58 protein-coding genes, 2 tRNA genes and 1 pseudogene (2 of these 61 cut by a window edge) are annotated in these 54,931 nt (G+C 59.0%); 27 read left to right on the top strand and 34 right to left on the bottom strand.

The genetic code is table 11. The features are described from left to right. Positions 1-216, bottom strand: the 5' portion of a protein-coding gene (locus tag H7698_RS21540) for a serine kinase/phosphatase (RefSeq protein ID WP_194692754.1). It extends 189 nt beyond the left edge of the window; 216 of the gene's 405 nt are visible here — the first part of the coding sequence; its start codon is at positions 214-216; its stop codon lies off the left edge, out of view. A gap of 152 nt (positions 217-368) precedes the next feature. Between H7698_RS21540 and can the strand changes: the two genes are divergently transcribed. Continuing rightward, the gene (can, locus tag H7698_RS21535) at positions 369-1,013 is read left to right on the top strand and encodes a carbonate dehydratase (protein WP_162439705.1); all 645 of its coding nucleotides are present in this window, start codon (positions 369-371) and stop codon (positions 1,011-1,013) included. Positions 1,014-1,018: 5 nt separating this feature from the next. On the opposite strand, the gene H7698_RS21530 is transcribed toward can, so the two are convergent. Next, the gene (locus tag H7698_RS21530) at positions 1,019-1,543 is read right to left on the bottom strand and encodes a lysine methyltransferase (protein ID WP_162439704.1); all 525 of its coding nucleotides are present in this window, start codon (positions 1,541-1,543) and stop codon (positions 1,019-1,021) included. A gap of 224 nt (positions 1,544-1,767) precedes the next feature. Beyond that, positions 1,768-3,186: a short-chain fatty acid transporter gene (locus tag H7698_RS21525; RefSeq protein WP_162439703.1), complete on the bottom strand. Its 1,419-nt coding sequence runs from the start codon at positions 3,184-3,186 to the stop codon at positions 1,768-1,770. Between the two features lie 175 nt (positions 3,187-3,361). Here H7698_RS21525 and H7698_RS21520 point away from each other — a divergent pair, with 175 nt between their 5' ends. Further along, positions 3,362-4,765: an aminotransferase-like domain-containing protein gene (locus tag H7698_RS21520; RefSeq protein ID WP_442966315.1), complete on the top strand. Its 1,404-nt coding sequence runs from the start codon at positions 3,362-3,364 to the stop codon at positions 4,763-4,765. Here the strand turns inward: H7698_RS21520 and panB are convergent. Then, positions 4,750-5,568, bottom strand: coding sequence for a 3-methyl-2-oxobutanoate hydroxymethyltransferase (gene panB, locus H7698_RS21515; protein ID WP_194692752.1), 819 nt, complete (start codon positions 5,566-5,568; stop codon positions 4,750-4,752). The genes H7698_RS21520 and panB overlap by 16 nt on opposite strands. Before the next feature lie 169 nt (positions 5,569-5,737). Here panB and H7698_RS21510 point away from each other — a divergent pair, with 169 nt between their 5' ends. From H7698_RS21510 to H7698_RS21500, 4 genes and pseudogenes are all read left to right on the top strand, one after another. Continuing rightward, positions 5,738-7,051 carry an MFS transporter gene (locus tag H7698_RS21510; protein WP_194692751.1) on the top strand — a complete coding sequence of 438 codons (1,314 nt, stop codon included), beginning with the start codon at positions 5,738-5,740 and terminating at the stop codon, positions 7,049-7,051. Positions 7,052-7,180: 129 nt separating this feature from the next. Continuing rightward, positions 7,181-7,957, top strand: a pseudogene (locus H7698_RS31930) (PAS domain-containing protein); the annotation flags it as partial. After that, entirely contained in the window at positions 7,937-8,497 is a 561-nt protein-coding gene (locus tag H7698_RS31925; protein WP_442966314.1) for a methyl-accepting chemotaxis protein, read from the top strand. The pseudogene H7698_RS31930 and the gene H7698_RS31925, both read left to right, overlap by 21 nt. A gap of 54 nt (positions 8,498-8,551) precedes the next feature. Then, entirely contained in the window at positions 8,552-9,145 is a 594-nt protein-coding gene (locus tag H7698_RS21500) for a flavin reductase family protein (protein WP_194692749.1), read from the top strand. 42 nt (positions 9,146-9,187) lie between these two features. Here the strand turns inward: H7698_RS21500 and H7698_RS21495 are convergent, their stop codons facing one another. Together H7698_RS21495 and H7698_RS21490 are read right to left on the bottom strand one after the other, a co-directional pair. Continuing rightward, positions 9,188-9,556 carry a cupin domain-containing protein gene (locus H7698_RS21495; RefSeq protein WP_162439697.1) on the bottom strand — a complete coding sequence of 123 codons (369 nt, stop codon included), beginning with the start codon at positions 9,554-9,556 and terminating at the stop codon, positions 9,188-9,190. A 76-nt stretch (positions 9,557-9,632) separates the two neighbouring features. Further along, positions 9,633-10,445 (bottom strand): AraC family transcriptional regulator, encoded by an 813-nt coding sequence (locus H7698_RS21490; protein ID WP_194692748.1) that lies wholly within the window; start codon positions 10,443-10,445, stop codon positions 9,633-9,635. 153 nt (positions 10,446-10,598) lie between these two features. Here H7698_RS21490 and H7698_RS21485 point away from each other — a divergent pair, with 153 nt between their 5' ends. Both H7698_RS21485 and ddlA read left to right on the top strand, forming a co-directional pair. Next, positions 10,599-11,240, top strand: coding sequence for a LysE family translocator (locus H7698_RS21485; RefSeq protein WP_194692747.1), 642 nt, complete (start codon positions 10,599-10,601; stop codon positions 11,238-11,240). Positions 11,241-11,250: 10 nt separating this feature from the next. Beyond that, positions 11,251-12,345, top strand: coding sequence for a D-alanine--D-alanine ligase (gene ddlA, locus H7698_RS21480; protein WP_194692746.1), 1,095 nt, complete (start codon positions 11,251-11,253; stop codon positions 12,343-12,345). A 54-nt stretch (positions 12,346-12,399) separates the two neighbouring features. Here the strand turns inward: ddlA and ggt are convergent, their stop codons facing one another. After that, a complete protein-coding gene (gene ggt, locus H7698_RS21475; protein WP_328803762.1) occupies positions 12,400-14,229 on the bottom strand; it encodes a gamma-glutamyltransferase in 1,830 nt (609 codons plus the stop codon). Between the two features lie 164 nt (positions 14,230-14,393). On the opposite strand from ggt, the gene H7698_RS21470 reads away from it, so the two are divergent. Then, the gene (locus tag H7698_RS21470; protein ID WP_194692745.1) at positions 14,394-15,503 is read left to right on the top strand and encodes a DUF2817 domain-containing protein; all 1,110 of its coding nucleotides are present in this window, start codon (positions 14,394-14,396) and stop codon (positions 15,501-15,503) included. 107 nt (positions 15,504-15,610) lie between these two features. On the opposite strand, the gene H7698_RS21465 is transcribed toward H7698_RS21470, so the two are convergent. Both H7698_RS21465 and H7698_RS21460 read right to left on the bottom strand, forming a co-directional pair. Further along, positions 15,611-15,687: transfer RNA gene (locus tag H7698_RS21465), tRNA-Met, on the bottom strand. Between the two features lie 116 nt (positions 15,688-15,803). Beyond that, positions 15,804-17,861, bottom strand: a complete 2,058-nt coding sequence (locus H7698_RS21460; RefSeq protein ID WP_194692744.1) for a methyl-accepting chemotaxis protein — start codon at positions 17,859-17,861, stop codon at positions 15,804-15,806. A gap of 322 nt (positions 17,862-18,183) precedes the next feature. On the opposite strand from H7698_RS21460, the gene H7698_RS21455 reads away from it, so the two are divergent. Next, positions 18,184-19,401 (top strand): MFS transporter, encoded by a 1,218-nt coding sequence (locus tag H7698_RS21455; RefSeq protein ID WP_162439690.1) that lies wholly within the window; start codon positions 18,184-18,186, stop codon positions 19,399-19,401. 84 nt (positions 19,402-19,485) lie between these two features. Here the strand turns inward: H7698_RS21455 and ychF are convergent, their stop codons facing one another. The 8 genes from ychF to H7698_RS21415 all read right to left on the bottom strand — a co-directional run bounded on the left by ychF (position 19,486) and on the right by H7698_RS21415 (position 26,402). Next, positions 19,486-20,586: a redox-regulated ATPase YchF gene (gene ychF, locus H7698_RS21450; RefSeq protein WP_162439689.1), complete on the bottom strand. Its 1,101-nt coding sequence runs from the start codon at positions 20,584-20,586 to the stop codon at positions 19,486-19,488. A 22-nt stretch (positions 20,587-20,608) separates the two neighbouring features. Beyond that, positions 20,609-21,193, bottom strand: coding sequence for an aminoacyl-tRNA hydrolase (pth, locus tag H7698_RS21445; RefSeq protein WP_008037207.1), 585 nt, complete (start codon positions 21,191-21,193; stop codon positions 20,609-20,611). 166 nt (positions 21,194-21,359) lie between these two features. Next, positions 21,360-21,962, bottom strand: a complete 603-nt coding sequence (locus H7698_RS21440) for a 50S ribosomal protein L25/general stress protein Ctc (protein WP_162439688.1) — start codon at positions 21,960-21,962, stop codon at positions 21,360-21,362. A 141-nt stretch (positions 21,963-22,103) separates the two neighbouring features. Beyond that, positions 22,104-23,045, bottom strand: coding sequence for a ribose-phosphate pyrophosphokinase (locus tag H7698_RS21435; protein ID WP_003208392.1), 942 nt, complete (start codon positions 23,043-23,045; stop codon positions 22,104-22,106). A gap of 45 nt (positions 23,046-23,090) precedes the next feature. Next, positions 23,091-23,165, bottom strand: a tRNA-Gln gene (locus H7698_RS21430). A 36-nt stretch (positions 23,166-23,201) separates the two neighbouring features. Beyond that, entirely contained in the window at positions 23,202-24,053 is an 852-nt protein-coding gene (gene ispE / locus H7698_RS21425) for a 4-(cytidine 5'-diphospho)-2-C-methyl-D-erythritol kinase (protein WP_162439715.1), read from the bottom strand. 2 nt (positions 24,054-24,055) lie between these two features. Next, a complete protein-coding gene (gene lolB / locus H7698_RS21420) occupies positions 24,056-24,673 on the bottom strand; it encodes a lipoprotein insertase outer membrane protein LolB (RefSeq protein ID WP_162439687.1) in 618 nt (205 codons plus the stop codon). 4 nt (positions 24,674-24,677) lie between these two features. Then, positions 24,678-26,402 (bottom strand): tetratricopeptide repeat protein, encoded by a 1,725-nt coding sequence (locus H7698_RS21415; protein WP_194692743.1) that lies wholly within the window; start codon positions 26,400-26,402, stop codon positions 24,678-24,680. Positions 26,403-26,738: 336 nt separating this feature from the next. Here H7698_RS21415 and hemA point away from each other — a divergent pair, with 336 nt between their 5' ends. From hemA to H7698_RS21385, 6 genes are all read left to right on the top strand, one after another. Then, positions 26,739-28,028 carry a glutamyl-tRNA reductase gene (hemA, locus tag H7698_RS21410; RefSeq protein WP_162439685.1) on the top strand — a complete coding sequence of 430 codons (1,290 nt, stop codon included), beginning with the start codon at positions 26,739-26,741 and terminating at the stop codon, positions 28,026-28,028. Continuing rightward, positions 28,025-29,107, top strand: coding sequence for a peptide chain release factor 1 (gene prfA / locus H7698_RS21405; RefSeq protein WP_194692742.1), 1,083 nt, complete (start codon positions 28,025-28,027; stop codon positions 29,105-29,107). The genes hemA and prfA overlap by 4 nt, the downstream gene beginning before the upstream one ends. Beyond that, positions 29,108-29,938: a peptide chain release factor N(5)-glutamine methyltransferase gene (prmC, locus tag H7698_RS21400; RefSeq protein ID WP_194692741.1), complete on the top strand. Its 831-nt coding sequence runs from the start codon at positions 29,108-29,110 to the stop codon at positions 29,936-29,938. Beyond that, entirely contained in the window at positions 29,932-30,687 is a 756-nt protein-coding gene (locus H7698_RS21395) for a molybdopterin-synthase adenylyltransferase MoeB (protein ID WP_162439682.1), read from the top strand. Before prmC ends, H7698_RS21395 begins: the two co-directional genes overlap by 7 nt. Further along, positions 30,680-31,471 carry a glutamate racemase gene (gene murI, locus H7698_RS21390; RefSeq protein ID WP_162439681.1) on the top strand — a complete coding sequence of 264 codons (792 nt, stop codon included), beginning with the start codon at positions 30,680-30,682 and terminating at the stop codon, positions 31,469-31,471. The genes H7698_RS21395 and murI overlap by 8 nt, the downstream gene beginning before the upstream one ends. Before the next feature lie 121 nt (positions 31,472-31,592). Then, a complete protein-coding gene (locus tag H7698_RS21385; RefSeq protein ID WP_162439680.1) occupies positions 31,593-32,111 on the top strand; it encodes an acyloxyacyl hydrolase in 519 nt (172 codons plus the stop codon). 58 nt (positions 32,112-32,169) lie between these two features. Here the strand turns inward: H7698_RS21385 and H7698_RS21380 are convergent, their stop codons facing one another. The 11 genes from H7698_RS21380 to H7698_RS21330 all read right to left on the bottom strand — a co-directional run bounded on the left by H7698_RS21380 (position 32,170) and on the right by H7698_RS21330 (position 41,812). Further along, the gene (locus H7698_RS21380; RefSeq protein ID WP_074880229.1) at positions 32,170-32,475 is read right to left on the bottom strand and encodes a YkgJ family cysteine cluster protein; all 306 of its coding nucleotides are present in this window, start codon (positions 32,473-32,475) and stop codon (positions 32,170-32,172) included. Between the two features lie 53 nt (positions 32,476-32,528). Further along, positions 32,529-33,032, bottom strand: coding sequence for a DUF2878 domain-containing protein (locus H7698_RS21375; protein WP_194692740.1), 504 nt, complete (start codon positions 33,030-33,032; stop codon positions 32,529-32,531). Beyond that, positions 33,025-34,296, bottom strand: coding sequence for an SAM-dependent methyltransferase (locus H7698_RS21370; RefSeq protein WP_162439677.1), 1,272 nt, complete (start codon positions 34,294-34,296; stop codon positions 33,025-33,027). The genes H7698_RS21375 and H7698_RS21370 overlap by 8 nt, the downstream gene beginning before the upstream one ends. After that, a complete protein-coding gene (locus tag H7698_RS21365) occupies positions 34,283-35,098 on the bottom strand; it encodes a DUF1365 domain-containing protein (protein ID WP_194692739.1) in 816 nt (271 codons plus the stop codon). Before H7698_RS21365 ends, H7698_RS21370 begins: the two co-directional genes overlap by 14 nt. Then, entirely contained in the window at positions 35,095-36,342 is a 1,248-nt protein-coding gene (locus H7698_RS21360; RefSeq protein ID WP_194692738.1) for an NAD(P)/FAD-dependent oxidoreductase, read from the bottom strand. Before H7698_RS21360 ends, H7698_RS21365 begins: the two co-directional genes overlap by 4 nt. Continuing rightward, positions 36,339-37,121 (bottom strand): SDR family NAD(P)-dependent oxidoreductase, encoded by a 783-nt coding sequence (locus H7698_RS21355; protein ID WP_194692737.1) that lies wholly within the window; start codon positions 37,119-37,121, stop codon positions 36,339-36,341. The genes H7698_RS21360 and H7698_RS21355 overlap by 4 nt, the downstream gene beginning before the upstream one ends. A 13-nt stretch (positions 37,122-37,134) precedes the next feature. Further along, complete coding sequence (gene phrB, locus H7698_RS21350) at positions 37,135-38,568, bottom strand: deoxyribodipyrimidine photo-lyase (RefSeq protein ID WP_194692765.1); 1,434 nt, start codon at positions 38,566-38,568, stop codon at positions 37,135-37,137. 32 nt (positions 38,569-38,600) lie between these two features. Beyond that, the gene (locus H7698_RS21345; protein ID WP_194692736.1) at positions 38,601-39,542 is read right to left on the bottom strand and encodes a MerR family transcriptional regulator; all 942 of its coding nucleotides are present in this window, start codon (positions 39,540-39,542) and stop codon (positions 38,601-38,603) included. Continuing rightward, positions 39,542-40,501, bottom strand: coding sequence for a YbgA family protein (locus H7698_RS21340; RefSeq protein ID WP_194692735.1), 960 nt, complete (start codon positions 40,499-40,501; stop codon positions 39,542-39,544). The genes H7698_RS21345 and H7698_RS21340 overlap by 1 nt, the downstream gene beginning before the upstream one ends. A 112-nt stretch (positions 40,502-40,613) precedes the next feature. Next, positions 40,614-40,829: a TIGR02450 family Trp-rich protein gene (locus tag H7698_RS21335; protein WP_194692734.1), complete on the bottom strand. Its 216-nt coding sequence runs from the start codon at positions 40,827-40,829 to the stop codon at positions 40,614-40,616. After that, the gene (locus H7698_RS21330; RefSeq protein WP_194692733.1) at positions 40,826-41,812 is read right to left on the bottom strand and encodes an NAD(P)/FAD-dependent oxidoreductase; all 987 of its coding nucleotides are present in this window, start codon (positions 41,810-41,812) and stop codon (positions 40,826-40,828) included. Before H7698_RS21330 ends, H7698_RS21335 begins: the two co-directional genes overlap by 4 nt. 196 nt (positions 41,813-42,008) lie before the next feature. Here H7698_RS21330 and H7698_RS21325 point away from each other — a divergent pair, with 196 nt between their 5' ends. Together H7698_RS21325 and hemH are read left to right on the top strand one after the other, a co-directional pair. Beyond that, a complete protein-coding gene (locus H7698_RS21325) occupies positions 42,009-42,911 on the top strand; it encodes a TIGR01777 family oxidoreductase (RefSeq protein ID WP_194692732.1) in 903 nt (300 codons plus the stop codon). Positions 42,912-42,924: 13 nt separating this feature from the next. Next, positions 42,925-43,950, top strand: coding sequence for a ferrochelatase (gene hemH, locus H7698_RS21320; RefSeq protein ID WP_194692731.1), 1,026 nt, complete (start codon positions 42,925-42,927; stop codon positions 43,948-43,950). Positions 43,951-44,077: 127 nt separating this feature from the next. Here the strand turns inward: hemH and H7698_RS21315 are convergent, their stop codons facing one another. After that, entirely contained in the window at positions 44,078-45,352 is a 1,275-nt protein-coding gene (locus H7698_RS21315; protein ID WP_194692730.1) for a uracil-xanthine permease family protein, read from the bottom strand. 2 nt (positions 45,353-45,354) lie between these two features. After that, entirely contained in the window at positions 45,355-45,993 is a 639-nt protein-coding gene (upp, locus tag H7698_RS21310) for a uracil phosphoribosyltransferase (protein ID WP_162437175.1), read from the bottom strand. A 162-nt stretch (positions 45,994-46,155) separates the two neighbouring features. Here upp and H7698_RS21305 point away from each other — a divergent pair, with 162 nt between their 5' ends. From H7698_RS21305 to H7698_RS21290, 4 genes are all read left to right on the top strand, one after another. Beyond that, the gene (locus tag H7698_RS21305; RefSeq protein ID WP_162437176.1) at positions 46,156-46,713 is read left to right on the top strand and encodes a hypoxanthine-guanine phosphoribosyltransferase; all 558 of its coding nucleotides are present in this window, start codon (positions 46,156-46,158) and stop codon (positions 46,711-46,713) included. A 3-nt stretch (positions 46,714-46,716) separates the two neighbouring features. Next, positions 46,717-47,190 (top strand): WbuC family cupin fold metalloprotein, encoded by a 474-nt coding sequence (locus H7698_RS21300; protein WP_194692729.1) that lies wholly within the window; start codon positions 46,717-46,719, stop codon positions 47,188-47,190. A 197-nt stretch (positions 47,191-47,387) separates the two neighbouring features. Beyond that, a complete protein-coding gene (locus H7698_RS21295; protein ID WP_162437178.1) occupies positions 47,388-47,873 on the top strand; it encodes a hypothetical protein in 486 nt (161 codons plus the stop codon). Between the two features lie 63 nt (positions 47,874-47,936). Beyond that, entirely contained in the window at positions 47,937-48,224 is a 288-nt protein-coding gene (locus H7698_RS21290) for a PA4642 family protein (protein ID WP_157713313.1), read from the top strand. A gap of 227 nt (positions 48,225-48,451) precedes the next feature. Here the strand turns inward: H7698_RS21290 and mqo are convergent, their stop codons facing one another. Together mqo and H7698_RS21280 are read right to left on the bottom strand one after the other, a co-directional pair. Beyond that, on the bottom strand, positions 48,452-49,960 hold the full coding sequence (mqo, locus tag H7698_RS21285; protein WP_162437179.1) for a malate dehydrogenase (quinone): 1,509 nt from the start codon (positions 49,958-49,960) through the stop codon (positions 48,452-48,454). A gap of 734 nt (positions 49,961-50,694) precedes the next feature. Then, on the bottom strand, positions 50,695-50,928 hold the full coding sequence (locus tag H7698_RS21280) for a hypothetical protein (RefSeq protein ID WP_162437180.1): 234 nt from the start codon (positions 50,926-50,928) through the stop codon (positions 50,695-50,697). 200 nt (positions 50,929-51,128) lie between these two features. Here H7698_RS21280 and H7698_RS21275 point away from each other — a divergent pair, with 200 nt between their 5' ends. Continuing rightward, positions 51,129-51,713, top strand: coding sequence for a YajG family lipoprotein (locus H7698_RS21275; RefSeq protein ID WP_194692728.1), 585 nt, complete (start codon positions 51,129-51,131; stop codon positions 51,711-51,713). A gap of 77 nt (positions 51,714-51,790) precedes the next feature. Here H7698_RS21275 and H7698_RS21270 read toward each other — a convergent pair whose 3' ends face one another. Next, entirely contained in the window at positions 51,791-51,997 is a 207-nt protein-coding gene (locus H7698_RS21270; protein ID WP_010458215.1) for a hypothetical protein, read from the bottom strand. Positions 51,998-52,189: 192 nt separating this feature from the next. Between H7698_RS21270 and H7698_RS21265 the strand changes: the two genes are divergently transcribed. Then, complete coding sequence (locus tag H7698_RS21265; protein WP_194692727.1) at positions 52,190-52,468, top strand: hypothetical protein; 279 nt, start codon at positions 52,190-52,192, stop codon at positions 52,466-52,468. Positions 52,469-52,643: 175 nt separating this feature from the next. Here the strand turns inward: H7698_RS21265 and H7698_RS21260 are convergent, their stop codons facing one another. Next, positions 52,644-53,810, bottom strand: coding sequence for a 1-acyl-sn-glycerol-3-phosphate acyltransferase (locus H7698_RS21260; protein ID WP_194692726.1), 1,167 nt, complete (start codon positions 53,808-53,810; stop codon positions 52,644-52,646). Between the two features lie 140 nt (positions 53,811-53,950). Between H7698_RS21260 and H7698_RS21255 the strand changes: the two genes are divergently transcribed. The 3 genes in view from H7698_RS21255 to H7698_RS21245 are tightly spaced (at most 35 nt apart) and all read left to right on the top strand, a layout consistent with a single transcriptional unit that may run on beyond the window. Beyond that, entirely contained in the window at positions 53,951-54,133 is a 183-nt protein-coding gene (locus tag H7698_RS21255) for a CPXCG motif-containing cysteine-rich protein (RefSeq protein ID WP_162437184.1), read from the top strand. Between the two features lie 10 nt (positions 54,134-54,143). Beyond that, positions 54,144-54,404 carry a putative signal transducing protein gene (locus H7698_RS21250; protein WP_162437185.1) on the top strand — a complete coding sequence of 87 codons (261 nt, stop codon included), beginning with the start codon at positions 54,144-54,146 and terminating at the stop codon, positions 54,402-54,404. Positions 54,405-54,439: 35 nt separating this feature from the next. After that, positions 54,440-54,931, top strand: partial view of an SOS response-associated peptidase gene (locus H7698_RS21245; RefSeq protein WP_194692725.1) — the 5' portion only. 132 nt of this gene lie beyond the right edge of the window; 492 of the gene's 624 nt are visible here — the first part of the coding sequence; its start codon is at positions 54,440-54,442; its stop codon lies beyond the right edge, outside the window.

Here is a 54,931-nt window from a genome sequence, read left to right as displayed (position 1 = left end):
TTCGTGGTCATCGGTGGAAGCCCCGGTCATGCCGGCTTCGCGCACACGCTCGCGGGGCATCAGTTGCTCACGCTCGTTTTCCGGAATTTCTTCGCCAATTTTTGCGCTGGGTTCATCGTCGTCGAAATCCAGCTCATGCATCGAACCCATGCGGTCTTCGTTATCATCGATGGGCTCTGGCTGTGTCGCATCGAACGGACGTCGTGAATCAGTCATGGTAATTCCTCATACTGTGGGCCTTACTAGGGTGGACCCACAGGGCTCATGAGAATTCCGCCGGCGTGCAACACCGGCTATCTGCATCTCGCGCGTGACCCCGACGGATGGTTGTCTGTCATAGAAGCGCATCATTCTCGAGGCTTCATTGCATGAACGAATTACAAGATCTGATTAATAACAACGAGCGCTGGGCTGACGCGATCACCAAAGAAGATCCTGACTTCTTCGCCAAGCTGGCCCGTCAGCAAACGCCAGAGTACCTGTGGATCGGTTGTTCCGACGCCCGCGTACCGGCGAACGAGATCGTTGGCATGCTGCCCGGCGACCTGTTCGTCCACCGCAACGTCGCCAACGTCGTGCTGCACACCGACCTCAACTGCCTGTCAGTGATTCAATACGCAGTGGACGTGCTCAAGGTCAAACACATCCTCGTCACCGGCCACTATGGCTGCGGCGGCGTGCGTGCCTCGATGCAGGACCGCCAATTGGGACTGATCGATGGCTGGCTGCGCTCGATTCGCGACCTTTACTACGAAAAGCGCGAAGAACTGGCCAAGTTGCCGACCGAAGAAGAGCGGGTCGACCGTCTCTGTGAACTCAACGTCATTCAGCAAGTGGCGAACGTCGGTCACACCAGCATTGTGCAAAACGCCTGGCACCGTGGACAGAAACTGTCGATTCACGGCTGCATTTACGGCATCAAGGACGGCCGCTGGAAAAGCCTGAACGCGACCATCAGCGGGTTCGAGCAGTTGCCGCCGCAGTACCGCCTGCGTCCGATCGAGGCGCAGTAACGGCCTCACTCGAGCGTTCTTCGACGCCAGTGTTGGAGGAACTCTCGGCCATTGTCGTTCGGCGATTCATCGTAACCGGTGATCCAGCCGCGGCAATCGGGACTTGCGCAGCGGCAGGCAAACTGTCGCTGCAGCCGGTCTTCCGTCGCGGCGAAGTCCATCGTCAGGCGATCACCTTTCCTGAGGTCCTTGAGTGCCCATAACCACAGCTCGCTCATGTCGAGAAAGACGTTAGGGTCACAGGAATGGCTCAGCAAGCCACAGAAGCGCGGGTCATAGATATGAATCCCCGGCGCCAGCTGGCGGGTGTTTCGCGAGCGATAGGGTAGAAGTTGCCCCGAGACCCGACAGATGCGAGTGATGCGTGGAAACTCCCGTAAAACTGCGACAGCCACGGCTGATCCCTCTGCGCAGTGGATGATTTCAAAGTCGTTTCTGGACGGGAATCCAAGGCGAAGTGGCAATTCTACGAAGGGGTAGATGCCTGGGTGTGATGGCGGGGGCAATCCATGTTCGGCGAGGGTTCTCATAACATTCCTTGTCTGTTGAGTGCCGCGACTTCCACCTGCCGACTTCTTGTCAGCCCTGCTGCACGTGGGTACGTCTCAAGTCTTTAGCAAAACAATCAAACGGTCTACTGACACAAATGACAGAGGAAATGAGCCATTTTCCGCGTCAGCCTGGGCTTACGCGGCAATGCTCCTTTGACTTTGATGTGACTGCACCTACCTCACAGCAGGTGCAATCAGTGGCGTTACGGCATCACCGGCGCCGTATACACCAGCGTCGTCCCCAGCGCCCACAGCAGAAACAGCACGATCGGCGTGTGTACGAGCAGTTGCACGAACGAGAACCCGATCAAATCCCGAGCCTTCAACCCCAGCACACCCAACAGCGGCAGCATGTAGAACGGATTGATAAGGTTCGGCAGGGCTTCGGCGGCGTTGTAGATCTGCACGGCCCAGCCCAGATGGTAATTAAGGTCCGTGGCCACCTGCATGACGTACGGCGCTTCGATGATCCATTTGCCGCCACCGGAAGGAATGAAGAACCCCAGGATCGCCGAGTACACCCCCATCAACAGCGCGTAAGTGTCGTGGGACGCAATACTGACGAAGAAGGTTGAGATGTGATGAGCCAGGGTCTGGGCGTCCGTGCCTTTGACAGTGGTCATCAGCGCAGCGATCGAACCGTACAACGGAAACTGGATCAGCACGCCCGTAGTGGTCGGCACCGCCCGTGCGACCGCGTCGAGGAAGCTGCGGGGCCGCCAATGCAGCAATGCTCCGAGCATCAGGAACAGGAAGTTGTAGGTATTCAAGCCGGAAATCGCGCTGATCGCCGGTTTGGTCGAAAACTCATGGAACAGCCACCCCGCAGCCAGCAGCGCCAGCAGAATCGTCAGCAACGGGCTGTGCTCCAGCCATTCACCGGGACGGGTGCGCGGTTGCAGGGGGGGCAGATTGAAACTCGGGTCGATGCCGCACGCTTTCGCATCACGTGCGGTGTTCGGGCCGGGGGCGGTGGCGTAGGCAATGATCAGCGAAATAATGATCAGCGCCAGCAACAGCACGCCGGACTGCCAGAGAAAGATTGTCTGGGTAAAGGGAATCACGCCGGTGATCGACAGGATCGAGGGCGGCAGGCTGGCCGGGTTGGCCTGCAATTGCGCAGCGGATGACGAAAGACCCAGAGCCCACACTGCGCCAAGGCCCAGATAGGCAGCTGCACCGGCGGCGCGGTAGTCCATTTTCAGATCGGTGCGGCGGGCGAGGGCGCGTACGAGCAAGCCGCCAAACACCAGCGACAAGCCCCAGTTGAGCAACGAGGCCACCATGGAAATCAGCGCCACCCAGGCCACGGCGGAACGGCCGTTTTTCGGGATGCGCGCCAGTCGGTCGATCAGTTTCACCGCGGGTGGCGAACTGGCGACCACATACCCGCCGATCACCACAAACGCCATCTGCATGGTGAACGGGATAAGACTCCAGAACCCGTCACCGAAGGCCATGGCAGCGTCGGTCGGTTTGGCGCCCATGGCCATCGTGGCCACGGCGACAATGATCACCGCAAGGGCGGCGAACACCCAGGAGTCGGGAAACCAGCGCTCGGCAAAGCTCGAGCAACGAAGGGCAAAGCGGGCATAGCGGCTATCGTCGATTTCAGCGGCCACGAGAGAACCTCGAATTTTTATGTTTATTGTGGTCTTCAGGGCTTCACAGGCCCATCTGGACAGGTGCCAACAGTAAATCAATCGAGATGTTTATGCGGCGCTGTTTTGCTCTTTGGAGCGATTGCGTCGGGTCCGTCTTGGGAGGATGCTGCGCCGTGCCTCCCTCAAGGAATGACTGCGATTGAACAAGGACAGCACTTTTGCCTATCAGGCCGTGTATCGCTACCTGGTCGAGCTGATCGACTCAAGCGCAGCGGATGGCGAGATGAAACTGCCGTCACTGCGACAGTTGGCGTTGCGCCTGAACGTCTCCGTGTCCACCACCAAATATGCGTATGCCTTGCTCGAAGACGAGGGGCGAGTTCATTCCCGACCCAAGCTCGGTTACTTCTATGCGCCGACATCCTTCGCACAGCCGCTACCGTCAACCAACCTGCTCGACAATGTCTACGCCAGCGCGCGTCAGCCCGGCATGCTGGCGCTGTGCAGCGATGCGCCGTCGATGTTGTTGTCGCTGGAAAATCCGCTGCTGATGATGGAACGCGAGCTGTTGCGGCAATACCCGCGCACGGCGGTGCCGTTGTATCAGCCTTTCGGCGAGATCGAGTTGCGCACCGCGCTGGCTGAGCGATACACCCGATCGACCGAGCATTATTGGCGCCCGGAGCAGGTGTATATCGGTGCCGATGTGCGCAGTGTTTTGCAGATGTCGCTGGCCGCACTGCAATTGTCCGGGACAGCGGCACTGGTCGAGTCGCCGTGTTCCTGGGTGATCCTGCGGCAGTTGCAGGCGGCGAACATTCGGGTGATTGAGGTGCCTCTGCAGGCGAATGGACGCTTGGACCTGCAACGTGTCCACGAGGTATTACAGCGTGAAAACGTGGCGCTGGCGGTGTTCTCATCGGCGGTGGGCACTCCCCATGGCAGTCTGATGCCCGCTGCGGACAAACAGCAGCTGTGCAACTGGCTGAGCGAGCGGGGTGTCTGGCTGTTCGAAAACGACAGCTACGGCGAGTTCGGTTTTCACGCAGACCCGTCGCGTATGCGCGATTTTGCCGACCTCGACAGACTGCTAGTGTTTTCCACCTTCGATAAGGTGATCGGCCCGGAAGCACCCTTTGCCTACGTGCTGGTGCGTGGGCAAGAGGTGGCAATGCAACGCCAGTTCCTCGACCGGGCGTTTCGCCTCTCGCCGATTCGGCAAAAAGCGCTCGCCCGTTTGTACAGTTCACGACGGGTCGATCAGCACACTCAGGTCGTGCGAGGTCTGCTGAGCGAGCGCATGACGCAGATGACCGGGTTGCTTCGAGCACATGCCGCCGACCAGCTCAATGTGGTGACAGCGGCCGGGGGCGCGACGCTTTGGGCGCAGTCCGTACACCCGGTGGATATGCGCCGGGTGTACGAGCGTCTGCTGGCCAAAGGCATTGTGATCGCGCCCGGCGAGTTGTTCAGTGCGCAGGGGCTGTGGCGTGATTGCTTGCGCCTGAGCTACACCGTGGACTGGAGCAAGGACATCGGTTTGGCCGTGAAAATGCTCGCCGAGGCCATTGATCAGGAACGTCAGCTGACGCCGTAGCAGTGCTGCATCTGTGGAAACTGGCCGTTGCGCACTTCGTCGGCAAAACACTCGAATGCCTGGCTGATCAGGGCACCGACATCCGCATAGGGTTTGACGAAGCGCGGCACATGTTCGCCGCCGAGTCCCAGGATGTCCTCGGTGACCAGCACTTGCCCGTCGCAGGCCGGTGAGGCGCCGATGCCAATGGTCGGCATCGCTGAAAAATCGCTGATGCGCCGCGCAAGAGGTTCGGCGACACCTTCCAGCAACAGACTGAAAGCCCCCGCCGCGAGGTGTGCGCGCGCATCTTCCTCGATGGCGGTGGCAGTCGCCTCATTCAGGCCCTGAGCCTTGAAACCGCCCATGACGTTTACGTACTGCGGCATCAGGCCAATGTGCGCCATCACCGGAATGCCACGCTGCACCAGAAACTCAACGGTGCTGGCCAGGGCCTTGCCACCTTCAAGTTTGAGCGCATCGCAGCCGGTCCGCGCCATGACTTCGGCACAGTTGCGGTAGGCCTGTTGCGGTGATTCCTGATAACTGCCGAACGGCATGTCGGCAATCACACAGGCCAGCCGAGTGCTGGCGACGACCGCACGGGTGTGGCCGATGATTTCTTCCAGGCTCATGTCCAGCGTCGAGGTGCGGCCATAGCCAACCATGGCGGTTGAGTCGCCGATCAGCACGAAGTCGACGAAGGGGTCCATCAACTGCGCCATCGAGCGGCTGTAAGCCGTCAACGAAACGATCTTCTGCTGGCCTTTCATGGCCACCAACTGTGGAACGGTCAGGCGTCTACTGCGTGAATGGCTGCTCATGGCGGCTTTCCTGTGGATTGGAAAGCGCTCGATTATTAGCTTCACGAACGCGAATTCAATGCACAGAGAACGGCTAAAAACCAACCCAGAGGGCAGTTCAGGTTGTCCGTGAGCGCTTTTGCGTAGACCATGGGCGCCTTGGTTTTTGCCTATGCCAGAGTTCTTTTACATGACTGCCCAAACCGATTCGCGCCCGACGCCCTTTACCCGTTCGGATTACAAGACCCTCGGCCTTGCAGCCCTGGGTGGCGCGCTGGAAATCTACGATTTCATCATTTTCGTGTTTTTCGCCCTGACCCTCAGCCAGCTGTTCTTTCCGCCGGAAATGCCCGAGTGGCTGCGCTTGCTGCAAAGCTTCGGGATCTTCGCTACGGGCTACCTGGCACGGCCGTTGGGCGGCATTCTGATGGCGCATTTCGCCGACAGAATGGGGCGCAAGAAAGTCTTCAGCCTGAGCATCCTGATGATGGCGCTCCCGTGCCTGCTGATCGGGATCATGCCCACCTATGCCCAGATCGGGTATTTCGCGCCGTTGCTGCTATTGGCCCTGCGGATCCTGCAAGGCGCGGCGGTGGGTGGTGAGGTGCCGAGCGCCTGGGTGTTTGTTGCCGAGCACGCACCGGCCGGGCACCGCGGTTATGCGCTGGGGTTCCTGCAGGCGGGACTGACGTTCGGCTACCTGCTCGGTGCGCTCACGGCGACGATTCTGGCGCAAACGTTCACCCCGGCAGAAATTCTCGATTTCGCTTGGCGTTATCCGTTCCTGCTCGGCGGAGTCTTTGGTGTGATTGGTGTGTGGTTGCGCCGCTGGCTCAGCGAAACGCCGGTGTTCATGGCGATGCAAGCCAAGCGGGATGCCGCGGTCGAACTGCCGTTGCGCACGGTCCTGCGTGAACATCGTCTGGCGATGCTGCCGGCGATGATCCTGACCTGTGTACTGACGTCGGCGGTGGTGGTCTTCGTCGTCATCACCCCGACCATGATGCAGAAAACCTTCGGCATGACCGCCAGCTATACCTTCGGGCTGAGCGCCCTGGGCATCGTGTTCTTGAACATCGGGTGTGTACTCGCCGGGTTGTTGGTCGATCGCATCGGCGCCTGGCGCACCGTCATGCTGTATAGCCTGCTGCTGCCGATGGGGATCGGCGTGCTCTACGCCTGCCTGATCACCGGCGCAAACTGGACAGGGCTGGCATACGCGATTGCCGGTCTGTGTTGCGGGGTAGTGGGGGCTGTGCCGTCAGTGATGGTCAGCCTGTTCCCTGCGCGGGTTCGCGTCTCCGGCATTTCCTTCACCTACAACATTGCCTACGCCGCGTGGGCGAGTATCACACCGTTGTTGCTGATCGGCTTGATGCCCTGGAGCCCATGGATCTGCGTGATCTTCAGTGCAGTAATGGGAACAGTGGGCGTGATCAGCGCCGCGTATTTCGGTGCGCGAATGCCGAGTGTCGGACGTTGCCCGGCGGCTGGTGCGGCGTAAACGGAGAAGGCGCCTCACGGGCCGCAACTATTTTTGCAGGAGCCCCCTGAAACGCTCTTCAGAAAATATTTCCAAAGCCGATGGCTAGGGCTGCAGTTCGCTTTCTACCCCTGTCCATCGGTGCATTCCATGTTCAATAAACGCATGAAGCAGGAGCTGTCGGCTCTTCGTGAAGAACTCTCCAGCCTTCAGCAAGTGAAGGACAGTCTGGAAAGCGAAATGCTGGTCCTGGCACTCGATCCTGACGGGCGAATTCAATCGGCCAACCCGAATTTCATCGATGAGATGCTCTACAAGGGCCACGACCTGATCGGTCGACACATCGACGACATCGTGCCAGCCCACGTGAAGTCGGACGAGTTCCACCACCGTTTCAAAAACGCGCTCACCCGTGGCGAGCATTTTGCTGGCGCGGTGCGTTTGTTGCGCGGTGATGGTCAGGAAGCCTGGCTGCGTTCGATCATGCAGCCGATTCGTTCCGCGGACGGTCGGATCAGGCACTTCTCGATTTTCTCCAGCGACCTGACCCGCACCATCGAGGCGTCCCGTGAACATGAAAACCTGATCGGCGCGCTGGTGCGTTCGACGGCGGTGATCGAGTTCGATCTCGCTGGCAACGTGCTGACGGCCAACGACCGGTTTCTCAGTGGCATGGGTTACAGCCTGGCGCAGATCAAGGGCAAGCATCACCGCACATTCTGCGTGCCCGAGGAGTACAACAGTGCCGGGTATCAGGACTTTTGGCGCCGCTTGAATGCGGGCGAATTCGTGGCTGACCGCTTCAAGCGCATCGACAGCCATGGTCGTACAGTCTGGCTGGAGGCGTCCTACAACCCCGTGGTCGATGCCAACGACAAGCTCTACAAAATTGTGAAATTTGCCACGGTGATCACCGATCTGGTGAACCAGGAACAAGCTGTTGCAGAAGCCGCAAACATTGCCTATAGCACCTCCCAGCAAACGGACCACAGCGCCCAGCGCGGTAACGCCGTGGTGACCCAGGCGGTTGACGTGATGCGCGACCTGGCCAAACACATGCAAACCGCCAGTGAAGGTATCGAAGCGCTGAACGATCAATCGCTGGTGATCGGCACCATCGTTAAAACCATCAGCGGCATTGCCGAACAGACCAACCTGCTGGCGCTGAACGCGGCGATCGAAGCCGCGCGCGCCGGTGAACAGGGCCGGGGTTTTGCGGTAGTGGCGGACGAAGTTCGTCAGCTGGCTTCACGCACCAGCCAGGCCACCGATGAAATCGTCGGCGTGGTACGGCAGAACCAGGACATGGCGCGTAACGCTGTTGCCTTGATGAGCGAAGGCAAGCTCCAGGCGGAACAAGGCCTGGCGCTGGCGGCGGAGGCGGGCACGGTGATCGTCGAAATCCAGGACGGTGCGAAGAAAGTGGTGAGCGCGGTGGGGCAATTTGCCAATCAGCTGGCGACTTGATCGCGACAGGACTTGACCCGCTACAATCGGCGTTTTTCTTCTGGAGCAGACACCATGACCGCTTCCCATCGCCAACCGGTTGCCCTGTCCAAAGCCTATCGCCTGCTCAACCACGGCCCGACCGTGCTGGTCAGCGCAGCTCACGACGGGCAACGCAACATCATGGCGGCGGCCTGGGCCATGCCGCTGGATTTCGAGCCGCCAAAAATTGCCGTGGTTCTGGACAAGTCCACCTGGACCCGGCAGTTGCTGGAAGCTTCGGGGACGTTTGTGCTGAACGTTCCTTGCGCGGCCCAGGCCGATATCGTCCAGACCGTAGGCTCGACGTCAGGCCTGGACATCAACCGGGACCAGGGAAAGGACAAGTTCCAGGCTTATGGCTTGCCGACCTTCGGCGCTGAGTTGATCGACGCTCCGATGCTCGAAGGTTGCGTCGCCTGGCTTGAGTGCCGGCTGCTGCCAGAACCCGGAAACCACGAGCGGTACGATCTGTTCCTCGCCGAAGTCATCGCCGCTCAGGCCGATGAGCGTGTGTTCAGCGACGGCCGCTGGCACTTTGAGGGGCATGACGCCTTGCGAACCTTGCACCATGTGGCAGGCGGGCACTTCCTGACCATTGGCGACCCGGTAGTCGGCAAGACGCTATAAGCAAACGATGGGCACCGACCCGCTTGCTTCTACCGGGGACTCTTATACCCAAACGTCATTCTGAGCCGTGCGTTCACCCCCTTTGTCACCCGTGTTGAGCACGCCCTTAGGTTCGATCAGCAGGAGCTTCACCTCCTGCTCCGCGAACGGCTTGTGCTCGACGCCTTTGGGCACCACATACATCTCGCCAGCATTGACCAGCACGTGGCCATCGCGGAAATCGATGCGCAGCCGGCCTTCAAGAACAATGAAGGCTTCATCGGTATCGAAGTGGTCATGCCAGATGAAATCCCCTGACAACTTCACTACCTTGAACTGGTAATCGTTCATTTCGGCGATGACTCGAGGCGTCCAGTGCGGGCCAATTTGGGAGATTTTTTCGGCGAAGTTCAGGCTTTTGTAAGCGTTCATGAAGCAACTCTCGTGATTGATCGTGAAGCCACGATAACCAACGTATCAGCCTGCTTCTTGTACGATTGTGCGTGGCTCAAGGCCGATGCATTTTCATCCAGCGGGCCGGCGACAATCCGTAGGTTTTGGCGAAGTGACGGGTCATGTGACTCTGATCGGTGAAACCGGCAATCAACGATGCACTCACCAGTGACTGGCCCTGAATCAACAGCGAGCGCACCAGGTCCAGGCGCCGCATGGTCAGGTATCGATAAGGGCTGGTGCCGAACAACAGGCGAAAATCCCTCGATAGACTCCAGCGATCCCGACCGCTGTGGTGGGCCAGTTCGTCCAGTGTCACCGTGCGATCCAACGCGCTGTGCATGTATTCCCGCGCGCGTTCCGCTGCCACATAGTCGAAGGTGGGGCGTGTGGTGGTGGAGACTCCGGCGGCGTTATTCAGGGCTTGTGCAAGGTCGAACAGCGCGTCCAGCTCTTCCAGCGGATCGAGGGGGCAAGCCAGACTGCGCAGCAGCACTTGCGTAGCCGCGAACAAGCGCGGGTCGGTCGACAGCCCATCCTTGATGAACGGCAGTGGCTGACCGCCCAGCATCTGCTGGATCATCGCCGGCTCGATGTACATCATTCGGTATTGAAACCCGATCTCGGTCCCTGCCTCGCCATCGTGTACCTCGTCCGGGTGCAGCACCATCGTCCCGCCGGGCAGGCTATGACGCCAGCCTCCGCGGTATTGAAAGCGCTGCACACCGGCCAGTGTATTGCCGATGGCGTAAGTATCGTGACGGTGCAGCTCGTAGCCATGGCCCGCAAAAAACGCCTCGAAACGCTGAAGCCCGCCGACATCGGGGGCCCGGTGAAACCAGTCATTGTGAGGTGGGGGGCTGGCCATGGTCACGTTGTCTCAAGCTCGATGCAGAACACGTTAACCCAGTGACCGGCCAGCTGTCTTCTGGCCGATGGCTGGCTCCAATTGAGTGGAAAATCCAGGGTAATTGTTGCAATGTGTTGCGCATCCGATGAAGCCACGAAGGCGACCCACCTCATGGAACTGTCCCCCCTGAGCTACACCTCTGCGCTGTTGTCCCTTGCACTGTTGTGGACGGTTGCGGTGGTGACGCCGGGGCCTAATTTTTTCAACATCGCGCAATTGGCCGCCAGTCACTCCAAGCGCCACGGCATTGTGGCCGCCCTGGGAGTTGCGACAGGCACGGTACTTTGGGGGCTAGCGGGCGGGCTGGGAATCAAATCGCTGTTCAGCATGGCGCCGACGCTCTACCTGAGTTTCAAGATTGCGGGTGGCTGTTATCTGATCTATCTGGGCCTGAAGCAGTTCAAGCGTAAACCGCCATTGGTTACGGGCGAAAATGGCTCACCTGGCGAGGCGGGGCGCACGTTGCTGTCTGTCTATGGCCAGGGATTTTTGGGCAACATGACCAATCCAAAATCAGCCCTGTTTGTTGCGACGATCTTCGCGACCGCAATGCCCGCGTCCGTACCAACGACGTTGCTGGCGCTGGCTGTGCTGACCATGGCGACCTTGTCTTTCACGTGGTATTGCAGCGTGGCGTTGCTGTTTTCCAGCCGCCGGATGGCCCGAGGCTATAACCGTTCACGTAAATGGCTGGATCGCTTTGCCGGCAGTTGTTACCTGCTGTTCGGTGCGCATCTGGTGGCGAATCGTTGAGGAGTTTCGAATGAGCAAACTGCGGGTAGGTATTATTTTTGGTGGCCGTTCGGCTGAACATGAAGTGTCGTTGCAGTCGGCGAAAAACATCGTCGATGCACTGGATCGTTCGCGTTACGAGCCGGTGCTGATCGGTATCGACAAGCAAGGCCACTGGCACCTCAATGACCCTTCGAATTTTTTGCTCAACCAGGAAAACCCGGCGCTGATTGCGCTCAATCAGTCCAACCGTGAACTGGCCGTCGTGCCCGGCAAGGCCCGCCAGCAACTGGTCGAAACCTCCAGTCAGGAACTGCTGGGGCATGTGGATGTGATCTTCCCGATCGTCCACGGCACCCTCGGTGAGGATGGCTGCCTGCAAGGTTTATTGCGCATGGCGGACCTGCCTTTTGTCGGCTCCGACGTACTCGGTTCGGCCGTGTGCATGGACAAGGACATCAGCAAGCGACTGCTGCGCGATGCCGGGTTGGCGGTAACACCCTTCGTGACCTTGACCCGTGCCTCCGCTGTGCGCACCGGTTTCGCCGAAGTGCAGGTCAAGCTGGGACTGCCGCTGTTCGTCAAACCGGCGAATCAGGGATCTTCCGTGGGCGTGAGCAAAGTCATCGATGAAGCCGAATACACGGCTGCCATTGAGCTGGCGCTGGGGTTTGATGAAAAAGTGTTGATCGAATCCGCCGTCAGCGGCCGCGAGATCGAGTGCGCCGTGCTCGGCAACGAGGACGCGATCGCCAGTGGGTGCGGCGAGATCGTCGTGCGCAGCGGTTTTTACTCCTACGACAGCAAGTACATCGATGCTCAGGCGGCTGAGGTGGTGGTGCCCGCCACTATCAGTGTCGAGGCCAGTGAGCGCATTCGCGCGATGGCGGTCGAGGCATTCCACGTGTTGGGCTGCTCCGGGCTGGCGCGGGTCGATGTGTTCCTGACCGATAACGGGGAAGTGCTGATCAACGAGATCAATTCCCTGCCAGGCTTCACCCGCATCAGCATGTACCCCAAACTGTGGCAGGCCACGGGCATGACCTACAGCGAGCTCGTCAGCCGATTGATCGAGCTGGCGCTGGAGAAGCACGAAGCACGGCGGGCTTTGAAGATTTCCAGATAGTAAAAAACCCGGAGGCGTTTTTCGTCCTCCGGGTTTCCCGCGTGCTGCTTCAACTCAATCCCCCAACGCTTCCCCCTCGCGCCGTGGATCAGCCCCGCCCGCCCAAGACACTTTTCCCTGCGCATCCCTGACCCGAACAATCGCCTGGGTCCCGCTGGTCATGTCGATCTCGTTGACGCTGTGACCTTTGGCCTTCAACGCCTGAATCAGCCCTGCGCTGAATTGTCCCTGTTCCAGCTCCGTCGGGCCGTTGCGGCTGCCGAAGTTAGGCAGGCTGATGGCAGCTTGCGGGTCGAGGTTCCAGTCGAGCAGGCCGATGGTGGTCTTGGCGACGTACTCGATGATCTGCGAGCCGCCGGGGGAGCCGAGGGTGGCCACGAACTCACCGCTCTGGCGATCAAAGATCAACGTGGGCGCCATGGACGAGCGGGGACGTTTGCCGGGTTCGACGCGGTTGGCGACTTTCTGCCCGTTCTCTTCGGGGATGAACGAAAAATCGGTCATCTGGTTGTTCAGCAGAAAGCCTTGCACCATCAGGTGTGAACCGAAGGCGGACTCCACGGTGGTGGTCATGGACACCGCACCGCCCTGGTCATCGACGGCCACGACTTGCGAAGTGGAAATGCGCAGTGGTGAACGGTCCGGCGCGTAGGCGACCTGTATGCCGGGCGGCGTGCCCGGTTTGGCCGTGCCCATGCTGCGATCACCGATCAGGGCCGCCCGGCTGGTCAGATAAGCCGGGTCCACCAGGCCTTTGACGGGGACGGGCACGAAGTCTGCGTCAGCGACGTATTGCGCGCGGTCGGCATAGGCCAGTCGCTCGGCTTCGGAGATCAGGTGCACGGCGTCAGGGGTGGGTTCGATACCCGCGGGTGCGGCGGCCTCAAGTGGTTTCATCGGCGCCAGGGCGAAGCGTTTATCACGAGATTCCAGGGCCTCCAGCGTGCCCAGGATTTGCGCGACGGCAATGCCTCCCGACGAGGGAGGGGGCATGCCGCAGACTTGCCAGCGTTTGTAATCGGTGCACAGCGGTGTACGTTCCTTGGCGCTATAGCCTTTGAGGTCGTTCAGCGTCAGGCTGCCGGGGTTGGCGTGGCCCTGAACCTTGGCGACGATCTCTTCGGCGACGGGACCTTTGTACAGTGCGTCCGGCCCTTCGTGGGCAATGCGTCGGAGCACGCCAGCGAGCGCCGGGTTTTGCAGTCGCGTACCAACGGCTTTCGGGCTGCCATCGGCATTCAGGAAATACGCCACCATCTCCGGTGATCGGCGAAGGGACGAATCCGCAGCAATCAAACGGTGAAGTCGCGGCGAGATGGCAAAGCCTTGCTCTGCAAGTGTGATGGCGGGCTCGAACAGCTTCGCCCAAGGCAAACGACCGTGCTTCTGATGCGCCAGTTCAAGCGCGCGCAACACGCCAGGCGTCCCCACGGAACGACCACCAATCTGAGCCTGGGTGAACGGCATCGGTGTGCCGTCGGCTTGGAGAAACAGCTTTTCGGTCGCGCCGGCGGGTGCGGTTTCGCGACCGTCATAGGTGCGCACGTTCTTGCCGTCCCACAACACGATCAACGCACCACCACCGATGCCCGAGGATTGTGGCTCGACCAGGGTCAGCACGGCCTGCATCGCAATGGCGGCATCAATGGCCGACCCCCCTTGGCGCAACATGTCCCGGCCGGCTTCGGCTGCCAGCGGATTCGCCGCAGCGGCCATGTGTTTTGTCGCGTGGCGGGTCTGCAGGTCGGTGCGAAAACCTGAGGCGGCTTCCGGGGCGAGGGGCAGTGTTGATGAGGGTGGGGCGCAGGCGACCAGCGTCAGTGCAGTGACAATCAATGACAACGCTGAAAGGCGATAGCGGCTCAAGTGGAAAACTGAAGACACGTGGGGCACTCCGTCCGTGGGAAAAGATCCGGGGACTGTATCGACCGACATCCGGTGAAGCAAACCAAGGCCTACAGTAAAGACGCTTTTGTCCTTCATGAACCGAGCTATTTTCTGTAGGGTCGAGTTCATCAGACTGACCAGAAGATCAACAAGAGGCAGGCATGCACACCGAATTTCCCTCCCAGCCGGGCTATCGCACGCTGCATGAACAATTCCTCGCGGCAGCGAACTCCGTCGGCGCAACGCTGACCGAGTACCCGCACCCCCTCAAGGGGCCGTTCGGTGAGCCGCTCAGCACCGATGTAGCGATACTCGGCGATCCGCACGCCAAGCGCTTGCTGATCGCGCTGAGCGGCACCCACGGCGTTGAGGGGGTCTACGGTTCGGGCTGCCAGACTCGATGGTTGCAGGAACTGGGCAAACGCTCACTGCCTGCTGATGTGGCGGTGGTGATGGTTCATTTGATCAATCCCTGGGGCACCGCATGGTTGCGTCGGGTCAACGAAGACAACATCGACCTCAACCGCAATCACCTGAACTTCGAGCGAGCGCTGCCAGACAATCAGGCCTATGCCGCGCTGCATGAGATCTATGCCTGCACCGAGCTCGAAGGGCCCGAGCGTGATCGCGCCGATGAACTGCTCGAAAAGAACATCCGCGAACACGGCTGGCCAGCGGTGATGTCGATTGTCGAAGGCGGGCAGCACCGTCATCCCGATGGTCTGTTTTATGGCGGGCTGGCACCGAGCTGGTCAAACCGGACGTTGCACCAGATCCTCCAGAAACACATCAGTCATGCCGAAGTCGCCATGTGTTTCGACTTGCACACAGGCGCCGGCGAGTATGGACATCCGATGTTGCTGACCATCACTGAAGCGGCTTACCCGGCCCTTCCCGATGCCCAGGCGATCTACGGCCCCTGGCTTTACACCCTGCTGACCGGTGCCGACACGTTGAGCGAAACCGGCGTTGCAGTAACGGCCACCGGCTATACCTCTCAAGCGCTGATCGATGCCTTGCCGAAGGTGAAGTTGATGCCTTTTGTGATCGAGTGCGGGACGTATCCGGGGCCTGAGGTTCATCGTCATTTGCGCGATGATCATTGGCTGCATCTGCATGGCGACCCGAGCGACAAGACAGGGCGCGAGATCAAACTGAATTTGCTGGAACAGTTTTATCCCGCTGACAGCGACTGGCAGGCGATGGTCTGGCTGCGGACCTGGCAGATATGGGAGAAGGCGTTGGCTGCATTGCCGACGGTTCGCATCTGAAGGGAAGTGTTCGAGCCGGAGCGGGCAACGTCCGCTCCAGGTTTTACCGGGACTTTTCTCGAGGCATAAAAAAACGGCCTACCTTTCGGTAAGCCGTTTTTAGTACTTGGTGGCTACACAGGGACTTGAACCCCGGACCCCAGCATTATGAATGCTATGCTCTAACCAACTGAGCTATGTAGCCAAGTGGCGCGCATTATTCACCGGTAATGGGGATGCGTCAAGCGTAAATACAAAATATTTCTCTACGCTTTCAACCGCTTATCCTCCTGGCCCGTAAAATCGGACCGGGGGAGGGCATCAACCGAGCTGAAATCTCCCCGTATTGGCACTCAATGCCTTGCTGCCTTGACTCAAGGTGTCCGCCGCGAGGTTCACGGCTCGTGCGCCTTCAAGCAACCTGACTGCCGCCTGATCAACCTGCTGAATGTTGCCGCTGACTTCATCGGCGGTGCTGGCCTGTTCTTCCACTGCGGTTGCGATTTGCGCCAGTGTGTCGGTTACGCCCTGGACGGCGTGGGCTATTTCTCCAAGACGTTCGCCCAGACCGGTGACCGATTGCGCATCACTCTGGGCCTGGCTGCACGCCGCTTCCATCAGACTCACCGCTTCATTCACCGTGTTGCGCAGGCTGTCGACCGTGTTGGCGATCTGCGCGGTTGATGATTGAGTGCGTTTTGACAGGCTGCGTACCTCATCGGCTACGACTGCAAAACCGCGACCCTGGTCACCGGCACGCGCCGCTTCGATGGCGGCGTTGAGTGCCAGCAGATTGGTCTGTTCGGCGACGCCGCGAATGGTGTCCACCACCAGTTGGATCTGCTGCCCTTGCTCGCTGACCCGACCGAGGGCTGCGGCAGTGTCGCTCAAGCGCTGATTGAGTTGCTGGATGCTCGCCGTGGTGCGTTGGCTGTCCCGGCTGCTGTCGGCGGCAATGCGCTGCGTGTGCTGGGCGCTGCCGGACGCCTGCTCGCAACTCTGGGCGACGCCTTGCGAGGTGGCGGCCAGTTGCGTAGCGGCGGCAGCAATCTGGCTGATTTGCAGTTGTTGCGCTTCGACTTCGCCCAAGGCTCCGCTGGAATGTTGATTAAGCATTCGCACCGCGTTGCCCAGTTGCAAGGTTTCGTGATCGACCCCCAACAGGCTGTTGCGCAACTGCACCACCGCGACGTTGAGCGCGGTGCTGATGGCCGCGAGTTCGTCGCGACCTTGCACCGGCACCTGCAGGCTTAAGTTGCCATCACGCAACGCTTCGGCCAACAGGGTGATACCGCTGGTGCTTCGACGGATCGAGGCCTGCAGGCAGACGAATAGATACAGCGCTGCCAACAGCAAGTAGCCGAGGATCGTAGCCACCACAATGAACTGGCGAATCGCCGAGACATGGTAGTCGTCCAGCCGTTGATCCAGCGACAGCAGTGACTGTTGGCGCAGCGCGGCGAGATCGGCAAGCAAGGCATCCAGGTTGCGCTCGAAGTCTTCCGGCTTGAGGGTGATGCTGCCACCGAACACGCCGTCATCGAGCACCTTCAACGTGGTATCCAGATGCTTGAGGCTGTCATGGTATTGCCCAGCCCAATTCTGCGAGGCACTGGGCAGGCGCGCCTCCAGCAGGCTTGCGGTTTTGACCAGTTGCTCATGGGCGTCGCCGATGCGGCTGCGCAAGTCGCGCAGTTGCAGACGGCTTTGCAGGGTGAACTGCCCGGAGACCACTGACGCCTGGCCGACGCTGGCAAGGCGACCGATCCGTTCGATCAGGTCCGGTGCGTGTTGGGTGGAGATCTGCGTGAGCAGATAGGTTTCCAGCCAGGGAGCGAGCGTCAGGCGGGTGTCCATGGCGATCTGTTCGCGCAGAGCCTGCAAGGCGCTCAGGGCGTTGGTGAAGCGGTCATAACCGTCCGGCCACCAGCCGACGCTGCTCAGGCTTTTCGAGTCCAGGTCGTTAAGCGCGGCTTGCAGCGCTTGATACCGGGCTTGGGTCTCGTCCTTGGCACCTTCGGCCTTCAGCGCGCTCCCCAACTCCGAGGCCGCTTGGCTGACTGCCGGTTGAGCCGCGTCAAACCCGGCCACGGCAGCGAGCGTCGCCGGGGTCGGCTGGCGATTGGTTTCCGTGGCGCGCCAACGGGCTGCGCGATCGCGTTGGGCGGCCAACAGATTGTCCAGCGTATCCAGCGCGAGCAATTGACGAACCCCGGCGCGTTCACCAGAAATCAGGCTCAATTTGTCGCGATAATCCAGCCCGATCATCCATAGGCTGCCCGCCAGGGGCAAAATAAACAGCAAAAACAACAGCTGAAATTTGCGTGCGAAGCCAAACCGCCCCAGCAAACCGATCCCCGGTGATAAAAATGCCTGCATGCCCCATGACTCCCCTGGGCACCACGCACTATTGGCGTGCGTCGAGACCGCTGGGGTCGCGACTTGTGCCCCTTTTAAAGGCCTCGAAAGTCCACCCTCGCCAGCTCTGTAGGCCGACTCTGTAGCGAAACTTCCCATTCTCGGTCCCCTTTGTAAGAGGCCGCGTTGATGGGGTTGGTTAACGCAAGATTCAGACCATGGCGATGCGCTATTACTTTCTATTTAAGGTCGTTAGCAGGCTAAGGGGATGGCGCGGACGCACTGAAAAATGGCACATTGGCGCACCTGCCTGTTTGCACCCATTTGTAGTACGGAAACCCTTATGGCCATCAGCAATGCCCAGACCGGCACCTCGCCGGCATCAGCGACCCCGCAAAGCAGCCCATTGGTCATGCGCATCATCGGCGCGGTGGCGCTGGCGCATTTGATCAACGACCTGATTCAGTCGGTTCTACCGTCGATCTATCCGATGCTCAAAGCCAACTACGGTTTGACCTTTACGCAAGTCGGACTGATTACCCTGACTTTTCAGCTGACCGCCTCGCTGCTGCAACCGTGGGTCGGATATCACACTGATCGCCATCCCAAACCCTGGCTACTGCCGGCCGGGACCGTGTGCACGTTGATTGGCATCCTGATGATGTCCGTGGTCGGCAGCTTTCCGATGATTCTGCTGGCGGCGGGGCTGATTGGTATCGGTTCTTCGACCTTTCACCCGGAAGCTTCTCGCGTGGCGCGCCTGGCTTCTGGCGGGCGTTTCGGGTTGGCACAATCGACTTTCCAGGTGGGCGGTAATGCGGGCTCGGCCTTCGGTCCTTTGCTGGCTGCGGCGATCATCATTCCGTTCGGTCAGGGCTACGTCGCCTGGTTCGGACTGTTCGCGGTGTTTGCGCTGTTCGTGCTCTATCGGATCAGCCGTTGGTACGCGAACCACTTGAGCCTGTTCAAGCTCAAACAGGGTCAGGCAGCCACCCATGGTTTGTCGAAGGGCAGAGTCACCAGCGCGCTGGTGGTCCTCGGGCTGCTGGTGTTTTCCAAGTACTTCTACATGTCCAGTCTTACCAGTTACTTCACCTTTTACCTGATCGAGAAATTCGATCTCTCGGTGGCCAGTTCGCAGCTGCATTTGTTCCTGTTTCTGGGCGCGGTGGCGGCGGGGACGTTCTTTGGCGGGCCGATTGGCGACAAGATCGGGCGTAAAGCGGTGATCTGGTTTTCGATTCTTGGCGTCGCGCCGTTTACCTTGCTGCTGCCTCACGTCGATCTGTTCTGGACCAGCATCCTGAGCGTGGTGATCGGTTTCATCCTGGCGTCGGCATTCTCGGCCATCGTCGTGTATGCGCAGGAGCTGGTACCTGGCAATGTCGGAATGATCGCCGGTGTGTTCTTCGGGCTGATGTTCGGCTTTGGCGGGATTGGTGCGGCGCTGCTGGGGCATTTGGCGGACATACACGGCATCGAGTACGTGTACTTCCTGTGCTCGTTCCTGCCGTTGTTTGGTGTGCTGGCAATCTTCCTGCCGAGAACCAAAAAGGCCTGAACACTCCTACCCGAATCACGGGCACAAAAAAGCCGCGTATCAAACGCGGCTTTTTATTGGGCGGGTGCTACATCCCGAACAAACTCAGACGTTGAAGCGGAAGTGCATCACGTCACCGTCTTTAACGATGTAATCCTTGCCTTCCAGACGCCATTTGCCCGCCTCTTTGGCGCCGGCTTCGCCCTTGTACTGAATGAAGTCGTCATAGGCGATGACTTCGGCGCGGATGAAGCCTTTTTCGAAGTCGGTGTGGATTACGCCTGCGGCTTGTGGCGCAGTAGCACCGACGCGGACAGTCCAGGCGCGAACTTCTTCTACACCGGCAGTGAAATAAGTCTGCAGGTGCAGCATTTCGTAACCGGCGCGAATAACGCGATTCAAGCCTGGCTCTTCAAGGCCCAGGGCTTCGAGGAACATGTCTTTCTCTTCGCCGTCTTCCAGTTCGGCAATTTCAGCTTCGATCTTGTTGCAGACCGGAACCACCATGGCGCCTTCTTCTTCAGCGATGGCCTTGACGATGTCCAGCAGCGGGTTGTTCTCGAAACCGTCTTCAGCGACGTTGGCGATGTACATGACCGGCTTGGTGGTCAGCAGGTGGAAACCACGAATTACCGCTTTGTCGTCGGCACCCATGTTCTTCATCAGCGTGCGCGCTGGCTTGCCGAGCGTGAAGTGAGCGATCAATTGCTCCAACAGGCCTTTCTGAACTACCGCGTCCTTGTCACCACCCTTGGCGTTGCGCGCGACTTTCTGCAGTTGCTTCTCGCAGCTGTCGAGGTCGGCGAAGATCAGTTCCAGGTCGATGATTTCGATGTCGCGTTTCGGGTCGACGCTGTTGGAGACGTGGATCACGTTCTCGTCTTCGAAGCAGCGGACCACGTGAGCGATGGCATCGGTCTCGCGGATGTTGGCGAGGAACTTGTTACCCAGGCCTTCACCTTTCGAGGCGCCGGCAACCAGGCCTGCGATGTCGACGAACTCCATGGTGGTCGGCAGGATGCGCTTTGGATTGACGATGGCAGCCAGGGCTTCCAGTCGTGCATCCGGCATCGGCACGATACCGGTGTTCGGCTCGATGGTGCAGAAGGGGAAGTTCTCGGCCGCGATCCCGGATTTGGTCAAGGCGTTGAACAGGGTGGACTTGCCGACGTTAGGCAGGCCGACGATGCCGCAATTGAATCCCATGGTGTTTCCCCTCGGATAAGAGTCAGGCCTTTTGGCTGTGCAGGTTTTTCATCGCGCGGTTCCATTCACCGGCGAGGATATCCGGCAGCACGCCGAGGGCAAAGTCGATGCTGGCATCGAGTTTTTCCTGTTCGGCGCGTGGCGCACGACCCAGGACGAAATTTGAAACCATACTGGCAACGCCTGGGTGGCCAATGCCAAGCCGCAAGCGGTAAAAGGTATTCTGATTGCCCAGTTGCGCAATGATGTCGCGCAACCCGTTGTGACCGCCGTGGCCGCCGCCCTGTTTGAGTTTGGCAACGCCCGGTGGCAGATCCAGTTCGTCATGCGCCACCAGGATTTCTTCAGGCTTGATGCGGAAGAATCCAGCGAGTGCCGCGACGGCCTGGCCGCTGCGGTTCATGTAGGTGGTGGGAATCAGCAGGCGAACATCCTGACCCTGATGCGAATAGCGTCCGGTCAGGCCGAAATATTTGCGATCCGCCACAAGATTTACGCCTTGTGCGTTCGCGATGCGCTCAACAAAAAGGGCCCCTGCGTTATGCCGGGTCTGTTCGTATTCAGCGCCTGGATTTCCCAGGCCAACGATCAGTTTGATGGCAGTCACGATAGGGGCCCTTCCTTGGAGTGGTGGTTAACATCGCCGCAAGCATGTGCGGCGAAAGTGGACGACAAGTGCTCATTTACCATTATGTAAACTCCGCGTTCTCGCCCGCTTTCTCGCTACGTACTAGTCCGCGATGTTACCGGTCACTCCGGCGAACAGAGTGAAATTACTCTGCTTCGCCTTCTTCAGTAGCTTCTGGAGCAACACGTGGGGCGTGAACGTTGGCAACTGCCTTGTCATCACCGTGTGCCAGAGCAACAAACTCAACGCCTTTAGGGGCTTTGAGGTCAGACAGGTGAATGATCGAACCGATTTCGGCGTCAGCCAGATCGACTTCGATGAATTCAGGCAGGTCTTTTGGCAGGCAGGTCACTTCGATTTCCGAAACAACGTGCGAAACTTCGCCGCCTTTCTTGATCGGAGCTTCTTCACCAACAAAGTGTACAGGCACGATAGCGGTCAGTTTCTGGCCAGCTACAACGCGTACGAAGTCAGCATGCAACACGTGGCCTTTGGCCGGGTGACGCTGCAGAGCTTTGATGATTACGTTTTGCTTGGTGCCGCCAACGTTCAGCTCGATGATGTGGCTGTAAGCCGCTTCGTTTTCGAGCAGTTTGGCAACTTCTTTAGCCAGCATGCTGATGGATTCAGGGGCTTTTTCGCCACCGTAAACTACAGCAGGTACCAGGCTTGCGAGACGACGCAGGCGGCGGCTCGCACCTTTCCCCAGGTCGGAACGCACTTCAGCATTCAGAGTAAAATCGTTCATGTTGTATCTCCAAAATAACCACATTCGCCCCAGCGTTTGCGACCAGCGCTAAAGGCGATATGGGCAAAAAAGCCCCGCCCCGACAGGAATGCCGGGGCGGGGCGCTTTTCGTCAACGAGACATTCGAGAAGGGCAGGGCCCTTAGCGGAACATCGCGCTGATCGATTCTTCATTGCTGATGCGGCGGACCGCTTCGGCAACTACCGGCGCGATATCCAGTTGACGGATACGCGAGCAGGCTTGAGCAGCAGCGGACAACGGGATGGTGTTGGTCACCACCAGTTCGTCCAGCATGGAATTTTCAATGTTTTCGATCGCCCGACCGGACAGCACAGGGTGTGTGCAGTAGGCGAAAACCTTGGCAGCGCCATGCTCTTTCAAGGCCTTGGCCGCGTGACACAGAGTGCCGGCGGTATCGACCATGTCATCGACCAGAATACAGGTACGCCCTTCGACATCACCGATGATATGCATCACTTCAGAGTGATTGGCTTTCTCACGGCGTTTGTCGATGATCCCGAGATCAACACCCAGGGATTTGGCAACGGCACGTGCACGCACGACGCCACCAATGTCCGGGGACACAATCATCAGGTTTTCGAAGCGCTGATCTTCAATGTCATCCACCAGTACCGGGGAGCCGTAGATGTTATCTACCGGAATATCGAAGAAACCCTGGATTTGGTCAGCATGCAAATCAACCGTGAGAACACGATCGATGCCGACTACGGTAAGCATGTCAGCGACGACTTTCGCGCTGATAGCCACACGTGCGGAACGCGGACGGCGATCCTGACGGGCATAACCAAAGTAAGGAATTACAGCAGTGATACGAGTAGCCGAGGAGCGGCGGAAGGCATCAGCCATCACTACCAGTTCCATCAGGTTATCGTTGGTCGGAGCGCAAGTCGGCTGAATAATGAAAACATCTTTACCGCGGACGTTTTCATTGATCTCGGCTGTAATTTCGCCGTCGGAAAACTTGCCGACAGAGATGTCACCGAGAGGGATATGCAGCTGACGTACGACACGTCGAGCCAGATCGGGGTTAGCGTTCCCCGTAAAGACCATCATCTTGGACACGCGCAGTACCTAGAGGCTGAGGGTAACCTGGATGAGTATAGAAAATGGCAGGGGCGGCTGGATTCGAACCAACGCATGGCAGGATCAAAACCTGCTGCCTTACCGCTTGGCGACGCCCCTGTATCTGTTGCAACGAGTACCCAGTACTCGATTCCTTTAGAGCAGACTTTGCAGCTTGCGATGCAACATCGAAACGTTGCTTCCTTTCGCTACAAACCCTGTAAGGGTCTCTGTAAGAAGGGCCGAGACTTTATCAGCTTCAGCTTTGCTTGGGAAGCCCCCAAACACACAACTTCCAGTTCCGGTGAGTTTTGCTTCGGTAAATTTACCTAACAAATTCAATGCGTTACGTACATCTGGATAACGCCTTGCTACCACCGGTAAGCAGTCATTTCGACTGTTTCCCTTGGGAACGGGGCGCACTTTAATGGGAGGAGTGTTACGTGTCAACAGCGGATCTGAAAAAATTTCTGCTGTACTTACAGATACTTGCGGCACCAGCACCAGATACCACGGTTCTTCGGGGTCTACAGGGGTCAGTTTCTCGCCCACGCCTTCGGCAAAAGCCGCGTGACCGCGCACGAAAACCGGGACATCAGCGCCCAGCGTTAGACCCAGTACAGCCAACCGATCCTCGTCCCAACCCAGTTGCCAGAGATGGTTCAAGCCGAGCAGTGTCGTCGCGGCATTGGAGCTGCCGCCACCGATGCCGCCACCCATGGGCAGGATTTTTTCGATCCAGATGTCGATGCCAAGCGAGCAACCCGATTGCTCCTGAAGTTTTTTCGCGGCCCTGACGATCAGGTTGCTGTCATGGGGGACGCCATCGAATTCGGTGTGCAGTCGAATCACGCCATCGTCGCGCACGGCGAAGGTGATCTCATCGCCGTAATCGAGAAACTGAAAAATAGTCTGCAGCTCGTGATAGCCGTCTTCACGGCGACCGAGGATGTGCAGCATCAGGTTGAGTTTGGCGGGGGAGGGCAGCGTCAAGCGCGGAGCAGTCATGTTCACTGCCCCAATTTGCGTGGTTGCCATTCCTTGATCACCAGCGTGACGTCAAGGTCGGTGCCGTGCAGCTTGATGCGCTCGGGCAGCCAAAAGCCGTTTTGTTCCGCGTAGCTCAAATATTCCACCTGCCAGCCATCCTGCTCCAGATTGGCCAGGCGGCTGTCCGCGTCCAGGGTCAAACGGCTTTTACTCTCAGGTGCGGGGAGCCCGCGGACCCACCAGGCCAGATTGGACACCGGCAGCTTCCAGCCCAGCTGTTCTTCCAGCAGGATTTCCGGGTTCGGCGCTTCGTAGCGGCCCTGATTAGCAACTTCCAGCGAGACTTTTCCGGGGCGACCCGTCAAGCGAGCCGCGCCGCGACCCAAGGGGCCGGAGAGGCGAATGTCGTAATAATCCTGACGCTGTAGCCAAAACAGGGTGCCGCTGCCCGAATCTTTAGGCGCGCGAATACCGATCTTGCCATTGATCTGCCAGCCATCAAGGCCGGTCAATTGCTGTTTGTGCTCACGCCATTGGGCGGTGTTGCCGTGACCCTCGACCGACTCGCGGGCGCCGAAACCCGCGCAACCGGCGAGCAGGGCGATAAAACTGAAAACAATGAAATGGCGCAAAAACATAATCTTAAAGAGTCTCTGATCCGGTCAGGCGCTTGATGGTACCGCGCAGAATTGGGCTGTCGGGCTGTTCCTTGAGGAACTTGCCCCAGATTTGCTTCGCTTCCCGTTGCTTGCCATTGGCCCACAGGACTTCGCCAAGGTGAGCTGCGACTTCCTGATCGGGGAAGCGCTCCAGTGCCTGACGCAAATAGCGCTCGGCTTCATCGAGGTTGCCCAGTCGGAAGTTCACCCAGCCGAGGCTGTCGAGCACTGCCGGGTCATCCGGATTGATCTGGTGCGCCTGTTCAATCAGGGCCTTGGCTTCGGTGTAGCGCGTTGTACGGTCAGACAGGGTGTAGCCGAGGGCGTTCAACGCCATTGCATTGTCCGGGTCGCGTTTGATAATCAGCCGCAGGTCTTTCTCCATCTGCGCCAGGTCATTACGCTTTTCCGCCTGCATGGCGCGGGTGTACAGCAGATTCAGATCGTCCGGGTATTGCTGCAAGGCTTTCTGCAACACGGCCCACGCCTTGTCCGGTTGTTTGTTGGCGGACAGGGTCTCCGCTTCGATCAGGTACAACTGAATCGCGTAGTCCGGCTGCTCGTCACGCTGGGCTGCCAGGCGACTTTGAGCTTCGGCCGTCTTGCCGTTGTTCATGAGGATGTCGGCCTGACGCAATTGCGCCGGCAGGTAATCATTACCCGGGCCCACTTGTGCGTATTCGATCAGTGCACCTTGTGGATCGTTGCGCTCTTCAGCGATGCGCCCAAGGTTCAGGTGCGCCGAATCGACGTGGCTGTCCCGGGCAATCAAGTCCTCAAGATAACCTTTGGCCTCTTCCCAGGCCTTGGCTTCCAGGCACACCAGCGCCAGGGAATAGCGCAGTTCATCGTCTTCGGGGTACTGCTGGACCAGGCTCGAAAACTCGACTTTGGCGTCTTCCATGCGGTCCTGTTCAACCAGCATTCGTGCGTAAGTCAGGCGCAGGCGTTTGTCGTCCGGGTACTTCTTGATGCTTTTTTGCAGCAGCGGCAAGGCTTCATCGCCACGATCGAGAGATTGCAGCAAGCGTGCCCGCAGCAGAATCGGGGCTATCTCGCCATCTTCCGGTGGATTGTCTTCGAGCAGGGCCAATGCGCCCTTGGCATCGCCATCCTGTTGCAACAGCAAGGCCTTGCCGAAAATCAGCTGGCCGTTGTTGGGATGACGCTGCAACAAACGATCGAAACTCTTCATCAAACCATCGCGGGTGTCCTGGTCCGTGTCGGCCGCGGACAAGGCGAGGAAGTCGAAATGCGTGTCGCCTTTGCCCTGCAGGACCTTCTCCATATAGACCATGGAGTCGTCGTAGCGCCCGGCGCGAGCCAGTTGCACTGCGGCGGCCCGTTGCGCTTCGAGGTCATCCGGGGCGTTTTTCGCCCAGATGAGTGCAGTGTCCAGCGCCGCCTGATCAGCGCCCAGATACTCGGCAATACGGAATGCCCGCTCGGAAATTCCCGGATCCTGAGTGTTGATGGCCTGGGTCACGTAGTTGTCCAGGGCAATGTCGAAACGATTGCGCTGGCCAGCCAGTTCCGCACTCAACAGGCTGAAGACGGTTTCTTCGCTGAACGAGCCATAGACCTTGGGTTTTTCAGGGGCGGGGGTGCTGTCTTCAGTCGGCGGCGTACCGTCCGACGAAACGGGTGCCATGGCCTGGCAGCCGCTGAGGAAGACAAAAGCGAGGAGCAACGCGGAAGATCTATTCATATAGGAAGAGGACGACTAACCTGCGGTCAGATCATCATGACACAAGCCTTCGGCCAAACATAACCGGCCCGGCAATTTACCGATGCGCCGTGCCCTGTGGGAGCTGGCTTGCCAGCGATGGTCGTTAACGATGACGAGTTTTCACAGGGAGCCAGCGGTGTCTGTCAGTCCATCGCTGGCAAGCCAGCTCCCACAGGGGCCGGTGTACGCTTCGTGTAAACGAGAAGCGCTCGCAGTTTCGGGTGATGCCTACCAAGGCGATAGAGATCGAGTAGTTGTTCTCGTTGTGTCGAAGTAGGACAATTGCCGGCTTCACGTCACCATCTGCGACTTTGAATGGCCTTCCTTGCACTCGGTATCAACCACAAGACTGCTTCAGTAGACGTCCGCGAGCGCGTGGCCTTTACCCCTGAGCAGCTGGTGGAGGCCTTGCAGCAGCTCTGCCGACTTACCGACAGCCGCGAAGCTGCGATCCTCTCCACCTGCAATCGCAGTGAACTCTATATAGAACAGGATCACCTTTCGGCTGACGTCGTGTTGCGCTGGCTGGCCGATTACCATCATTTGAGCCTCGACGAGCTGCGTTCGAGCGCTTACGTGCACGAAGATGATGCGGCAGTTCGTCACATGATGCGGGTCGCCTCCGGGCTGGATTCGCTGGTACTGGGCGAACCGCAGATTCTCGGTCAGATGAAGTCCGCCTACGCCGTGGCCCGCGAGGCCGGCACTATCGGTCCATTGCTCGGGCGTCTGTTCCAGGCGACGTTCAATGCGGCCAAGCAGGTGCGTACTGACACTGCCATTGGCGAAAACCCTGTTTCCGTGGCGTTCGCCGCAGTCAGCCTGGCGAAACAGATCTTCAGCGATCTGCAGCGCAGCCAGGCTCTGCTGATTGGCGCCGGCGAGACCATCACCCTGGTCGCCCGTCATCTGCACGAACTGGGTGTGAAACGTATCGTGGTTGCCAACCGCACACTGGAACGCGCGAGCATCCTGGCCGAACAGTTCGGCGCTCACGCCGTATTGCTGTCGGATATCCCGGCAGAGCTGGTGCGCAGTGACATCGTTATCAGCTCTACCGCCAGCCAGCTGCCGATCCTGGGCAAGGGCGCCGTCGAAAGTGCCTTGAAGCTGCGCAAGCACAAACCGATTTTCATGGTCGACATCGCCGTGCCTCGGGATATCGAGCCGGAAGTCGGCGAGCTTGACGACGTTTACCTCTACAGCGTCGACGATCTCCATGAAGTCGTCGCCGAGAACCTCAAAAGCCGTCAAGGCGCTGCCCAAGCGGCGGAAGAGATGGTCTCGATCGGCGCTGAAGACTTCATGGTCCGCCTGCGTGAACTGGCCGCAGTGGATGTGCTCAAGGCCTATCGCCAACAAAGCGAGCGCATGCGCGACGAAGAATTGCAGAAGGCCCAGCGGATGCTGGCCAATGGCAGCAGCGCCGAAGACGTGCTGGTGCAATTGGCGCGGGGCCTGACCAACAAACTCCTGCACGCCCCGAGCGTGCAGTTGAAAAAGCTTTCTGCCGAAGGACGCCTCGACGCACTGGCAATGGCCCAGGAACTCTTTGCCCTCGGTGAGGGCTCATCGGATAGCTTTTCGGATAAAAAAACGCAATGAAAGCGTCACTGCTCAATAAGCTGGATATCCTCCAGGACCGTTTCGAGGAACTGACCGCCCTCCTTGGCGACGGTGAAGTCATTTCCGACCAGACCAAATTCCGCACCTATTCCAAGGAATACGCGGAAGTCGAGCCGATCGTCGAAACCTATAAACAGTTGCTCAAGGTACAGAATGATCTTGAAGGTGCTCAGGCGCTGCTCAAGGACAGCGACCCGGACATGCGCGAAATGGCCGTGGAAGAAGTCCGCGAAGCCAAAGAGCAACTGATCGAAATCGAAGCCAATCTGCAACGCATGCTGCTGCCCAAGGATCCGAACGACGGTCGCAACGTGTTCCTCGAGATCCGTGCCGGCACTGGCGGTGATGAGGCGGCGATTTTCTCGGGCGATCTGTTTCGCATGTATTCACGCTACGCCGAGCGTCGCGGCTGGCGGGTGGAGATCCTTTCGGAGAACATCGGTGAGCACGGTGGCTATAAAGAAGTCATCGCGCGAGTTGAGGGCGAAAATGTCTACGGCAAACTGAAATTCGAGTCCGGCGTCCACCGCGTACAGCGCGTGCCGGCCACCGAATCCCAGGGCCGTATCCACACCTCGGCCTGCACCGTAGCGGTGTTGCCTGAACCGGACGAGCAGGAAGCGATCGAGATCAACCCCGCGGATATCCGGGTCGATACCTACAAATCCTCTGGCGCCGGCGGTCAGCACGTCAACAAGACTGACTCTGCTATTCGCATCACGCACATACCGTCCGGTATTGTCGTGGAGTGCCAGGAAGAACGTTCCCAGCACAAGAACCGCGCGCGGGCGATGGCCTGGCTGTCGGCCAAGCTGAACGACCAGCAAACCAGCGCTGCCGCCAATGCCATCGCCAGCGAACGCAAGTTGCTGGTGGGTTCAGGGGATCGTTCAGAGCGGATTCGTACCTACAACTTTGCGCAGGGCCGGGTGACTGATCACCGGGTCAACCTGACGCTGTACTCCCTTGATGAAATCCTCGCCGGTGGCGTCGATGCGGTGATCGAGCCGTTGCTGGCCGAGTACCAGGCCGACCAACTCGCAGCGATAGGTGAGTAAATGACCATCATTGCCAGTTTGTTACGCGCCGCCGATTTGCCCGACTCGCCCTCTGCACGTCTGGATGCCGAGTTGTTGCTGGCGGCTGCGCTGGGCAAGCCCCGCAGCTTCCTGCACACCTGGCCGGAACGCATCGTGCCGAGCGAAGCGGCGCTGAAGTTCGCCGAATTCCTGCAACGTCGTCGCGGCGGGGAGCCGGTGGCCTACATCCTTGGCCAGCAAGGTTTCTGGAAGCTGGACCTGGAGGTCGCCCCGCACACCCTGATCCCGCGTCCGGACACCGAATTGCTGGTAGAGACCGCGCTGGAATTGCTCACGGCCAGCCCTGCCAGGGTTCTCGACCTCGGCACCGGCAGCGGCGCGATTGCCCTGGCCCTGGCCAGTGAGCGCCCGGCATGGAAGGTCACCGCGGTGGATCGCGTACTGGAAGCTGTTGCCCTGGCCGAACGCAATCGCCAGCGTCTGCACCTGAACAATGCCACTGTGCTGAGCAGCCATTGGTTCAGTGCCCTGGAAGGCCAGCGCTTCGAACTGATCATCAGCAACCCGCCTTACATCGCCAGCGCCGATCCGCATCTGGTCGAAGGCGACGTGCGCTTCGAGCCGGCCAGCGCCCTGGTTGCCGGTATCGACGGGCTCGACGATCTGCGTTTGATCGTCGCCCAGGCGCCGGACTACCTTGAAGCGGGTGGCTGGCTGATGCTCGAACACGGTTACGATCAGGCCTTGGCAGTGCGCGATCTGCTGCTGACCCGTGGTTTTGAAGAAGTGCACAGCCGCACCGATCTGGGCGGTCACGAACGTATCAGCCTGGGACGCTTGCCGTGCTAAATGATCAGGAATTGTTGCGCTACAGCCGTCAGATTCTGTTGCAGCACGTCGATATCGACGGTCAGCTGCGACTCAAAGCAAGCCGAGTCCTGATTGTCGGCCTCGGCGGTCTCGGTTCGCCGGTTGCGCTGTACCTGGCCGCTGCCGGTGTTGGCGAGCTGCATCTGGCGGACTTCGACAGCGTCGACCTGACCAATTTGCAACGCCAGATCATTCATGACACCGACAGCGTTGGTGTCAGCAAGGTCGACTCGGCCATCCGCCGATTAAGCGCCATCAATCCCGAGATTCAGCTGATCGCCCATCGCACTGCGCTGGATGAGGATTCCCTCGCTGCTGCGGTAGCGGCGGTGGACCTGGTGCTGGACTGTTCCGATAATTTCTCCACCCGCGAAGCGGTCAACGCCGCGTGCGTGCTGGCCGGCAAACCTCTGGTGAGCGGCGCTGCCATTCGCCTCGAAGGGCAATTGTCGGTGTTCGATCCACGGCGCCCGGAAAGCCCTTGCTACCACTGTTTATACGGACACGGCAGCGAAGCCGAGCTGACCTGCAGCGAAGCCGGCGTCATCGGTCCCTTGGTCGGTTTGGTCGGCAGCCTCCAGGCCCTCGAAGCGCTGAAACTGCTGGCAGGTTTTGGCGAGCCGCTGGTGGGTCGATTGTTGTTGATTGATGCCCTGGGCACACGGTTCCGGGAATTGCGCGTCAAGCGAGATCCGGGTTGCGGCGTTTGTGGGTCGAAACATGCGTGAAGCGCCGATTGGCGTGTTCGACTCCGGCGTCGGTGGGCTGTCGGTGCTGGCTGAGATCCAGCGGTTGCTGCCTGATGAATCCCTGCTGTACGTCGCCGATTGCGGGAATGTTCCCTATGGCGAGAAAACCCCGGAATTCATCCGCCATCGTTGCAGCGTAATGGCCGGCTTTTTTCAGCAGCAGGGCGCCAAAGCGCTGGTGCTGGCCTGCAACACCGCGACGGTGGCAGGTGTCGCAGATTTGCGCCGCGATTATCCCGAGTGGCCCATCGTTGGCATGGAGCCCGCAGTCAAGCCTGCCGCAGCTGCAACGCGCAGTGGCGTGGTCGGTGTCCTCGCCACCACCGGGACATTACAGAGTGCCAAGTTCGCCGCGCTGCTCGATCGCTTTGCCACCGATGTGCGCGTGATCACCCAGCCATGCCCCGGTCTGGTGGAGTTGATCGAGAACGGTGATCTGCACAGTCCGGCCTTGCGAACGTTGCTTGGCAGCTATGTCGCGCCGCTGCTGGCCGCAGGGTGTGACACGATCATTCTCGGCTGCACGCATTACCCCTTCCTAAAGCCTTTGCTAAAGCAGATGATCCCAGAGCACATCAGCCTGATCGACACCGGTGCTGCGGTAGCACGGCAACTTCAGCGCCTGTTGGCAGAACGTGAGTTGCTCGCTGAGGGGCCTGCTCGCGCCGCACAGTTCTGGACGAGTGCCGATCCGGAACATTTTAGTAATGTGTTGCCGGTACTCTGGAATTCCACCGGCATTGTGCGTAGCTTCGACTTGTAAAAAAAATGTGAAAAGTCCCGAAACCGTCTGAACTTCTGACTAATCGTCGACTTCTATAGCTTTGAATGTTGAGCTGCACCCAAAAAACCATACGAAAATCGTTCGGAAAAGGATGTTTCTAGTGAAGCGACTATTCTGCTTGGCCGCGATTGCGGCCGCACTGATGGGGCAAAGTATTACTGCACAGGCGGCAGGCGTGGAGTTCGCAGTCGGCGCGACCAGCGACTCAACCATGACCTACCGGTTGGGCATGCAGTTCGATTGGGACAAGAGCTGGTGGCAGAGCGATGTGGGTCGCCTGACCGGTTTCTGGAGCGGCGCCTATACCTATTGGGAGGGCGACAAGACTTCCAGCAATAACAGCCTGTCGTTTGCTCCGGTGTTCGTTTACGAATTTGCCGGTCAAAACGTCAAGCCTTACATCGAGGCAGGCGTTGGGGTTGCGTTCTTCTCCGATACCCAGCTGGAAGACAACAACATCGGTCAGTCTTTTCAGTTTGAAGACCGTCTAGGTTTCGGTCTTCGCTTTGCGGGCGGTCATGAAGTCGGGATTCGGGCTACACACTATTCCAATGCCGGACTGGCCAACCACAACGACGGCGTAGAAAGCTACGCCCTGCATTACACAATGCCGTTGTAAGCACTGATCACTGTGGGAGCAGGTCAGCTCCCACATATGATCCACGGTGGGCCAAAAATCACCGATACGCTGTCGTAATGCCCTGTCTTTCCTCGATGCATTCCGGTGCACCCATCTCGAATTCCCGGCAGATCAGCGGACGCTTTTCGTAGATCGTGCACATCATGGTGTTGCGATCCAGCGCGGCACACCAGCCGTCATCCAGACGCAGCATCACTTCCCCGCCCCAGTCATCGGTATCGATAAAACGTTCAGGCACGCCCGTGTCCGTGATCAGCATGACTTCGAGCTGACAGCAGCACGCTGCGCAGGTCGAGCATGTGACCGCCGGCTCGGCGATTTGCGTATGGGGAATGGTCTTCATGGCGCGCAGTGTAAGGCAGTGGACCTTGTGAGTGTAAAAGGCCTGACAGACGTTTAACGATGGGTGTCCGAAGCCAGTCGCTGGGCCATGAAATGCAGCGTGGGAAATAGCATCGCCCACAGTGCGCCGATGCCGATCAGTGTCACCCATGGTCCGTAGGGAAATTGCACCCCCGCCAGTTGGCTGCCTGCGTAATACGACAGCGGCCCACCGATCGCGCCCAATGCACTGGCGAGCCACCACGGATGGGCGCTCCAGGCCAGGCAATGGCGCAAGGTCGTCGCCAGCAGCGCCCATAGCAGCATCAGCCATAGCGGTATGAGGGGTGCCACATCGGCGAAATCGAACACCCCCAACCAGCGCAATGTACTGTCCACGGTCGTGCCCAACAGAACCACGCTGAGGATCAGTCGGCCTTCATCCGCCCAACGACTTATCCACAGCAGATGAATCACTAACGCTGCCAACGGCACCAACAACCAAAGACTGTTGCCACCAACCACGCACGCGAACCAGCCCAATTGGAACAACGCGGCGTTGGTCAGGCGTTCAAGCATCGAAACGGCCCAGCAGCGGTGCGGTGATTGCTGACGGTTTGGCCAGCAGCAATTGCGCCGTGCCGATGGTGCGCTCCAGGAAACCACCTTCGCAGTAACACAGGTAAAACTCCCACAGGCGCAGGAAATAATCGTCGTAACCCAATTCGCTCAGGCGGCCGTGGGCCCGGCGAAAGTTCTCGTGCCACAGGCGCAGTGTCCTGGCGTAATGCAGGCCGAAATCTTCCATGTGCAGCAGGTTCATATCGGTGTCGCGGCTGACGATCTCCAGCATCTTTTGCACGCAGGGCAGGGCGCCGCCGGGGAAGATGTAACGCTGAATGAAGTCGACGTTGCTCTTGGCCTGTTCGTAGCGTTGATCGCGAATGGTGATGGCTTGCAACAGCATCAGTCCGTTGCTCTTGAGCAAATGCGCGCATTGCTTGAAGTAGGTCGGCAGAAAGCGATGCCCGACGGCTTCGATCATCTCGATCGACACCAGCTTGTCGTATTGGCCCGTCAGGTCGCGGTAATCGGACAGCAACAGCGTCACCTGATCTTGCAGCCCGAGCGCTTCAATACGTTGCGCAGTGAAGGCGTATTGCTCTTTGGAAAGCGTCGTGGTGGTGACTTTGCAGCCATATTGCTGCGCGGCATACAGCGCCATGCTGCCCCAACCTGTGCCGATTTCCAGCAAGTGATCGGTCGGCTTGAGCGCCAGCTTCTGACAAATCCGCTCCAGCTTGTTCAGCTGCGCTTGCTCAAGGCTGTCTTCGGGCGTCAGGAACTGGGCGGCCGAATACATCATGGTCGGATCGAGAAACTGTTCAAACAGGTCGTTGCCGAGGTCGTAATGGGCGGCGATGTTCTTTTGCGAACCCTTGCGGGTATTGCGGTTCAGCCAGTGCAGTCCTTGAACGAAGGGCCGGCCGAGTTTCGCCAGGCCACCTTCCAGCGCGTCCAGCACGTCAAGGTTGCTGACAAATACCCGCACCACCGCCGTGAGGTCGGGCGAACTCCAGTAGCCATGAATAAACGCTTCCCCGGCACCGATCGAACCGTTGCTCGCCACCAATCCCCACGCTGCGGCATTGAGGATCTGAATCTCTCCCAGCAAGTGACTGCCCTGGGTGCCGAAAACGTGGCGTTCGCCGTCTTCGACCACCACCAGTTGCCCGTGTTTGAGGTGTGCCAGCTGACGCAGTACGCCCCGACGCAACAGCGTTCCGGTCAGGCCGTTGGTACTGAGCAGGGGGGCTTTGGCCGTGACGCTAGAGGATTTCATGGCGGCGATCCTTGGGGGGAACTGTGGCGATTTGAAAGCTGCCGTCGGCAGGTCGATGAGCAAAAATCGGTGTGCCCTTGAGCAGCAGTCGAAGGGCTTGCCAGTAAATCGCCAGGCAGGTTTTCGCGGTCATCCACGGAAAACGCCGCAGGTAACGGTGCAGGCTGGCGCGATCCAGGGCCTCACGTTGCAGATTGAGCGTGGCGTCGAAGAGCTTCAGTTCGCCCTGCCAGTCAGCCATGTGCACGCCGAGTTTTTTCGCGGCCGGGCTGAAGCTCATTCGGTATTCAAGGTCCCGGGGCAAAAACGGCGAGACGTGAAAGGCCTTGGCCACGGCGAAGTGCTGATGGAAGTCGCCCAGATCTTCCGGGGTCTTGGCCGGCAGCACGTAGTGATAGCGTTCGCGCCAGGGCGTGTTGCTGACTTCGCAGAGAATCGCTGCCAGTTGACCGTCCGCTTCATGGCAATAGAAAAAGCTCACCGGATTGAACGACAGGCCCCAGCTACGGGCTTGAGTCAGCAGGCAGATCGAGCCTTGGGGAACATGTCCGAGCGCTTCCCCGACCTGCAGGCGCACTGCATCGATCAGACGCATGCCGCGGCGGGTGTAGGTTCTGAGGTAATCGGTTTCGCGAAATGAGAATGGCGAAAAGCGACTATTGCCCGACATCGGCGATAACCCCAGTACTTCGTCCTGCTCGTCGAGGTCCAGGTACAACAGACCGATCCGGTAGCGGAATTCATGACGCCGCGGGGCGAATCGGCGATGGGCGATCCAGCCGCTGTAGAGGGCGCTGTTCACAGCTGCTCTCCAAACGCATGGGCAACCCGCAACGCACTGACTACGCCATCCTCGTGAAAACCGTTGGCCCAATACGCGCCGCAATACCAGGTGTGCTCAATGCCGTTCAATTCTTCCCAACGCCCCTGTGCGGCAACGGCAGCCAGGCTGTATTGCGGATGCGCGTAGGTGTACTTGGCAAGGACCTTGAAGGGACTGATGCCCGCGCTCTGGTTCAGGCTGACACAAAACGTGATGTCGCTCTGGATGCCTTGCAGGATGTTCATGTCGTACGTTACGGCGGCCCGTGTATGGCCTGGGCCACCGAGGCGGTAATTCCAGCTGGCCCAGGCAAGTTTGCGCTGGGGTAGCAGGCGCGTGTCGGTGTGCAGCACCACCTCATTGTCGGCATAGGGCAGGGCGCCGAGGATCGATTGTTCGGCGTCGCTCGGTGCCGCCAGCAGTTTCAGTGCCTGATCGCTGTGGCAAGCGAACACCACTTTGTCGAACCGCTCGATACCGGCGGCGCTGTGGATAACTACACCCTCCTCATCGCGCTCGACCCGGGTCACGGCGCAATTCAACCGAATGCGTTCACGGAACGAAGCGGTCAACGGTTCGATGTAGGCGCTAGAGCCGCCTTCGATCACCTGCCATTGCGGCCGATTGTTGATGGACAGCAAGCCGTGATTCTTGAAAAACCGTACAAATAACTGCAACGGAAAACCGAGCATGTCGGCCATGGACATCGACCAGATCGCCGCGCCCATCGGGACGATGTAATGCAGGATGAAACGCTCACCATAGCCACCGGCCTTGAGGTAATCATCCAGCGTGGTGTCGATGTCGATCCGCTCTTCCTGGAGGTCGCGTAGCGCCTCCTTATTGAAGCGCTGGATGTCACGCAACATGCCCCAGAACCCAGGGGACAACAGATTGCGCCGCTGGGCGAAGAGGCTGTTGAGGTTGTTGCCGTTGTACTCCAGGCCACTGTCCGGATCGGTGACCGAGAAGCTCATCTCGGTGGGTTTGAAGCCCACGCCAAGCTGTTCCAGCAAGCGAATGAAATTGGGGTAGGTCCAGTTATTGAATACGATGAACCCGGTGTCCACGGCGTAGCTTCGACCCTCGACCGTCACGTCCACGGTGTGGGTGTGCCCGCCGACCCAGTCGCTGGCTTCGAACACAGTGATCTCGTGACTGCGGTTGAGCAGGTAGGCGCTCGTCAGCCCCGAGATACCGCTGCCGATGATGGCGATGTTCACGGTGTGTCCTTGATGGGCGGATTGCTGCGCACCATGCGTTTGCCGATCTCGAGCTGAATGCGATTGGGCAATTTCGACAGCGGCCACAGGGCGGCCATGAACAGCGCCGGAAACGCAATCTCCAGTGGACGGTTCGCAAGTTTGGCGAAAATGTGCCGCGCGGCTTTATCCACAGGCCAGCTGAGGGGCATCGGGAAATCGTTTTTGGCCGTGAGCGGTGTATCGACAAAGCCCGGGCTGACCACCGTGACCTCGATGCCCTCAGACGCCACATCAATGCGCAGCGATTCGAACAGGTAACGAAGGCCCGCCTTCGAAGCGCCATAGGCCTCGGCTCGGGGCAGCGGAAGGTAAGTCACCGAGCTTGCCATGCCGACCAGATGCGGCGCAGTCCCGGCGCGCAACAAAGGCAAGGCCGCTTCGATGCAGTAGGCGCTGGCGAGCAGATTGGTCCGCACCACGTGCTCGATGATCGAAGCATCGAACTGCTGGGCATCGACGTATTCGCACGTACCGGCGTTAAGAATCACGGTGTCCAGAGATCCCCAGGCTTCAGCAATCTGTTCGCCGATCTCTCGCACTTTCTGGCTGTTGGTCAGATCACCAGGCACGACCAGCACTTGCCCCGGATAGCGTTGGGACAAGACTTTCAACGGCGCCACCGAGCGTGAGCTTACGGCCAGGTGTGCGCCGGTCTTTAGTATCTCTTCAGCCAGCGCAGCACCGATACCGCTGCTGGCGCCAGTCAACCAATACCGTCGTGGAGGTGTAAGGCTCATCCCAATCTCCTTTTCAATCTTGCGCCTGCCGCGAGGGCAGGTTTTTGAATGCGGCCAGGGCACGCTGTCGAGACGTGCTCAGGTTGACGATGGGCGATGGATAATCCGCCACGCCGAACAATCCGCCGACGTCTGCCGGGTTGTGCACTTGTTTCTTGTCCAGTCCGGCCAGCTCAGGCAGCCAGTGCTTGATGAACACGCCTTCGGCATCGAATTTCTCGGACTGGCTCAGCGGGTTGAATATCCGGAAGTAGGGCGCCGAGTCGGTGCCGGTGGATGAGCTCCACTGCCAGCCACCGTTGTTTGCTGCCAGGTCGCCATCAATCAGGTGGCGCATGAAAAAGCGTTCACCTTCGCGCCAGTCGATCAGCAGGTTTTTGGTCAGAAACATCGCCACCACCATGCGTAGGCGGTTGTGCATCCAGCCGGTTTCAAGCAGTTGGCGCATGGCTGCGTCGATGATCGGCAGCCCGGTGCGGGCCTGCTGCCAGGCCAACAGTTCATCCGGGGCGTCGCGCCACGCCAGCGCTTCGGTCTCCGGGCGAAACGCACGGTGACGAGAAACCCGTGGGTAGCCCACCAGGATGTGTTTGTAGAATTCACGCCACAGCAGTTCATTGATCCAGGTGACTGCGCCAACGTTGCCGCTTTCGAATTCCCCTTGATTGCTTTGCAAGGCCGCGTGCAGGCACTGGCGAGGGGAAACGACCCCGGCCGCCAGATAGGCTGACAGTTGACTGGTGCCCGGTTTGGCGGGGAAGTCGCGCTCGTTTTTGTAGTAATCGATCTGGGCGTCGGCGAAGGCATCGAGACGCAGACGGGCTTGCGCTTCGCCGGCAGGCCAGAGTGCTCGCAGCTGTTCGCCGGGCGTTTCGAAACCCTCGACACTGGCAGGAATCTTGTCGCTGGCGATGTCTAGCGAATCCTGCGCTGCGGGTTTCACGACCATGGCGGGTATCGAGCGGTGCAGACGTTCGTAGCAGACCTTGCGAAATTGACTGAAGACCTGAAAGTAGGTCCCGGTCTTGGTCAGCACGCTGCCAGGTTTGAAAAACAGCTGATCGAGATAGCTGTAAAAACCTATGCCTTCGGCCTTCAGAGCTTCGCCAACCTGCTCGTCACGCCGGCTTTCATTAATGCCGTACTCCTCGTTGACGTGGACCGCTTCGACCTTCAATTGCTGGCAGAGATCGAGCAAGACCTTCGGTGCGTCATCCCACCGTGACGCCTCGCGAATCAGCAGGGGGATGTTCAATTCGCCCAATGCGCGGCTCAATTCGCTCAGGTTGCGCAGCCAGAAATCCACTTTGCACGGCGCGTCGTCATGCTCCAGCCATTGCTGCGGGCTCAACACATACACCGCCACGCACGGGCCGCGCGCCGCAGCCGCGCTGAGCGCCGTGTTGTCGAGTAGGCGCAAGTCGCTGCGCATCCAGATCAATTGCATGGTGGTGTCCGTACTTTTATTAAGAGTCGCCATTAAATGAGCCCCTGCTGAACGAGGTTCTGGTGAGCCGACAAGGGATCTTCGGCCAGAAACAAATCAGCGATCTCAGAGGTTCTTACGGACAACTCGGCGCAATGGATGCATACCGTTGGGCCGGCAATGATTTTTGGGCAACTCACGCCGCTCAAAAGTTTCTCCAGCTGCGGCAGGTTCATGGCTTTGCTGGAATACAGCAGCACGCCGCGAGCCTTCAAATGATCCACCGCCAGCGCCAGTTCACCCGCCGGCAGCGGCCAGTCGAACACCTCGACCGGGCAATCGGCGCTACTGACCAGCCAGGCGGTGAGCCACAGGTCAGGCTCCAGCGGCAGGTCCGAGTGATTGATCAACAGCAGCGGCGCGGTGCGTAGTTGACGGTTGTTGTGGTAAATGCGCGCGCCAAATTTGCTGCGCAGCCAGGAATAAAAAAACACGCGCTCCATTTGCGCGCCGAACTGGCCCTTCCAGCGTTGCTCCAGGTCCGCCAACAGCGGCATCAGTAACTGCTCGCACAAGGTGCGTGGCGGGTACAGCGCCATCGCCTGATTGACGGTGTCGTCCAGGGTGCGCTCGTTAAGCTGCGTTACGGCTTGCAGCAACGTATGCCGCAGTACGTGCCAATCGCTTTCGACGGGTACGTTCAAGGCTTGTGGGGTATCGAGCAGTTGCTTGACCTGACTGACGGCCACGCCACGATTGAGCCAGGTGAGAATCGTCAGGATGCGTTGCACGTGCTCGGCCGAGAACAGCCTATGACCTTTGGGCGTGCGTTGGGGCACGATCAGTCCATAACGACGTTCCCAGGCACGCAAGGTGACGGCGTTGACGCCGGTCTGCCGCGCGACTTCGCGGATGGGCAGCCAGCCTTCGTCGAGCGCTTTTTTGAAATCATCGCCCAGGTCTTCGCTGGCGCTGGTGTCGAGTCGGTCGTTCATTAGATCGCGTTTCGCAGGCTGAGGTTTTCCGGGTGCGGTTGCAGGTAAACCTGTTGCGCAATGTAGGGATCCGGATGTTGGCGGAAGTAGTGTTTGAGCAGCGTCAAAGGCACCACCAGCGGCACGATGCCGTGGCGGTATTGGCCGATAACGTGCTGCACTTCCTGTTTGTCTTCAGCGCTGATCACCTGCTTGAGGTAACCACTGATGTGTTGCAGGACGTTGCTGTGGGTGCGTCGCGTGGCGCATTTCTTCAAGGCCGCCATCAGCTCGCTGAAATAGCGCGGGCCCAACTCGATCGGGTCAGTCTGACCCATGTTCCCCAGCAAGTTGCCCAGGGTTTTGTACTGCACCGGGTTGTGGGCCATTAGCAAGTATTTGTAGCGCGAGTGAAAGTCGGTGAGGCCGCGGCGGGTCAGGCCTTCTTTCAACAGTTGTTGCCAGGCGCTGTAGGCGAAAACCCGCGTCAGGAAGTTCTCGCGCAGCACTGGATCATTCAGCCGCCCGTCTTCCTCCACCGGTAAATCAGGGTGCCGTGAGCAGAAAGCCTGGGCGTAGATACCGCGTCCACCGCCATCCACAGGTGCACCGTTGGCGTGGTAGACCTTGACCCGGTCCAGGCCGCAGGAAGGGGATTTCTGCATGAAAATGTAGCCGCAGATGTCCTCCAGCTCCGCCGCCATTTTTTCACCGTATTCAGCCAGTGGCCGAGTGACGTTGAGTTCTGGAAGGACGGTGCCGACGGCTTGGGGTTGTTCAGGATCGCCGATCAGGCGAATCGGTTGGCGAGGAATGCCGAGGCCAATGGCGACCTCTGGGCAAACCGGGACGAAATCGAAGTATTCAGTGAGGGTGCGACTGCACAGGCGAGATTCTTTGTGCCCGCCGTTAAAGCGTACTTCGGCGCCCATCAGGCAGGCGCTGATGGCAATCTTCGGTTTCACGGTGGCAGGGATCATCGGAACACCTCGAATCTAAACTTGTACAGATGCGAGGTTCTGTACAACATAAGCTCATCATAGATTCGAAGCTGTACAAGTCAAATTATTTGTATAGGTTTTTACCGGCCTCCTACAACCAACCCATTTTCCACTGGTCCTGATTGCGAAGGCCCTGCCATTCAAACCGTTCGCAGCGCTTGGTCAACACCGCCTGGATTTCAACTTCCAGCACGACGCCTTCCTCATCACGGAACAGCTCGGTCACCAGAAAATGTTTTTCACGGTTTTGCGGGTGGGCTGCTGTCCACTTCGACAGCAGCAATTTGCCTGGATTGATGCGGTTCACTGCAGGTGCTCGTGCAAGCGGCGGGCGGCTTCCTGGCCGCTGAGCCAGGCGCCTTCTACGCGGCCAGACAAGCACCAGTCGCCACAGGCATACAAGCCCAGGTCGGCGTCGGCCAGTGTGCCCCATTCGTGACTGGTGGCGGGGCGGGCGTAGAGCCAGCGGTGGGCCAGGCTGAACGTCGGCGCGGGCATGGCGCTGTGCAGCAGCTCGGCGAAGGCCCCATGCAATTGTTCGATCACGGCTTCCTTGGACAGGTCGATGTGCTGTCGGCTCCACGCGCTCGTGGCATGCAGTACCCACGTGTCCAGCGTGTTGTCACGCCCGGGTTTACTGCGGTTGCGGGCCAACCAATCGAGCGGGCTGTCTTGCACGAAGCAACCTTCCATGGGGGTATCCAGTGGCGTATCGAAGGCCAGGGCAATTGCCCAGGTCGGGTCCATCTTCACCCCGGCAGCCGCCCCGGCAAGCTTCGGTGCAGAGGCTAGCAATGCCGTCGCCTGAGGGGCTGGCGTGGCGATGACCACATGACTGAACGGGCCGTGAGTGAAGCCTTCGGCGTCTTGCAAATGCCAGTGCTCTTCTCCGCGATAGACCTCGGTGATGCGACAGGCGAATTGCACTTCAAGATTGCCGAGCAGGCCACGGGTGATCGCGCTCATGCGCGGCGTGCCGACCCAGCGAGTCTGTTCATCCGGTGACAAATTGAGCTGCCCACCGTGATAGGTATAAAGCTGCGGCGTCCACTCGGCGACCCAGCCAAGGGTTTGCCAACGCTGGACCTCTGTAACGAACCGACGGTCACGCGCCGTGAAGTACTGCGCGCCCATGTCCAGAGCACCAGCGTCACTGCGCTTGCTCGACATGCGTCCGCCGCTTCCGCGACTTTTATCGAAAAGTTGAACGACATGCCCGAGCTCTGTCAGGGCTTGGGCGGCTGAGAGCCCGGCGATGCCGGTGCCGATGATTGCGATAGGTACAGTCATAGGGGCCTCGTTTACCTTTCTGTACAGACTACGCTGGGGTTGAAACCTGTACAATATTGTTTTTTGGTATAACTTTTAGCGTTCTAGTTCTGACAGGTTGGCCTATTGTTAAACACAGACACTGCCCGATACCAAAGATCCCTGCTTATAAAAATAGACTAGTGAGCAGGATAAAAGGCCACGCGAGGAAGAAGTCATGCACATATTGCTGACCGGCGGTACTGGTTTGATAGGACGTCAGCTCTGCCGACACTGGCTGAGCGAGGGACATAGCCTGACGGTCTGGAGCCGCGAGCCGGAAAAAGTCGCGAAAATCTGTGGTCCCAAGGTGCGCGGAATTTCCCGATTGGAGGACATCGGCCAGGAAACGGTGGACGCCATCATCAATCTTGCCGGCGCGCCAATTGCAGATCGTCCATGGACGACCAAGCGCAAGGCGTTGTTGTGGAGCAGCCGGATTACGCTGACCGAACACCTGCTGGCCTGGCTCGAGACTCGCGAGCAGAAACCCGACGTGCTGATTTCCGGTTCTGCTGTCGGTTGGTATGGCGATGGGGGCGAACGGGAATTGACCGAGGAATCGGCACCGGTCATCGATGATTTCGCCAGTCAGCTGTGCATCGCCTGGGAGGAAACCGCCCAGCGTGCCGAGGCCTTGGGTATTCGCGTGATCCTGGTTCGTACGGGGTTGGTGCTATCGGCCGATGGCGGCTTTTTGTCGCGCCTGTTGCTGCCATTCAAACTGGCGCTGGGCGGGCCTATCGGCAATGGTCGGCAGTGGATGCCGTGGATTCATATCGACGATCAAATCGCCTTGATTGATTTTCTTCTGCATCAGAAAAATGCCAGCGGTCCTTATAATGCCTGCGCACCGAAACCGGTGCGCAACAGCGAGTTCGCCAAGACCCTGGGTGCTGTGCTGCATCGTCCCGCGTTCATGCCGATGCCGGCCCTGGCATTGAAGGTGTGCCTGGGTGAGCTGTCATTGCTGTTGTTGGGCGGCCAAAAGGCCATGCCGGTCCGCTTGCTGGAAGCGGGTTTCACTTTCCGGTTCACTGATTTGCGCGCGGCTCTGGACGACCTGTCCAGCCGCCTTTGAAATAGGACGTTGCATGACCGATCACGCATTGCTTCTGGTCAACCTGGGCTCACCGGCCTCCACTTCGGTGGCGGATGTGCGCAGTTACCTCAATCAATTTCTGATGGACCCGTATGTGATCGACCTGCCGTGGCCGGTGCGCCGTTTGCTGGTATCGCTGATTCTGATCAAGCGGCCGGAGCAGTCGGCCCATGCCTACGCGTCCATCTGGTGGGAGGAGGGCTCCCCGTTGGTGGTGCTCAGCCGTCGCCTGCAACAGGCGATGACCCCGCAGTGGACACATGGGCCTGTTGAGCTGGCGATGCGTTACGGCGAGCCGTCGATTGAGACCAAACTGTTGCAGCTCGCCGCTCAAGGCCACAAACGCATCACCCTTGCACCGCTTTATCCACAGTTCGCCGACAGCACCGTGACCACGGTGATTGAAGAAGCCAAACGCGTCGTGCGCGAGAAGAAACTCGACGTACAGTTCTCGATTCTCCAGCCGTTTTACGATCAGCCGGAATACCTTGATGCGCTGGTCGCCAGTGCCAAGCCGTATCTGGCGCAGGATCACGATCACTTGCTGCTGAGTTTTCATGGTTTGCCGGAGCGACATCTGACCAAGCTCGACCCCACCGGCCAGCATTGCTTCAAGAATGAGGATTGCTGCAAGAACGCTTCGCCTGAAGTGTTGGCCACCTGTTATCGCGCGCAATGCCTGCGCAGCGCTGCCGAGTTCGCCAAACGCATGGGGCTGCCGGACGGTAAATGGTCGGTGTCGTTCCAGTCGCGCCTGGGCCGGGCGAAATGGATCGAACCCTACACCGAAGCCCGTCTGCACGAACTGGCCAAAAGCGGCGTGAAGAAAATACTGGTGATGTGCCCGGCGTTCGTTGCCGATTGCATCGAGACGCTGGAGGAGATTGGCGATCGCGGGCTGGAACAATTCCGCGAAGCGGGAGGGGAAGAACTGGTGCTGGTGCCTTGCCTCAACGATGACCCGCAGTGGGCGCGGGCGTTGACTGCCTTGTGTGAGCGAGCGCCGCTGGCGCTATAAATTGTGGCGAGGGGATTAGCGAAACGTCGCACCGCCCCGTTGGGTCGCGAAGCGGCCCCAAAAAAATGGGACTGCTGCGCAGTCCAACGGGGATGAATCCCCTCGCCACAGGTGTATCTGTGCGCTGTTAAAGCAGCGGCTCATCCGCCTTCTTGTGCTTCCAGCTGTCATTGCCTGGCAGTAGCAGATTCAGCGCAATCGCCACCACCGCGCTCAGCGCGATGCCTTTGAGACCGAAGTCGTCCGGGCCTGTCCCGGTACCGACCAGCACACCGCCAATCCCGAACACCAGGGTCACCGAAACAATCACCAGATTGCGTGCCTCGCCCAGGTCGATCTTGTGGCGAATCAGCGTGTTCATGCCCACCGCCGCAATCGAACCGAACAACAGGCAGAGAATCCCGCCCATCACCGGCACTGGAATGCTTTGCAGCAGCGCACCGAACTTGCCCACAAACGCCAGGCTGATGGCAAAGATCGCCGCCCAGGTCATGATTTTCGGGTTGTAGTTCTTGGTCAGCATCACCGCGCCAGTCACTTCGGCGTAGGTGGTGTTGGGTGGGCCGCCGAACAGACCGGCTGCGGTGGTCGCAATCCCGTCACCGAGCAGGGTGCGATGCAAGCCAGGCTTTTTCAGGTAGTCGCGACCGGTCACGCTGCCGACGGCAATCACACCGCCGATGTGTTCGATCGCTGGCGCCAGGGCCACCGGAACGATAAACAGAATCGCCTGCCAGTTGAATTCCGGCGCAGTGAAGTGCGGGATGGCGAACCAGGGTGCCGCGGCGATCTTGGCGGTATCCACTACACCGAAGTAGAAGGCCATGGCGAAACCGACCAGCACGCCGGAAATGATCGGCACCAGGCGGAAGATGCCTTTGCCGAACACCGCTACGATCAACGTGGTGAGCAATGCCGGCATCGAGATCAGCATCGCCGTCTGGTAATGAATCAGTTCAGAGCCATCGTCAGCCTTGCCCATCGCCATGTTGGCGGCAATCGGTGCCATGGCCAGGCCGATGGAGATGATCACCGGACCAATCACCACCGGTGGCAGCAGCCGGTCGATGAAACCGGTGCCTTTGATCTTCACGGCCAGGCCGAGAAAGGTATAGACGAAGCCTGCCGCCATGACGCCGCCCATGGTCGCCGCGAGCCCGAACTGGCCCTTGGCAAGAATGATCGGGGTGATGAAGGCAAAACTCGATGCCAGAAATACCGGTACCTGACGGCCGGTGACGATCTGGAACAGGATCGTCCCCAGCCCTGCGGTAAACAGCGCTACGTTCGGGTCGAGACCGGTGATCAGCGGCATCAACACCAGGGCGCCGAACGCTACGAACAGCATCTGTGCGCCGGACAACACCGTGCGCCAGAGCGGATCGTTGAACTCTTCCTGCATGCTCAAGCGTCCTTCTGCTTGGTGCCGAAGATCTTGTCACCCGCATCGCCGAGGCCCGGAATGATGTAACCGTGCTCGTTCAGTCGTTCGTCGATGGATGCGGTGTAGATGGTCACGTCCGGGTGAGCCTTCTCCACGGCGGCAATGCCTTCGGGCGCGGCAACCAGCACCATGGCGCGGATGTCGCGGCAACCGGCTTTTTTCAGCAGGTCGATGGTGGCAACCATGGAGCTACCGGTGGCGAGCATCGGGTCGATGATCATTGCCAGGCGCTCGTTGATTTCCGGGACCAGTTTTTCCAGGTAGGTGTGTGCCTGCAACGTTTCTTCATTGCGGGCCACGCCCACGGCGCTGACTTTGGCGCCCGGGATCAGGCTCAGCACACCTTCAAGCATGCCGATGCCGGCACGCAGGATCGGCACGACGGTAATTTTCTTGCCGGCGATTTTCTCGACCGACACGGTTCCGCACCAGCCTTCGATATCGTAGGCTTCCAGCGGCAAGTCTTTGGTGGCTTCATAGGTCAGCAGGGCACCGACTTCCTGAGCGAGCTCACGGAAATTCTTGGTGCTGATGTCTGCGCGGCGCATTAGGCCTAGTTTATGGCGGATCAGCGGATGGCGGATCTCGAGGATGGGCATGGGAAAAGCTCCGGCGGCGGGCAAAAAAAGCGGCCTAGATTAATCTATCCGAGAGTGTTGTCCTATAGACATAGAGTACGTTAGTCCACAAACGCTTGATCTGGCCGGGCGGGATGCGTACCTTTGCCCGCTTTTCCCGAATACGTCCCCCTGGAGAGCGCCATGTCCGCTGATCTCGAGCATATCCGTCAAATCATGCGAGAGGCTGACTGCCTGTACACCGAAGCTGAAGTCGAGGCGGCCATCGCCCGCGTCGGTGCGCACATCAACGAGCAACTGGCTGACAGCAATCCGGTGGTGTTCTGTGTGATGAACGGCGGCCTGATTTTCGCTGGCAAGCTGCTCACCCATCTGCAATTCCCGCTGGAAGCGTCCTACCTGCACGCCACCCGTTATCGCAACGAAACCAGCGGCGGTGACCTTTTCTGGAAAGCCAAGCCGGAAGTTTCGTTCATCGACCGTGATGTGCTGATCATCGACGACATCCTCGACGAAGGTCACACCCTGGGTGCGATCATCGACTTCTGCAAACATGCCGGCGCACGCAAAGTGCACACCGCGGTACTGATCGACAAAGACCACGACCGCAAGGCTCGCCCGGACCTGAAAGCCGACTTCGTCGGTCTGCCGTGCATCGACCGTTATATCTTCGGTTACGGCATGGATTACAAAGGTTACTGGCGCAACGCCAACGGGATTTTTGCCGTTAAAGGAATGTAATCAATGACCACGCCGAGCTTTCTTGATCAAACGCTGTTCGCTGAGTTGGCCGAGAAAGCCGCGGCTAATCCCCGTGGGCGTCAACATCACAACTTCCATCAGATGGACGATGCTTGCCATCGCATGGCCGTCGGGTTGCAGCCGAGTACCTATATCCCGCCACATCGGCACCTTGGCGAGAACAAGGCCGAAACCTTGCTGGTCCTTAAAGGCCGGCTTGGCGTGTTGATCTTTGATGAGTCGGGCGGGGTAGTCAGCAAGCGCATCCTGCAGGCCGGTGGCGATTGTATCGGCGTGGACCTGCCCACTGGCGTGTTCCATGGCCTGGTGGTGCTGGAAGCCGACAGCCTGATGTTCGAATGCAAGGCCGGTCCTTATCGCCCGGTCGGCGACGGTGAGCTGGCAGATTGGGCGCCGCGCGAAGGCCAGCCGGGCGTTGCCGAGTATCAGGCCTGGATGCGCGCGCAGTTTGATTGAGCGCCTGACAGCACCAAACTCCCTGTAGCAGCTGCCGAAGGCTGCGTCCGTCGGCGAAGCCGTCGTGAGATCAGGCAGCAGTGTGTGTCAGGAAAAATGTAGATTCAGGATTAACGACGGCTCCGCCGCCGGACGCAGGCTTCGCCAGCTGCTACAGGTATGCGTTACAGTGCTCGGCTTCATCTCCGGAGCCCGTCATGAGCCTTTTGATTCGCTGCTTCGCCGTACTGATGCTGGCTTTCAGCCTGCCGCTGGCAGCCGCCCCTGCACCCATGCATGCCCAGTTCCTGCCACCGGATGACCTGAACCTGCGTGACGCCGAACCGGACCTGCAACAGTTGCTGCAGGTTACGGAATACTCGGTAGTGGTGGGCAGTCAGCGCCAATCCAACCAGCAACCGATTCCCGTGACGTCACCGTTGATGATCCGCCTCAAGGGCAAGTCCTTGAACAAGGGGGCGACCATCAATCAAGTGCTGGTCAACTTCGACGGCGAAAGCAAAAGCCTGAAAAAGCCGATCTACGACGATAAAACCAGGACGCTGACGCTTTACTACCCGATGGCACAGTACCGGGTGGTGATCGATCTGCTGCGCAATGACACGGTGTATTGCCAATTCCTCAGCTATGCCAACGGCCATATCTGGGCGGATTTGCACACCGGCAGTGTTCGTCCGCGTTGAGTGCGGCGCCAAGGGAGGGGTAAACTGCCCGCCCCGTGAAATGTCTGCGAGCTGGAGTCAGCAATGCGTAAAGATAAGAAGCAAGTGATTGGTGACGAGATCGGCGATGAGCAGATCAAGTTGTTTCTCGATTTCGAGCCGGTCGACGCCACTTCGCCGTCGCTGCACAAACTGATCAAAGCCTACCGTGGCCTGCGTATCGATGACTTCGAGCGTTTTCTGACCTTCTTCGTCGAGGCGGGTCATGACCTGGACGGCAAGGACGAGCACGGCAATGATTTTGTTGCGGTGATCAAGGATCAGCGCAATGCGGCCGAGTACATTGAGCTGATCGCCAAGGCTCGTGGCTGATTGTATACGAAGCGAACGAATACCTGTGGCGAGGGGATTCATCCCCGTTGGGCTGCGAAGCGGCCCCAAAATCTGCTGACACGGTATGTCAGACAAAGCATTCAAAAGTTTTGCGACTGCTGCGCAGCCGAACGGGGATGAATCCCCTCGCCACATAAGATGGTGTCGCCAGGCATAAAAAAACGCCCCGGTCTCATTGAGAACGGGGCGTTTTTTATGGGACCGAATCAAGCGTAGCTTTCGGTCTCGCTGCTGGCTTCAACCAGTTCCAGTGCGACGTTATTCTGCGTGTTGATCTTGCGATACAGCGCAGCGTCGGTTTCCAGAACCTTTTCCCGGGCCGGGAAGATTTCTGCCAGCTTGGCAGCCCATTCAGTGGATGCCTTGTTCGGGAAGCATTTTTCGATCAGCTCAAGCATGATCGAAACCGTCACCGAAGCACCTGGCGAAGCGCCGAGCAGTGCCGCCAGGGAACCGTCCTTGGCCGCGACCAGCTCGGTGCCGAACTGCAGCACGCCGCCTTTTTTCGGGTCTTTCTTGATGATCTGCACCCGTTGGCCGGCCACTTCCAGGCGCCAGTCTTCGGCTTTCGCTTCAGGGTAGAAACGACGCAGGGAGTCCAGGCGCTGTTCCATCGACTGCATCACTTCGCTGACCAGATATTTGGTCAGGTCCATGTTGTTTTTCGCCACCGCCAGCATCGGGCCGATGTTGCCGGCGCGAACCGACATCGGCAGGTCCATGAAGGAACCGTGCTTGAGGAACTTGGTGGTGAAGCCGGCGTAAGGCCCGAACAACAGCGACTTCTTGCCATCGACGACACGGGTGTCCAGATGCGGCACGGACATCGGTGGCGAACCCACGGCTGCCTGGCTGTACACCTTGGCCTGGTGGTGCTTGACCACTTCCGGGTTGTCGCAGCGCAGCCACTGGCCACTGATCGGGAAGCCGCCGAAGCCTTTGCTTTCTTCAATGCCCGAAGCCTGCAGCAGCGGCAGTGCTGCGCCGCCTGCGCCGAGGAAGACGAACTTGGCGTCGACTTCACGGGTGTTACCGCTGTTCACGTCCTTGATGCTGACGGTCCAGCCACCGTTGTTGCGCTTGAGGCCGGTCACTCGCTTGCAGTACTTGACCTGGGCATCGGGTGCGCTGGTCAGGTGCTTGAGCAATTGATTGGTCAGGGCGCCAAAGTTGACGTCGGTGCCGTTCATCACGCGAGTGGCCGCGATGACTTCGTCAGCCGGACGGCCTGGCATCATCAGCGGCATCCACTCGGCCATGGTGGCCTTGTCTTCGGTGTATTCCATGTCCGAGAAAGCGTGGTGCTTGCTCAACACATTGAAGCGTTCCTTGAGGAAGGACACGCCACCGTCACCTTGCACGAAGCTCAGGTGTGGGACCGGGCTGATGAACGATTTGCACGAGCCGAAGGTGCCTTTTTTGGTCAGGTACGACCAGAACTGCTTCGACACCTCGAACTGGGTGTTGATGTGCACGGCTTTCTTGATGTCGACGGTGCCGTCGGCGGCCTGCGGCGTGTAGTTCAGCTCGCACAGCCCGGCGTGACCGGTACCGGCGTTGTTCCACGGGTTGGAACTCTCCGCGGCACCGGAATCCATCAGCTCGACGACTTCCAGCTTGATCGCGGGGTCGAGTTCTTTGAGCAGTACGGCGAGGGTGGCACTCATGATGCCGGCCCCTACGAGTACTACGTCGACTGCTTCGTTATGCGCCATTTAACGCGTCTCCAAAATCTGCAGCACCAAATTGTCGGTATGGCTGCCAGGCGTTCCGGGGCGAGTCAGTGATGCCCCTGGTACTCATGGCACTGTCGCCATGTCCGAATCTTCGCAATTTATCGCAACTTCGACGGACGCTACCGGCCGGGATAATGAGGTCTATGAACTCATTTCAACGCGCGACTGGCAATTCGACTTATGGTCGATACATCCGTTTGTGCAACCAAATCCGTAGCGGACAGGCTTCAGGCTCCGGTGTTCGAGGAGTACTCGGTCCTGTGTCGTTGGGCTGTTTCAGACGCTAATGGTGCATGTTCAGACGCAAAACTATTCATTTGCTCGCCACACTCTTGTGAAGTTGTGAAAACCCGTTTTTTTCACGCTCTTTTGAAGACGTGAACCTCAAAAAGGGCTGTCCCAGCCTGGCACTGTGCCCGGATGGATCGCCGTCATGGGTTACATGACCGGCAAAACGGGCAGACAGCTCAGTGACCGAGCGTAATGACAGCTCTGCAGATTCGCGAAAAGTGGGTTTTTTGCTTGAAGAACAGCAAGCGCCAGCTTCACACGATCTGTGTGGGCGGCTCTCTGTGGGCGGTATCGAGGGTCAATACAAGCGCATTGACAATGCTGCGGGGCCCGATCAGGAGACGTCCTTATAATCGGGGGGAGATTGTAACGAAGAAACGCGGGGAAATGGTCGTCAATAATGACTTTTATTAGGCGTCCGGTCAGGTGGTCAACAGTTGTTGGGCCCGTGAGCGAGTCTGGCGCTGGCGGACCCGGGCACTTGGGGGCAGGGGATGGTGCAGCCAATTGAGGCGGATTTCTTCGATTTCGACCCAGCCGTCACCCATTGGCTGGAGGCTGCACTGCTTGAATGCCTGGCAATGACCGTTGCGATCGAGCAGGGCGAAGCAGCGATGCAGCGGACGGGGTGCGAACAGCGAGATGAGGTAGCGCATGGCCAGGTTCCTTGTTGGGGGACTGATGCGAAGGTTGCCAGTGGGTCGTGACGTGCAAGTGTATGGGCGGTGACAGATCTGTGACATGAACCGCAGTCTGATAGACGTGTCAGATTTATCTGTAATTGTTGCGCTGGTTTGCCCCGGTGGCGCACCGCTATACTGCCGGCCTGTTTGTGCCTGATTCTGGAGAGAAGAGCATGTTGCAACGCTTGTTGTTCGGTTTGATTACTGTGACCAGTTTGACCCTCGTCGGCTGCGCCCATAGCCCGCAGCAACTGAGCCCGGAGCCGAGGCTGACCACTCAGCTGGCGCCGGTTGGCCATGGTCAGCAGGTGGTGGTTCGTGTGGTGGATGGTCGTCCGTCGCCAACCCTGGGCACCCGTGGCGGTATGTACCCTGAAACCAGCGCGATTACTGTGCAGGGCGCACAGATCCTGCCGAAGTTGCAGGCTCAGGCCGAAGCGGCCGTGCGCCTTCTGGGCTTCACGCCGGTCAGCAACGGCATGAACGCGCCGCAGTTGACCGTGACGCTGGCCGAACTGAAGTATCAGTCGCCCAAGGAAGGCATGTACGTGACGGAAGCCACCATTGGCGCGACGTTCCGCTCGGATGTGCAGAACGGTGGTCGTCGTTACAGCGGTCGTTACGGCGCATCCCTGGATCAGCGTTTCGGTATGGCGCCGAATCAGGAGACCAACACCAAGCTGGTCAGCGATGTGTTGAGCGATGCGTTGACCCGCCTGTTCAAAGACCCGTCAGTGGGTCAGATTCTCGGCCAGTAAATTTTCGCGAGACGAAAAAAACCCGGTGCCAGAAATGGCCCGGGTTTTTTTATGGCTGATACAGAGCCCTTCTGTGGTCAGGCAGCTTGCGAATAAAAGTCCAGCACGCTCACGCCCGTCAGCAAATCGGTCTCCGGCAAGTCCGCGTGCTGATGACCGCCCAATGCGCAATACACCAGCCAGTGGCGGTCTTGAACGTTGAAGGCGAGGCTTCCCACGAGGTTCTGTTGTTCGTCGCTTTGGGCGATGAGGTAGAGACGATCCTGGTTTTCGGCGTGCAGCATGACGGTTTCCCTGTCGGTTTCGAGGGGCGCCAGACTGCCGCAATTAGATGACGTCGCCGTGACACAAGGCAGTATTGGGTCAGTTGCTTCGTTATTTGTCGGAAAGGAAGGGCAAGCGAAGAGGCTTTCGGTAGAATCTGCCGCGCGGTCGCCGGTCCGGCGCTGCCACAGCTGTTTTGCTTGAGGTCCGTGATGTCGCTGCATTTGATGACGCTGTTTACCGCCCATCCCGCCAAATTGATCAACCTGCTGGCCCTGCTGCTTGCCTTTCCCGGCGGCTGGTTGCTGCACGCTACGCGTCGTCGCGAGCAACGCGCGCTGGCCAGTCTTGCGTCTCAGCGCCAGAGCCGCCCGAGCGAAGAGCCGATCCTGGATTGGGCAACCTTGCGCATGAACCGTTTTTTCTATCGATTCGGCTTTGCCTGCCTGGGGCTGGCGTTGCTCGTTTCGTGGATCAGCACGCGCGTCTGAAGCACGGCCACAAATTCCTGTGGCGAGGGGACTTGTCCCCGTTCGGCTGCGCAGCAATCGTAATTCAAGTGCCCGATCAGTCTGAAAATGTGATTTCAGTTTTAGGGCCGCTTCGCAGCCCAACGGGGACAAGTCCCTCTCCACGGGGGATCGTTATCGTATCCAGCCAAAAACGTTAAAGCGGCAATCCCGCCTTAACCCGGTACTGATTGCGCACCGGTGTCGCATATTGCTGAACCAGGAACGGGCGATGCTCCTGAGGGCATTCATCCAGGCGACGTTGCCATTCTTCCTGGGCCTTGGCCAGTTCGTCGGCCGCAAACACTTCGGCGGCTTTCGGCACCTGCAATTGCGGGTCGGCGTCTTGCCATTGGGCGTATGCCAGGTAATGCACCGGGAACAAGCGATAACCACCCAGAATCTGCTTGTCCATTTCGATCGCCAATTGCTTGGTGTCGTCGAACATCTGCGTGATCGGTGCGGCAAAATTCACGTGGACTCGACCCTTGTACCCGGTAATGCCTTTGGCAATGCTCACATCATCCTCGCCCGGCACCTTGGTGTAGGTGCCAGTGGTGGCGCGGATAAAGAGTTCGCGAGCCTTGGCCTGATCGCAGGGATCGTATTCGTAACTGATCGACACCGGGGTCACATTCAGGGACCGGATGACTTCGCCGAACGGCTCGTCCTTGCGACTCATGTGAAACATCTTGAGGATCGCCGACTCGGTACGGTCGTCACCGTCTTTGGCCCGACCTTCAGCCTGGGCAATCCAGATCGAGGCGCAATCGTTGCGGATCGAGTGGTTGATGTACGCCGACAGCAGCTGATAAGCCGCCATTTTTTCGCGCCGACCAGTGATCGAGCGATGCACGATAAAACTCTTGTTGAGGCGCATCAGGTCGCTGACGAACGGCTTCTGCAGCAGGTTGTCGCCGATGGCGATACGCGGGGTCGGCAGGCCGGCGTGGTACACGGCATAGTTGACGAATGCCGGGTCCATGACGATGTCGCGATGGTTGGCGATGAACAGGTACGCACTGCCGGACTTGAATTGTTCCACGCCGCTGTAGGTCACGCCGTCGGTGGCGCGCTCGATGGTGTGGTCGACGTAAACCTCGACTTTGTCCTGCAGCGTAGCCACCGAATTGACGCCGGCGAACTCACGGCGCAACCGATGAGCTATAAGAGGTTTGAGCGCCCAGCCTAAAGCACCGGCAAAGCGCGGGAAGCGAAAGTGGGTGAGGATATCTAGAAACGCCTTGTCGCTGAGCAGCCGAGCCAGCACCGCTGGGACTTCGCTGTCGTCGTAAGGTCGGATGGTATCGAATTCGCCCATCATGCTCTCTTGTTAGAAACGGCTAGGGTAAGTAAAGGTTTTGATCGAAAACCAACAGGGCACGGTCTGAAAAAGTTAGACAGACAAAAATAGCCCTGCAAATAGACCGGCGATTATACGCACAAGTCACTTGGGAGACCGCGATGCTGGAATCGGCACTGTATGAATGTCCGTATTGTGGTGAAGAGGTTGAGACGACAGTGGACTTGTCGGGGGGCGATCAAACCTATATCGAGGATTGTCAGGTGTGTTGTCGACCCATCACATTCGTGTTGCAGGTCGAAGGAGAAGAGTGGCATCTCGAAGTTTTCAGTGAAAACGAGTGAGGGGGCGTCCATGCAGCGAATCTACGAACCGGAAAACCTGATGGAAGGCGAGTTGCTGCAGGGCATGCTGGCCAGCGAAGGCATCGAGGCTCATCTGGAGGGTCGTGACTTGGTCGGTGGCACCGGCGAATTGCCAATCTTCGGGTTGTTGGGGCTGTCAGTGGATAATGACCAGGCCGTATACGCCCGAGAACTGATCACCGCGTACAATGCCGCGCTGCCGCTTCCCGGTGATGAGCCGGAGAGTTTTCCCGGCACGCTGGTCTGTTAGGCTGACGTTCGTTTTATCAAGAGTCGTGCTGCCCCATGTGTGGACGTTATGCCCTGTTTCGCTGGAACCCCGCCTTCGCGGCGCTGCCAGGTTTTCCGGCCGATCAGCAGGCCCATTGGAACATTTCCCCTACCGATTCGGTGCTGATGCTGCGCGCGAACGTCGACGGCCAACGTGAATTGGCCCGTGCCCGCTGGGGTCTGACGCCGCCATGGCTGACCGACCTGTCCCGCACGCCGGCCCATGCCCGGGCTGAAACCGTTGCGGAACAACCGATGTTTCGCGAGGCCTTTCGCCTGCGCCGTTGCCTGCTGCCAGCCAACGGCTTCTACGAATGGCGCGGTACGACGCGTAAACGTCCGTACTGGCTGACGCCGGGAGAAGGCTCGGCGCTGTGCTTTGCGGCGATCTGGGAGGCGTATCCGGTGCAGGAACAGGTCTGGCTGAGCACCGCAGTTATCACCCAGCCGGCGGCGAGTCAGCGTCGTCCGTTGATTCTCGATGCGGCGGGACAGGAAGCGTGGCTC

The sequence above is a fragment of the Pseudomonas sp. p50(2008) genome (assembly GCF_015351605.1).
Classification (GTDB): Bacteria; Pseudomonadota; Gammaproteobacteria; order Pseudomonadales; family Pseudomonadaceae; genus Aquipseudomonas.
The sequence above is the reverse complement of the archived record's forward strand: the minus strand, read 5'-3'. Positions and strand labels throughout refer to the sequence as shown.

What these genes read in the sequence shown, in the direction of transcription:
- can (WP_162439705.1), top strand. Translation starts at nt 369, where the DNA reads ATGAACGAATTACAAGATCTGATTAATAACAACGAGCGCTGGGCTGAC.
- H7698_RS21530 (WP_162439704.1), bottom strand. Translation starts at nt 1,543, where the DNA reads ATGAGAACCCTCGCCGAACATGGATTGCCCCCGCCATCACACCCAGGC.
- panB (WP_194692752.1), bottom strand. Translation starts at nt 5,568, where the DNA reads ATGAGCAGCCATTCACGCAGTAGACGCCTGACCGTTCCACAGTTGGTG.
- H7698_RS21510 (WP_194692751.1), top strand. Translation starts at nt 5,738, where the DNA reads ATGACTGCCCAAACCGATTCGCGCCCGACGCCCTTTACCCGTTCGGAT.
- H7698_RS21500 (WP_194692749.1), top strand. Translation starts at nt 8,552, where the DNA reads ATGACCGCTTCCCATCGCCAACCGGTTGCCCTGTCCAAAGCCTATCGC.
- H7698_RS21495 (WP_162439697.1), bottom strand. Translation starts at nt 9,556, where the DNA reads ATGAACGCTTACAAAAGCCTGAACTTCGCCGAAAAAATCTCCCAAATT.
- H7698_RS21490 (WP_194692748.1), bottom strand. Translation starts at nt 10,445, where the DNA reads ATGGCCAGCCCCCCACCTCACAATGACTGGTTTCACCGGGCCCCCGAT.
- H7698_RS21485 (WP_194692747.1), top strand. Translation starts at nt 10,599, where the DNA reads ATGGAACTGTCCCCCCTGAGCTACACCTCTGCGCTGTTGTCCCTTGCA.
- ddlA (WP_194692746.1), top strand. Translation starts at nt 11,251, where the DNA reads ATGAGCAAACTGCGGGTAGGTATTATTTTTGGTGGCCGTTCGGCTGAA.
- H7698_RS21470 (WP_194692745.1), top strand. Translation starts at nt 14,394, where the DNA reads ATGCACACCGAATTTCCCTCCCAGCCGGGCTATCGCACGCTGCATGAA.
- H7698_RS21460 (WP_194692744.1), bottom strand. Translation starts at nt 17,861, where the DNA reads ATGCAGGCATTTTTATCACCGGGGATCGGTTTGCTGGGGCGGTTTGGC.
- H7698_RS21455 (WP_162439690.1), top strand. Translation starts at nt 18,184, where the DNA reads ATGGCCATCAGCAATGCCCAGACCGGCACCTCGCCGGCATCAGCGACC.
- ychF (WP_162439689.1), bottom strand. Translation starts at nt 20,586, where the DNA reads ATGGGATTCAATTGCGGCATCGTCGGCCTGCCTAACGTCGGCAAGTCC.
- H7698_RS21440 (WP_162439688.1), bottom strand. Translation starts at nt 21,962, where the DNA reads ATGAACGATTTTACTCTGAATGCTGAAGTGCGTTCCGACCTGGGGAAA.
- ispE (WP_162439715.1), bottom strand. Translation starts at nt 24,053, where the DNA reads ATGACTGCTCCGCGCTTGACGCTGCCCTCCCCCGCCAAACTCAACCTG.
- lolB (WP_162439687.1), bottom strand. Translation starts at nt 24,673, where the DNA reads ATGTTTTTGCGCCATTTCATTGTTTTCAGTTTTATCGCCCTGCTCGCC.
- H7698_RS21415 (WP_194692743.1), bottom strand. Translation starts at nt 26,402, where the DNA reads ATGAATAGATCTTCCGCGTTGCTCCTCGCTTTTGTCTTCCTCAGCGGC.
- hemA (WP_162439685.1), top strand. Translation starts at nt 26,739, where the DNA reads ATGGCCTTCCTTGCACTCGGTATCAACCACAAGACTGCTTCAGTAGAC.
- prfA (WP_194692742.1), top strand. Translation starts at nt 28,025, where the DNA reads ATGAAAGCGTCACTGCTCAATAAGCTGGATATCCTCCAGGACCGTTTC.
- prmC (WP_194692741.1), top strand. Translation starts at nt 29,108, where the DNA reads ATGACCATCATTGCCAGTTTGTTACGCGCCGCCGATTTGCCCGACTCG.
- murI (WP_162439681.1), top strand. Translation starts at nt 30,680, where the DNA reads ATGCGTGAAGCGCCGATTGGCGTGTTCGACTCCGGCGTCGGTGGGCTG.
- H7698_RS21380 (WP_074880229.1), bottom strand. Translation starts at nt 32,475, where the DNA reads ATGAAGACCATTCCCCATACGCAAATCGCCGAGCCGGCGGTCACATGC.
- H7698_RS21375 (WP_194692740.1), bottom strand. Translation starts at nt 33,032, where the DNA reads ATGCTTGAACGCCTGACCAACGCCGCGTTGTTCCAATTGGGCTGGTTC.
- H7698_RS21370 (WP_162439677.1), bottom strand. Translation starts at nt 34,296, where the DNA reads ATGAAATCCTCTAGCGTCACGGCCAAAGCCCCCCTGCTCAGTACCAAC.
- H7698_RS21355 (WP_194692737.1), bottom strand. Translation starts at nt 37,121, where the DNA reads ATGAGCCTTACACCTCCACGACGGTATTGGTTGACTGGCGCCAGCAGC.
- phrB (WP_194692765.1), bottom strand. Translation starts at nt 38,568, where the DNA reads ATGCAATTGATCTGGATGCGCAGCGACTTGCGCCTACTCGACAACACG.
- H7698_RS21345 (WP_194692736.1), bottom strand. Translation starts at nt 39,542, where the DNA reads ATGAACGACCGACTCGACACCAGCGCCAGCGAAGACCTGGGCGATGAT.
- H7698_RS21340 (WP_194692735.1), bottom strand. Translation starts at nt 40,501, where the DNA reads ATGATCCCTGCCACCGTGAAACCGAAGATTGCCATCAGCGCCTGCCTG.
- H7698_RS21330 (WP_194692733.1), bottom strand. Translation starts at nt 41,812, where the DNA reads ATGACTGTACCTATCGCAATCATCGGCACCGGCATCGCCGGGCTCTCA.
- H7698_RS21325 (WP_194692732.1), top strand. Translation starts at nt 42,009, where the DNA reads ATGCACATATTGCTGACCGGCGGTACTGGTTTGATAGGACGTCAGCTC.
- hemH (WP_194692731.1), top strand. Translation starts at nt 42,925, where the DNA reads ATGACCGATCACGCATTGCTTCTGGTCAACCTGGGCTCACCGGCCTCC.
- H7698_RS21315 (WP_194692730.1), bottom strand. Translation starts at nt 45,352, where the DNA reads ATGCAGGAAGAGTTCAACGATCCGCTCTGGCGCACGGTGTTGTCCGGC.
- upp (WP_162437175.1), bottom strand. Translation starts at nt 45,993, where the DNA reads ATGCCCATCCTCGAGATCCGCCATCCGCTGATCCGCCATAAACTAGGC.
- H7698_RS21305 (WP_162437176.1), top strand. Translation starts at nt 46,156, where the DNA reads ATGTCCGCTGATCTCGAGCATATCCGTCAAATCATGCGAGAGGCTGAC.
- H7698_RS21300 (WP_194692729.1), top strand. Translation starts at nt 46,717, where the DNA reads ATGACCACGCCGAGCTTTCTTGATCAAACGCTGTTCGCTGAGTTGGCC.
- H7698_RS21295 (WP_162437178.1), top strand. Translation starts at nt 47,388, where the DNA reads ATGAGCCTTTTGATTCGCTGCTTCGCCGTACTGATGCTGGCTTTCAGC.
- H7698_RS21290 (WP_157713313.1), top strand. Translation starts at nt 47,937, where the DNA reads ATGCGTAAAGATAAGAAGCAAGTGATTGGTGACGAGATCGGCGATGAG.
- mqo (WP_162437179.1), bottom strand. Translation starts at nt 49,960, where the DNA reads ATGGCGCATAACGAAGCAGTCGACGTAGTACTCGTAGGGGCCGGCATC.
- H7698_RS21280 (WP_162437180.1), bottom strand. Translation starts at nt 50,928, where the DNA reads ATGCGCTACCTCATCTCGCTGTTCGCACCCCGTCCGCTGCATCGCTGC.
- H7698_RS21275 (WP_194692728.1), top strand. Translation starts at nt 51,129, where the DNA reads ATGTTGCAACGCTTGTTGTTCGGTTTGATTACTGTGACCAGTTTGACC.
- H7698_RS21270 (WP_010458215.1), bottom strand. Translation starts at nt 51,997, where the DNA reads ATGCTGCACGCCGAAAACCAGGATCGTCTCTACCTCATCGCCCAAAGC.
- H7698_RS21265 (WP_194692727.1), top strand. Translation starts at nt 52,190, where the DNA reads ATGTCGCTGCATTTGATGACGCTGTTTACCGCCCATCCCGCCAAATTG.
- H7698_RS21260 (WP_194692726.1), bottom strand. Translation starts at nt 53,810, where the DNA reads ATGATGGGCGAATTCGATACCATCCGACCTTACGACGACAGCGAAGTC.
- H7698_RS21255 (WP_162437184.1), top strand. Translation starts at nt 53,951, where the DNA reads ATGCTGGAATCGGCACTGTATGAATGTCCGTATTGTGGTGAAGAGGTT.
- H7698_RS21250 (WP_162437185.1), top strand. Translation starts at nt 54,144, where the DNA reads ATGCAGCGAATCTACGAACCGGAAAACCTGATGGAAGGCGAGTTGCTG.